Source organism: Psychromonas sp. (assembly GCF_047632955.1).
Classification (GTDB): Bacteria; Pseudomonadota; Gammaproteobacteria; order Enterobacterales; family Psychromonadaceae; genus Psychromonas.
The window spans coordinates 115,343-173,013 of the sequence record NZ_JBLIED010000004.1 but is presented as its reverse complement, the minus strand read 5'-3'; the positions used below and the strand labels follow the sequence as shown (position 1 = coordinate 173,013).

Below are 57,671 nucleotides of genomic sequence, written 5' to 3'. Positions count from 1 at the left end.
ACCCATGGTCAGACGGGGACTGCTACAAGTTTTTAGAAGGCTGTATGAATCAATATGCAGTAACTAAAGATGAACGAATTCTGGAACTTGTTAATAAATATATTCCTTGGATCGAAGCTTCGCAAGAAGAAGATGGCTATATTGGTACTCAAACGTTGCTTACCGATGAAGCGCGTTGGTCTGATACAGAGAATCATGAGCTTTATAACATGGGACATCTGTTTACCACGGCTTGCATCCATTATGAAGTGACCGGCGACAAACGTTTATTTGACGTTGCGATCAAGTGTGCAGAGTACTTATGGGAAACGTTCTCTTCTCGTCCATTTGACTTGGCACACTTTGGTTTTAACCCAAGTCAAATCATGGGATTAGTCGAGCTGTACCGAATGACAAATGAAAACCGCTACCTTGAACTTGCGGATATATTTATCACCATGCGTGGCGTAAATCCAGACATTGGCGGCGATTGTAACCAAAATAAAATACCACTACGCGACGATACGCAAGCAGTCGGTCATGCGGTAACCGGCGCTTATTTATATGCAGGGGCTGCAGATGTTTATGCTCATAATGGTGATAAAACATTAATGACCGCTATTGAGCGTATCTGGGCTGATTTTGTTCGTCGTCGCGTTTATATAACAGGTGCAGTAGGTCCTCAATATGTAGGTGTATCAGATCGTGGAGACCCTATTTACGAATCATTTTCAGCAGAATATGATCTGCCTAATCGTGTTGCTTACAATGAAACCTGTGCCAATATTGCCGTTGCAATGTGGGCTAAACGCATGTTCCAATTAACTAATGATGCATCATACGGCGATTGGATGGAAACCATTCTATTTAATGCGGGAATTTCAGGCTCCAATTTAGATATGACTCGCTACTTCTACGCAAATCCACTCGCACATCGGGCATGTCACCATATAGAGCCTAGCTTTGGACAATATTCACATGTTCCAAATGAGCGTTTCTTTACGTTCGATTGCTGGTGCTGCCCACCACAATTATTACGTACCTTTACCAGCATTCCTAAGTTTGCTTATTCGCTCTCCAAAACAGGTGTGGTTGTTAACCTGTTTGTTGGCAGTGAATTAAACACCACACTTGAAAATGGCAGCCCGGTACACCTTGATATAAAAACTAATTATCCTTGGGATAAAAATGTTTCAATTTCGGTTGTTGATGCGCCCGTCGATGGAATGGATCTTACTTTCCGTATTCCATCGTGGTGTAAGAGTGCAACATTCGATGGTCAAGCAATTGCACCCGGAATGCACAAAGTCACAGTGACTAAAGGCCAAACCCTAAGCATTGTTCTACCAATGAAAGCAGAGCTATATGCTGCTGATCCATTACTAGAGCAAACTAATGGTATGACTGCGGTTAAACGTGGCCCTGTTGTTTATTGCCTAGAAGGTACAGATATAGAAGCCGGCTACAAGATCGATGATCTAGCATTATCAATTGATACACAGTTTGAAGAAGTTGAAATTGAAGATCTCCCATATCAAATGACCGGTCTAAAAGCAGATCTCAATGTTCGTCCTCATGGTGAGCAATTGTATTTTAAAATAGCGCCAGATGCAGACAAAAAAGTTGCCGTTCGTTTTATCCCTTACTTTGCCTGGGCAAACCGTGAAGAGCAAGATATGAGCATATGGCTACCGAGAGCCTAAATAACGCATCAAATAGGTGATCAGCCTCGCTGATTAAAATTAAAAGGGCAGGCTGATATCAGCCTGCCCTTTTTTAATATGGAAAAATTTATGAATAATAAAATTTCTACAAGTGTCTTTAAAGGCATTCAATCTCTTATCCTAGAGAATCATTTATTACGACTCGAATGGCTTCCCGGTTACGGAGGCAAGCTTTGCTCGTTACAATACAAGCATTCCAACGGCAATATTGAGCTTCTTTTTCAATACCAAGGTGATACCTTAGCTATCCCGAAACACGGCGATACATTTTCTGATTACGATTCAAGTGGTTTTGATGAATGCTTTCCAACCATTCTTCCGTGTGAAGTCATGCTTGATAAGCAACAGAGTATTACCATGCCAGATCATGGTGATGTATGGGCAATGCCATGGCAAGTAATCGAGGCTGATGCCCTAAATGGTATTAAGCTCAGTGTCAGCAACACGCTATTAGGGTACACCTTAACCAAAGTAATAAAGCTGACAGATAACTTAATAGATAGTCATTACAGCGTCTCTTTAACCGGTAATATCCAGCGTTTACCTTTTATATGGACACCTCACGCACTATTTAATATTCGCCCTGATCTGCAATTAATAATGCCTAAACAGATGGACACTATTATCAATGTTATGGAAGGTTGCGCTCGCCTCGGCAAAGCTAATACAATCCATCCTTACCCATTACTGGCTGAAAACGGCAGCGACATGGGCCGGATTCCAATGGGAAATAACGGCACCTGCGAGAAATATTATTTTGTGGAAACACTTAGAGCGGGTGACCAGTTTGGTTTTCAAGATGAAATCCTAAGTGTATTAATGCAAGTTACTAGCGATAAGATACCCTATCTAGGCATTTGGAAAAATCAAGGAGCCTGCAAAGATAGCTGTAATTTTGCTATCGAACCCTGCAGTGGTATATACGATTCAACGCAAGATGCACAACAACGTCAGCGTTGTAGTTATGTGGAGAATGACCAACCTTTTGAATGGGATTTTTTAATTGAAGTTAACTCCTCACAATAACCAATATAACGAGAACGATTAATGTTCAGTAAGCGTAAATTAATAGTAAAGGCATTAATTAAGTGAACAAGTTTGTCACTGGAAAAATCAGCACTAACAAGCCCTCCTTATCACATTGCAAATGAAACCACAGACTAATCTATGCACCACAACAGCGTTTATATTTTTTGCCACTTTCACACGGGCAAAGAGCATTTCGGCTGAGCTGTCCTTGGGAGGCTTGGGATTGAACCTGTAACTTTTGCTGTTGTAAATACGCAATGATCTCTGACGCCGGGCGGCGATGCTTTAATAATGTTGCCATCACTTTCATGTTCTTTTCTGAATGCGCAAAAAAAGACTTATAACCTTGGCAGAAATAGTTATGCTGAGGTTTCCCTGTTGGAGAGAGGTTAAACCGATGTTTTGGACACCCGCCATGACAAGCGAATCGATACTCACAGCGTTGACAATCAGCATTCAATGCTGACTTTTTAGCAGTGCCAAAGATTATTGCCTGATCGCTATTATTCATGGTTTTTATGGTCATTTCGTAAATATTACCCAGCTTATGCTCGGGATAAACATAATGGTCACAATTGTATAAATCCCCATTAGCCTCCAGTGCAAAAGCATGGCCACATGTTTCTGAAAAAATGCACACGCCCGCAGGCTCCCCCAACCAAGAGGCGAGCGTAGTATCGAAGGTTTGTACGAAGACTTTCCCTACATCTTGCTTCACCCAGAGATCAAACACCGTATTAAGAAAATGACCATAAGCATCCGCCGGGACTGACCAAGGCGTTACTTTTGCATTATTCTCTTCCGGACCAACCAGTATCAGCGCATCGCCTTTTTTTACTTGGTTAGATTCACGCTCTACCAAGGGGATAAACTGTAAATATTCAGAACCGATACGTTTCAAAAATTCATAGACTCTTTTGGGATGCTTGGAATTATTCGCATTGACTACCGTTAACGTATTAAAAGGTATTTGATGTGCTTTAAAGTGTTCAATCCCTTTCATAACTTGGTTGTGCGTGCCTTTACCAGAACGCGTAACACGGTAGTGATCATGCAAATCTTTTGGACCGTCAATAGAGACACCCACCAAAAAGTGATGTTGTTTGAAAAATTGACACCAGGCGTCATTGATCAAAATCGCATTAGTTTGAAATGCATGATTAATCTGCTTGCCCGTATTGTATTTGCCACAAAGCGCCACGACTTTTTCATAAAACTCAATGCCCAATAAGGTAGGCTCACCACCCTGCCAGGCAAATTCGACATTAGGACCGGCTTGAGCCTCAATATGTTGTTTGATAAACAGTTCAAGCGTCGCATCATTCATCCGCCAGTTCTGATTTCGCTCCGGATAAAGTTTTTCTTTTTCAAGATAAAAGCAGTATTTGCAATCGAGGTTACAAATAGAACCAGAAGGTTTTGCCATAACATGGCAAGCATTGATGACTTTAGTCATTTAACATCCTGCATTATGAAGATATAGAAACATAGAGATTAGTTGCACAGGAGAGTGCGATCAGTAGTGCGGATAAACAAACCATAAAAGCGATATAACGCTTTGCGAAGATAGCATTTTTTGTTGTCAACTCAGTATCAAAAGCAAATTTTTTCATTCGAGTAAAAGAGAGAATATAAATAGAAATCGTGAAAAAAACCAATCCGACGCCAGTAAAAAAAACAAAGTCATTGTCATTACTATACCCCACTCTGGCCACAAGCAGCGCATTAATTAACACCACAAAGACAGTTCTAAGCCATGATAATGTTGTCCTTTCCGGCTGTAAGCCTATATCCCTTTCTCGTATATTGATGGTCATAGAAAGAGTAATAAATAAATAATCAAGAAAGAAATAGTGATCATAATAAGACTGATAACACCCAAAATACGAGTGTAGGATAATTCAGCATCTCCACGCATTGCTTGTTCATTTTTAGACCAACGACGGTAAGCGAAATAAGCCAAGCTCGCAGAGAACAGACTCAACAAAAGCGCAATGACCTCCCGGTACATCTCCGGGGCCAAATTAGGAGCAAGCTGATCAATACCAATTGCCGCAGCTAAAAAAGCAAGAGAGGTGCGTATCCAAGCTAAAAAAGTTCGCTCATTCGCCAATGTAAAACGGTAATCAGGGGATTTACCCAATTTTTTCCAAGCCATACCTATCCCTTTTTAATTTCATTAATAACGATTGATGATGTATAAAACGAACAGTATGGAGTCGCTCTGTTTTTTGTCAGAAATTGCAAATACTTCATTTTTACTTAATCAGGTGAATAACGACTTTCAGATTCCCGCTGAAAAGTATTCAAACTGCCGATTAATAATTTTTTAATGCATTTCGAATCTCAATACAGACATTTTCATCTATAAAATCCATGCTTAATGTGATCTTAATCGCCGTTTTAAAGGATGGGGCGATAATCCCACTATGTGAGAAAAATCTGCACAAATTGAGTTGTAATCAACTAAGTATCGACTTTAAATTTTCGATGTATCAATTCCAAGAAGAGTAGTCATTGCTCTCAGTTTCATTATGTGGAAGTTGAAACTACTTCAATACGGATTCAGAGCTTTGTCTAGACGCTAGAGCAAAGCGACAAACGATAATTTTCATTGTTAAAAGGTTTCTATTTTGAATTATCTAGATCATTATTTATCGACTTGCTGATTCCTGCATTTTGAAGCAGTTTGGACATAAATTTAAAAGAGAGATGTCCGATAATGGCAGAAAACACAAAATTTCATCAATAAAATTATGATTTAACGATGCAACTAATTTTCTTTTTTGCTTAGGGCGTATCACAAATCCTGACATTTAAATAAAAATAACCTCTTCAAAAAAAATAAACCACATCATGGGATAACATTTCACGGCCAGATTAAGTTGATCAACTTCACACTTTAATTACATCTTAAAGTGTAAAGTTGCGCAAATAATTAACCAGGATACGAAAGTTTCCATAACCACAAGAGAGTAAATTCGTGAATAATAGAACGTTTAATGCATTGAAATATATGTTTATTATTGTAATTGGTGGGTTTGTCTTCGGCGTTGATGCCGGAATAATTTCAGGTACAGTCAAGTTTATTAGAGCAGAGTTTATGCTCTCTGATTTAGAGGTTGGTACAGTAGTCAGCGCTCCTGCGTTGGGAGCCGTTATTGCTTTGTTATTTAGCAGCAAATTAGTTGATTATCTAGGCCGAAAGAAAATGATGATTCTAATCGCTCTCTTTTATTTAGTGTCAGCAATCTCCTCTACCTTTGCGCCAAACTACGCCACCTTAGTATTAGCAAGAATGTTAGGTGGTATGGCATTTTGTTCACTTAGCATAACCTCTATGTATGTGGGTGAAACCGCCCCATCAAAATTAAGAGGGAAATTAGTGTCAATGAATCAGGTCATGATTGGCGTAGGATTCTTTATCGCCTATTTGATTAATTACATCTTAATATTACAAGTGTCAGACAACTCTTTCTTTTTCTCACAAGAAAACGTATGGCGTACTATGTTAGGTTCAGAAATTCCTGCTGTTTTAGTGTGGATTGGTTTATTAACATTAATTCCTGAATCTCCACGCTGGTTGATGATCAAAGGTAAAAACAGAGAAGCACAAAAAGTAATTGAACTGATGAATCCAGCGGATGAAGTCGAATCAGTGATAAGCGAAATCCAAGAAAACATTACTAAAACAGATTGTAATACGCCCCTCAAGCAACAGTTTAAAACATTGTTTAGTAGAAAAATGAAGTTAGTACTGATCATTGGTGTTGGTTTAGCGGTAGTTCAATCATTTAGTGGTATGGGGGCAATTTCCTACTATGCGCCAACCATTTTTGAACAGGTTGGTTTAGGTGAAAAGAATGCTTTTTTACAAACGGCATTACTTGGTTTTATCAGTATTATATTTTCATTAATCGCTGTTGGTTTGGTTGATAGATTAGGCCGTAAATTTATTCTTGTAATCGGCCTATTGGTGATTTCTGCCTGTCATTTAACTATTTCCTATGGCTTTAACAATGCCACATACAGTATCACCGAAGAAAATATTGCTAAAATTGAAAAAGTGGTTGATACAACTCCTCTACAAGCGAGTCTAGGTACAGTTTTTCATAGTGACATTGAATTTAAACAGCAATTAAGAGAATACTACTCTGAACGCGATGTTCATCTTTATGAAGGCGCTATGATCAAAGCGTTTGTTACAATAAATCCTATTATGATAATCATTGCTATTTTTGCATTTAAAGCCGCTTTCTTTTTCTCAATAGGTCCTGTGATGTGGGTGGTCTTCTCAGAAATAACCCCAAATGCCATTCGCTCAGTAGCAATTCCTGCTTTTGCTCTGATAGCAAGTTTGATGGCATTTTTTGTGCAACGATTTTTCCCATGGCAACTTGCCACATTTGGCGCTTCAGACACCTTTTTACTCTACGCAATATCTAGCGGCTTAGGCGTACTATTAGTCATCTTTATACTGCCTGAGACAAAAAACAAATCTTTAGAACAGATAGAAGCCATCTTAGTTGGAGAAGACTTAATTCCCCAAGTGAGTGACCTTGATTTGGGAGAGATGAGTAAAGGATCTGTAAAATGAAAAAAAACATTGTTATTTTACACACAGATCAGCAACGATTTGACAGTCTAGGGTGTAACGGCAACCCAGATGCGCGTACTCCAAATATCGATGCTTTGGCAAAAGATGGGTGCAACTTTAGCAGACACATATCAACAAACCCTGCTTGTATGCCTTCTCGTGCAAGTTTAATGACGGGTTTATACGTGCCCGGACATGGCGTTTCATCGAATGGTATTCCGTTATGGAGAAGGGATAATGGTTGTCTAGACAGTAATAATGCAATAAGCAAACGACTATTTGGTGTTAGTGTTTACGATAAAATACCTACCATGGCTGATATTTTTTCTGATAATGGTTACAGCACGGCATTGTTTGGCAAGATCCATTTGGAGCCCCATTTAGCAGATCCTTCATACCATTTTTATGAGTCTTATAGTTCATGGAAAGAGGAGGAAATTATCAACGATGATGCCCCTTACTATGGATTCCAAACAAGAAAAATTATTCTTGGTCATGGCGAGCAACCTTGCGGTTTTAATCGCGGTCATTATGGTCGTTGGTTAAAAGATAATCATCCAGATATATTAGAAAAAGTTTATCCTGGAGAAGATATTAATACCAAAGAAGGCTCTATCAAGAATGATATTTATTTATCTAAATTGCCTTCTGAACTCCATAACAGCATGTGGTTAGCAGAGGAAGCCTGCCAATATTTTGACGAGAAAAAAGACGCCAATGAGCCTATTTTTATGTTTGTTGGTTATCCTGATCCTCATCATCCATTTACTCCGCCAGAGGATATTGGCGTTGATTTTTTAGAATCACCACTTCCTGAATTCGCTAAAAAAAGCGATCTGGTTGGCAGTAAGCCGCAAGCGGTAAATGAAACTATTAATAATTTTTCTGCAAGTAAAGAAGATATAGGACAAGCTTATCGTCACACGGCAGCTTCAAATCATTTGATTGACAAGTCTGTTGGTAAAATCATTGAAAAGCTCAAAGCATTAGGTATTTATGATGACACCACCATCATTTTTACCTCTGATCACGGTGATTTTTTGGGTGATCTGGATATGATTTGCAAATATGACATGGCCTTTAATAACTTATTACAACTGCCCTTTATATTAAAGCCCGCATCAAGTATTACCGATCTACCCTGTCAATACAGTAAACCAATGAGCAATGCAGATGTACTTCCAACATTATTGGCAATGAACCAAATTGATATTCCTTCCTATATGCAAGGTGTTGATATTTTCGGTACAGATGCTGTCAATAACACACCAATGGTTACTTGTTATACAGCAAGAGAAGCGAATAGAAATTTATCTTTATATACAGATATTTACCGATACACCTATTACATCGATACCGGTGAGGAGGAATTGTATGACCACGTTAATGACATAAAAGAACTGCATAACTTAGCAGACAAACCATCTATCGAAGCAATGGCTACCTGTAAAAATTTAAAAGATCAATTATTCAAAAAGCATATAACTTGCGACTTGGGCATTTTTAATCATTATGGACTTTGGTAAAAAGGAAAAATTAATGAACACTCTTTACATAATTAGAGGACCTTTTGGTTCTGGAAAAACAAGTTTTGCTCATTCTATCTCTGAACATGTTGTTTCTTGTTGGGATTATTATGCAGAATATGGAGAAAACAAATGGAACATACAACTAAAGCCTCATGCGGATAAATACTGTAGAAACCGCACTATTGATCTTATGAATCAAGGAATGGAAAAAGTAGCAGTAACGAACTCATTTTCTTTATCTTCAGATTTAGATATATACATCGACACGGCAAAAAAATTGAATTATCGAGTGTTTATCGTCTCTATGACTCCCAATTCAGAGTATCAAAGAGATGTTCCCGAATCTGTCATAAAAGATCAAATCACTCGTTCACATGGTGACTTTGTGAATGGAATTAGTGGTGCATTTTAACCATTGAGCTAAAAAACAGGGTAGTGATTGCTAACTATCCTATTTATCCTTTTGATTTTATTGCAATGGAAGAGATCGTAAAGGGTATTTGATCAACTTCATCGCTGTCAAAATTGCTCGTAACCGCAGAATTACTCCCCAATGTTGGACAATCATCTTGCTTTTGGGGAGATTTTTTATTATTTCTATCGGTATAGTATGCGAATGAAATATAGAAACTGTTTGATATTACTTATCTAGAATCGAATGAATTTTATTTTTTCCCTTAAACAATGCTCTTGCCTTAAGAGTATTTTTTCCCTGAATAAAGGAATAAGTCCCCAAATCATTGGTACCATTGTCAATCTCCATTTTTATTTTCACATCCAGCCCTTTTTCCCAATGAGTTAGCTTCTCAAGGTAGACGTTTTTGATATTTTGATATCTTAGATCATTAAATAAATTGACTCGTTCATCAGGATCTACCGATAAATCATATAGCTCTCCTAATACATCTTCAACATCAAAAAACTTACTACCTCTTAATGGATGGTCTTCAAATAATTTATCTTCCAGTGAGTTACCATCAGGATAACTGGTTAATTTCCATTTATTATCTCTTATCATTAATGCCGGTTTGTCCTGTAAAGAGCCACAGAAATACTGTGCATAGACTTCATCTTTATGCTTATCAGTTTGCCCTTCTATGTAAGGTAATAAGCTAATACCCTGAATATTTTCGTTTTTATGTATATCGAGAAGTTCAAGAACAGTGGGCAATATGTCGATAGATTCAACGAAACTCTGTAGTTTTTTGCCTTTATGTTTACTCTCGGGAAACTTAATCATGAGAGGTGTTTTCATCACCTGATCATATAAATGTCCCCATTTTTCAACAAAACCATGCTCACCTAACATGGTCCCATGATCTGAGGTGAAAATAATTAAGCTATCATCATATAAGTCCAATTCTTTTAGTTTCTGAAATACTTTCCCTATACGTTCGTCTACATGAGAAACCGCACCATAATAAGCGGCTTTAGTTTTTCTGTAGTCGGTTTCTTGTAAACGGTCAAAACCTCTCACTTTATGGAAATATCTTTGTAAAGCAGGCTTAGATACTAAGCTGTCATTTAACGACGCAGGTAATTCGAGACGGCTAGGATCGTACATTGAAGCGTAAGGTTCAGCTGGTATGTAAGGCGTATGCGGATCCATAATCGATAACCTTGCAAAAATAGGTTTTGATTTATCAATATCTTCTATATATTTTAAATAGGAATCGGTAACCACACTATCTAACGTTTGATCTTTATGGGAAGGTCTTTTGCCTGAGATAATGAGTGATATATCGCCATCATTTTTCTTAAATTCAGTTTTTGCGCGGGTTGCTTTATCACTAATGCCAAAACACGATATATATTTTTCTGGGGCTTGAGTATCTTGCAAGCCAGAATAATCGTAATCCATACCAAATAAATTTGGTGCAATATTCACATGCCATTTTCCATGGTTTGAGGTTTGGTAATTATTCTCTTTTAACATGCTATATAAGGATTTTTCATCTTCAAAGGGAGTGAGTATATTGTCAATTGCCCCATGGCTTAATGCATGACGCCCCGTCACAATAGATAATCTTGAAGGAACACACATGGGAGTATTGCAGTAAGATTGATTAAACAAAACACTGTCTTTTGTAAAAGCATCAATATTGGGTGTTTTCACTACCTCATTTTCCAAAGCATCTGCGCGAAGTTCATCGCATATAATCATAAATATATTCATGCATATCCTAATTAAAAATTAAATTATTTCACTTATTTTAACTTTATAGGTAAATAAAAATGTGAAATTTATCCCTATATAGTTATTTTTCCACAGTGTGGGAATTAGCTGACTAACAGTAAAAAGAAGCAATAAATATCGGCACTGATTTGATGAAACAGCGAGTACGTGATGATTAAATTATTCAGTTCTGATTAAACTAGACATTTATATTTCAGAACCAACAAGGCTTCCCAGATTGTAATTTTTAAATACTATAAAAAGCTTAATTACCGCATACGAATCACTCATGATTCATAACCTTAAGTTCGTCGTACCCCATTAACCAATATGGACTCTTTTTCCGCCAACCTCTTAATATCTCGACAATATCTTTTGGATAAAATAGCTTGCATTGTGCACTGCCGATCTGTTTTTTTTGCACTAATCCTTGTTGTTCAGCTTGTTGCCCAGCGTTAATGAAATGAACTTCAAACGTATCCCTATAACCAATATAGAGCTCCTTTGAATATTGTTGGCGAATACTATCAGGCAGCGTGAGGTGGTTTTTTAAAGGGTTGGGTAAAGCAATATCTTCACTTTGATGCAGGCTTGAACATTTGTCATAATTTACACCCAGTAGCAGCGTTTTGGTGTTAGTACTTACCACTTCAGCAAAGCCGTTATCTATATAATCTTGAGCATCCCTCCCCCAAGCAGCGAGACGAAATACCCCCGTACTGGTGACGACATCATCACGCGTTAAGAACTCATCAACAATCACCCCCATGCCACTTCGCTCTTCACTGCGATCATTTAAAATATTGAGTTTTAAATTTATTTCATTTTTATGATCTTCTGCAATTAATGGCAAAGCTTTTGATAAATAAAAGGCCGACATTAACAACAGACCATTTGCACCGACGGCGGCCATTAAAGCATTTACTACGCTTACAGCTCCGCCCTCAATATAACCGAAGCTGCTTAACGAACTATGAACTTCAAGGCAGTCTCCTTTGTTAATACCAAATTCTACAAAGGATTGAATTAAATTTTCTTGATTAATGTTCGATTGGAAAATATTTATTGTCATTGATTAATAATCGAGCACGAGAAAAACAAAAGAAAAAATCATTTAAACACCAAGGTTTTAATGTTGAATGTTAAGAAATCAAACAAAGTACGCGCCACATGGTTTGCAATTTAACCGTTTAAATAACAATAAAAATCGCATAGTACGGACTCTCGCGGGAAGCATCTTTTCTGTAAGCCATAAATAGTAAGCAGCTTACATAAGAAGATTTTATGGTACGTAATAAATAGAGATAAGAATGTGAATAATATCAATGAGTGCCGCCATAACCAATAATCCCACCTTGTGGGATTGTTTTCCCTTAAAATGCAAATGTCGTATTGGTCTCAAAAAACATCACTTACTCTGTGCATACTTATTGCCAATTCCAAGACTATAAATATTTAAAACGCGACAAATTATTGCTAACGATTGCTCACAATCATTTTGAGCATAAACCATAACTAATGGATGGGTACCTAAATGAAAAAACTGAAATTAATAAGTGTGGCTGCAAGTTTAATGCTGGCATCGTCATATTCTTTTTCCCAAAGTGTGACTCTTGATATAACCGCTTGGAAAGGTAATGCAGCAGAGCCTGCAGGTTTTCCTGAGCTAGTGAAAAAATTCGAAGCTGAAAATCCGGATATTAAAGTTAAGTTAAGCTACATCAGTCGAGGTGATACCGATGTTGTCATCCCACCTAGATTGCAAGGAGGTACGGCGCCTGATGTGATGATGGTAGACATGCCTTTAGTCAAATTATGGGGAGGCTCTGGCTTTTTAGATAACCTTGGTCTTGACAGTGCTTGGTATTCAACGGTCGCACCTGCCATTAAAGATATCATCGTTACCAATGGTAAGTTGTATGTTCAGCCTATCGAACTTGTTGGTCTGGGAAATTTCGTCAATACAGATTTAATGAAACAAGTCGGCATTAACCATCCACCTCTATCGGTTGATCAATTATTGGACGCCTGTAAAAAACTTGATGCAGCGGGAATAGCGCCAATGCTATTTGCACCAGGATTTACTGGCACCTTATTTACCGTCGCTAATGGTCTTAAGCGCTCAACCGCTAAACCGGAAGCTTTAGGAACTGGTGAAGCCACATTTGTTGATGATAAAGGTTTCAATGACTCCTTTGATATTGTTCGCGATCTGATTGATGCCAAATGTTTTGACCCTAAGATTCAAGCAGGACTTGATACATGGGGAACGTCTTTGACTGAATTCCGTTCTGGTCGTGTTGCCATGTTAATGCAGGGTGCTTGGAATATTAAATCATTCTCTGAAACTGAAGGGCTTAATTACACATTTTCTCCTATCCCAGGACCAGATGGAAATGGCATCGGAGTCGATACTTTCGGAATGGGCTGGGCTATTAGCTCAACATCAAAACATAAAGCAGCAGCACGTAAATTCCTTGATTTCTTTAGTATGGATGAAAACTTATCTGTCGTACTTAAAGATGAATCTGCTTATAGCCCGTTTATTGGCGGAACTAATGGTGTACCAGCATTAGCAGCTACTAACAATAAAGCGAGAAATGCCGGAAATATAGTGATGTGGCCTGTTTTTGTTAACCATTGGCCTGCGGAGCTACTACCTGAAACGATTGATGGTCTTGCGCGTTTATTGCTAGATCCAAAAAAACCAAATGAAGAGATATTCGAGATGTGGGATCAAGTCGTAGAAGACAGCCTCTAATACCGGCCACCTTGTTACGAATCTAATCATTAATACGAGCCTTTAATAAAATAGTTCGTTGCGACTCAATTGAGAAAACTCTGTTCAGTTACAGCGAGCTATTAAAGTCAACCTTAAAGATGAAACTATCTTTCTATATTGATTGAATATCGTACTTTAGTACGGAGATTTTATGTTTAATAATAAAATGAAAATTTATATTTTAACTATTCCAGCATTGATAGTGCTGTGTATATTTTTTATATACCCTATTGCCCTGTCCGTTAAAATGAGTTTTACCGATTTTACGGGTGTTGGTATTGCCAATAACATTGGTTTTGATAACTATGAGCGCATATTTTCCCGACAACGCTATTTTGATGCAATCCTAACGACATTAAAATTTTCAATGATCGTGGTTGTTGTGCAGAACTTACTGGGTTTATTTTTTGCCTCGATGTTACATCGATTACCTGCAATTCGTAATTTTAGCCGTGCAGCCTTGTTCACACCAGCCATGATGTCGTTTGTGATAGTGGGTTATGTTTGGCAGTTTATTTACTCTCCCTATAATGGAGGGCTTAATGCACTGTTAGGCTCAATTGGCTTAGAATCTTTTCAACGCGCCTGGTTAGGCGACCCATCTACTGCATTATTTGCAATTACCGCGGCTCATATTTGGATGTTTGCTGGATACTCTTGTGCTATTTATCTTGCGGGATATGCCAACATTCCGGATGATATTCAAGAAGCTGCTCGATTAGACGGAGCCAAATCCTGGGACCGTTTTAGATATATGGAATTGCCTCTACTGGCTCCCACTATCACTATCAATGTCATTTTAGCAACCATCGGAACATTAAAAACCTTCGAATTACCATTCATCATGACTCAAGGCGGACCTGCTGGTGCCACTCGCACATTAAGCTTAGAAATCATGAACAACTTATTTGGCAGCTACAAATTCGGTTTCGCTAGTTCACTATCTATTGTAATGCTGATCGTAATGATAATGGTTGTATTCTTTATGAATCGATTCTTACGTAAACGGGAGGAACAAGCATGAGCGCCTCAATTAATAGTTCGCAGCGGTTAAATACAGCAGGAAAAAAAGTGAGTAAACGAGCGAAGAAAAGATTCACCGCAATTTTTATAAATGGGCTCATATTATTAATGGTCATCGGAATGCTAATTCCTGTTGCTTATATGGTCATGATGTCTTTTAAAACAGGCACACAGATTGCAAATGATCCTTTGGGGTTGCCAACCAGTTTTTACTTCGGAAATTACATTAATGCACTGGAAAATATGAACTATTTCCGCAGTGTATTGAACTCGGTAGGGATCACTCTGTCAGTCGTTGTGATTGTCTCCCTTATTGGTTCAATGGCAGCATATCCATTAGCAAGAGTCGGTGGTATTTTTACCAAATCAATTATATTGATTGTATCGCTAGGCATGGCGATGCCAACTTTCGTTAACATAACGCCAATATATGTGATTTTTAGAGACTTGGGGCTATTAGATTCCTATTTTGGCATCATCCTTGTGTTTACTGCTTTAAATCTACCGTTGGCGATTTTCTTCTTTACTGGGTTTATTGGTGCTATTCCAAAAGAGCTGGAAGAAGCGGCTAAATTGGACCGATGTACTTATTGGCAAACCTATTGGTATGTGATCCGACCTTTACTTGGCTCTGCAACCGCAACCTTGTCGCTATTTGTTATGTTGATGGTCTGGAATGATTTTCTTTACCCTCTGTTGCTCTTGACTGATGACAACAAATTTACCGTAATGGTTTCTGTATATCGATTTATTGGCAACCGCAACATTGAACCCGATATGTTATTTCCTGCGGCAGTATTGGGGTCATTACCTTTATTGGTATTATTTATGTTCTTCCAACGACGTATTCTTTCTGGTGTAACTGCAGGGGCGGTGAAGTAAAAAAACATTGTAAATTGAATTCATGAGCGATTGAATATTCAATTGCTTTATTTAAAAACAGAATAAAAAGAGTGAGAATATGGCCATTATAAAATTAGATAAAGTAACCAAATCATTTGCTGACACCGAAATCATTCACGGTGTTGACTTAGATATTGGACATGGTGAGTTTGTGGTATTTGTTGGCCCATCTGGCTGCGGTAAGTCTACATTATTACGTTTAATTGCGGGGTTAGAGGAGATCACTGACGGTGAGCTTCTTATTGATGGTGAGGTTATGAACGAGGTTGATGCAGCACAACGAGGCGTCGCAATGGTGTTTCAAAGCTATGCGCTTTATCCTCATATGACTGTGGAAGAAAATATGGGCTTTGGACTGAAAATGGCACGCCTATCAAAAGAAGCTGTAAAAAAGCAGGTTTTAGTTGCAGCGAAGTCCCTGCAATTAGATCCGTTATTATCTAGAAAGCCTAAAGAATTATCGGGTGGTCAACGACAACGTGTCGCGATAGGTCGTGCTATCGTTCGTGATCCTAAAGTGTTTCTATTTGATGAGCCGTTATCGAACCTTGATGCAGAGCTGCGAGTTGATATGCGTTTGCAGATTGCCAAGCTTCATCAAGAGTTAAAGAATACAATGGTCTATGTGACGCATGACCAAGTTGAAGCGATGACATTGGCCACTAAAATAGTCGTACTACGAGCTGGACGAATAGAGCAAGTAGGCTCTCCTTTGGAACTTTATCACACGCCTGCAAATCAGTTTGTTGCTGGTTTTATTGGATCCCCTAAAATGAACTTTATTCCTTGTGAGGTTTTAGAGGTGAGCAAGATATCCATGACACTACAGACAAAAGATAAGCAGAAAATTAAGCTGCCGGCAATGTTAAACAATATGTCAAAATCTGCAGAGTTGGGAGCAACCGTCACACTTGGTATTCGCCCTGAACATTTGGATATCAGTACCGATTTTCCGCTGAACTTAACCTTCCAAAGCGAAGTGGTTGAGCGGCTCGGCAATAGTACCTATTTATATGGACAAAGCGGAGGTATTGATGGGTTTAAAGTGCATTTGCCTGGGGATAAAAAGGTTGAGACTTATCAGAATTTAATGCTAAGTTTTAAAGAGGAAGACTGTCATTTGTTTGATGCAAATGGGTTATGTTTAACAAGTTAGCTTGTGTTTAAGTTGGAAGCACAAGTTTATATCCACTCACTTCTTACATATTGAGATCGATTGAGTATAAACTGAATGATAGAGTAAAAGGGAACCCACTCCTTTTTTAATGAGTGATAAACTATAAGTACTTATCTAAAAAATATCAATCAACCACCGATCGTTGTTAGATTTTAATTTGATTGAACTAAAAATATGGCTCAGATCCATTAAGTTGCTGTCTTTGATACGCAACCTGCAATATTTACTAATAATTTAACTTTAAGTAAATTTTTCTGAGCCAAGCTAGGTAATACGATAAACACATAAGAATGATGTTGAAGCACAATAAAGAGGATTTATAATGGCTAGCAATCAAGGTAATCAATCACTTAACAAGGCTATTGACATTATTGATGCCATTGCTGATGGGCATCAGCAATTAAAAGGAATTTGCGATTATTTGAATTTACCAAATTCGACCGTCCACCGTATTATCCATGGATTAATCGCAGCAAGGTATGTACGAGATGTAAAAGGCATTGGCTTGGTATTGGGCACAAAAATGATTCAACTCGGTAATCGCGCTCAAAAAGATATGCCACTGAAAGAGATTTCTCATCCCTACTTATGTGAATTGGCAGAGCTGACTAATGATACTGTTCATCTTGGAATTAAAGATGAAGATGAGGTGTTTTATCTCGATAAAATATTGGGAAACCGCTCTATTCAACTACGCTCCCAAGTGGGGGATCGCCTCCCTCTTGCTGGCACAGGGATAGGAAAATCACTTATGATTGATATGCCAACAACAGAAATGAAACGTTTAATCAACAAGCAACCTAACCTCGATGTTGATTCTTTACTATCGAGAATGAAGGAATACGCTAAGCATGATTACAGCTTTGATTTAGAAGACAGCGAAGAATTAGTACGTTGTGTTGCGGTGCCAATCCGTAATAAGCACAACAACATCATCGCGGCTATATCTGTTACTAGCATCACCCCTTATATGTCAGACTCTCGCATGGTCGAATTGATTGAAGTTATCCGAGGATTTAGTAAGCGCATATCAGAAAAAATTAATTAACCTAAAACTTTTTTCAAATTGATTAGGATCTGTTAATAATTTCGATATCAATGCATTAAGTTCGCATTAATAAAGATACTGGCCGGGATCGAAAGAAACTGTTTGTGCCGCGCATTGATGGGGAGTATTAAATAAGCCGTTTTGGTAAGGCAAGGGATAAGCACGCCAATTGGATTTTTGCCACAAGCTGTCCCCACTGCACGTACTGCTTTTGGGTTCTCTAGTTGCTTTGTAACTTCACCATAGCTCATTGCATCCCTCTTTAATACTCAGTAATAATTGTCATACCTTAATCTGGAATGCAGTTCCCCTAATATCGAGAGAAACATCGGGCCTAGGTGCGCCTTGACTGAGATGCTTGTCTAAGGCTTTCATCCTGTTATCCAGCCCGGAAGCATTCTGCGCCTCAGAAAGGATAAGTTTGGCTTTAGGAAACTCTTTAGCCAACAGGGAAATAGAGTACCTTCAATATCACCAAACAGCACAGTGCAGATCCCCTTATTTGTTGCTGCCATTATCATCTGTCTGAGCGCAGTCATAGTAAACACCTGCACGATAAGCTTCAGGCGTCACTCTTTCATGAAACCAATAATCGTATTGCTTTTGAAACGTTAGAAATATTATGTCGTTATTTAGGATGTACTGTAGGAGAGCTTCTTGAAGTTTCTGATGACTAAACTATTTGCAGTAAACTAAGGGTAATAATGTGGTCTACAAATGGGTGACTTTTGGTCCTTTTTATTTTTCAGGAAATATTTCTAGGGAAGCTAAAACGCAAAAATCAACCATAAGAGGTAAATATCACTCCTAAAATAGAACTCCCATCCTTGAAGTTATCTGCAACATTAACGGCAAAGGAAGTACAAAGGGTATCTTCTGAGTATTTACACCTATCTTTTAAAAAACTAGAAAAATGTAACATGCCAATATTATTATTGTTAGATGAAGTTCAGCATTTGGCTACCGATAATAAATTTAAACCTTTTACGTCTGCACTTAGAGGGTTTATGGTGAATAGAAGCGATCAAAAAGTTAAAGGTATATTTACTGGTTCTAGCCAACAAGGTTTAACTAGGCTTTTTAATGACACCAAAGCTCCCTTTTATAACTCTAGTCAAACATTAACATTCAAAGAACTAGGAGAGGACTTTGTTACCTTTGAATTGAATGTCTTTAAGAAAAGAACAGGTGTTGAGTTAGATTTCGATAAAACAAAGAAGTTATTTGATAAGCAAAACAAAGCCCCTGCTCGCCTTGTTGAGCTACTAGCTATGATGGTTTTGGATAGTGTTCATGATATAGATGAAGGCGCACGTAGATTTGATGATGATATTGAAAAGAGTCAAAGTAAAACTAATAAAGATATTGTGGATGGGCTTAACGAACTCGATATTGTAATCTTTAAGCTGATCGCAATGGGATCAGGTAATGGGCTTTATACCCCCGCAGGTGAAGCTAAGATTAAAGCCCTTTCATCAGGTAAAGCCGCGACAAGTAAAACGTCGATTAGTAACTCAATTAATAGACTCAAAGACAAGGGATTAATATACAGCCCCAAGAGAGGAAAGTGGGTTCTTGAAGATCCAAGTTTTAGAGATTTCCTTCTTGAACTAAATCAGTAAGTAAAAGATACCGTTTCCGTTGTCCTGGTCCACCAGCTATTTATTAACGGAAACCAGTAAATATAGGAAACGAATTTGATACGGAGATAATCAAAAACCGCAATAAATGCAGCTTTTGATTATTGTTTTTTCCTTGTTTGGTATGCGCGTTGATACTCGCGCATGATCAGCATCACGCCCGTTAGCCCTCTTTGCACCAGTCGGTAGCTGTTTATGAGGAATACTGGCCGCTAAATCAGCCTGTTCCGCTAAATCAAAATCTCGTCTATCACCACGGCCAGCGCTCCGCGCTTTTTCGTTGGCATCAATCAAGTGTTCATGGTTCAAAGAGCCATCGGCAACCATCCTATTTATTTTGTCACGGTGAGCCGCCCTATAACTCAATCCTGCCAACGGTGTTCCGGCTGGCAGGTTGTGCCGTTCTCTGTACTCATGTGCTGTTACTCCATGAGCGCGCTAATAACTAACGGAATACTAGTTAAGTGGCAGGGGAAGCCTCCATTAAGTATTTTATTAGTTCGCTCATTGCGTCACCGGATAATTCAGTTGAGCATGAAGCCGTTTTATTTCCAAAAACCCTTAACGGTTTAACGACTAAGGATTGATCACCAACAGTAAAGTGAGCTTGAAATAACTCCGCGCTTTTGTTCGGCAAATAGCCCCACACAAACACGCAAGCAGGAGATTCGTGATGATAAATAAGACCTCTCCAACCTTGAAAATCCCCCTCAACAATTAACCATTTACCTAAAAAAATATCTAAATCATCTTGGTAATTCATGTTTATCTAATCCTTTTTAGAGTATAGCTACTTAAAATGTCCGTTTCCGCTGGCTGAATGTTTTCATGGAACTACGCAACTCTCACCAATATTTCAGCAATCTTTTCAGCCTCAGTTCTTTCATCTGAGTTACTTTTGTTTTCAATGCACCATTGCGATAACTTGTCTTGAATGAACTTCAACAAATCAACTGATTCTTTCCTAAGACCTGCACTTAACCCCTGCTGATAAAATGAAAGCATAGCATCTACTTCGCCATCTAAACCTACTTTTACTTTACTGGAATAACGAGATTTTTGTTGGAAGAAATAGTATTCTTCACCAAAAAAAAACGTTCTATCTTCAATATCAAATGCTGTGCTTGATGGTGCAAAACTCATTTCATGATTACTAAAAAAAGTTTTAGATATTGATGCTTGAGCGTGGTCGAGTGTCGCCTGTAAGTCATCAAATGAACATTCAGATATTACAGATTCATTTGAAAATAAATTATTGTAATATAGAGAGACTGTTTTTTGTTTTGACACTATAAAATCAACACTGTCATTAACCTCAATGGTATTTCCGTTTTGTCTTATTTCTGCGTTAAATGCAAATGTCATATTCGTTGGTTTGCAAACATTAAAATAATGTTCGATTATTTCTCTATCACAAAGAAACGCCCTAAAATTTGTGCTTAAAATAGTATAGGGAAAGTGCAACTTTAATATCGCTTTAACTTTTTTATAGTCAACAAAGCTGATTCCACAATCATCAATGCTATTTCTTGCTTCATCATATCTTTGATCGAAAATATCCCGATTGTCACTGCTGATTATTACTGTTTTGGTTGGCAATTTTAACTCCTACTTTTTAGATAGTGCAATGAATATAGGGTATACAAATAGTTGAGCATTACTGATAAATAGCTCGCAGTTTAAATTATCTACCGTTTCCGCTGTCCTGGTCCACCAGCTATTTATTAACGGAAACCAAAAAAGTAACAGGCACAAAAGCCGTAGAAAATACGGCTAATGGTTCTAGGGGTATTGTCAACTTATCGGTCGAGGCCGAGTGAATTCGTACAAACACACCTTAATCTAAATTTTGGACGCAACTAGCCCTATTCCATTCTGCGAAGGAACGATCGCGGAAAATGCGATAATGTTTAGCTTTCAGTAAATGACGACAAGGTCGAAACAAGTTATTTACTACTCCATGGCAACTCAAAAAACGTTGTGCTTGCCCATGGGATTTGAACCGCCGCATCTGTTTTTCTTGTTGTCGGGTAGGTTGATGTGACAATTCACAATGGTTATTTTCGTATTGCACCGTAGAGTGCTCAACACTTGGCATCAGAACTCTTTGAGCTGCTGAATAACTACGAAGTTTATCGGTAACTACCTTAAGTGGCACTGCTTGTTGCCCCTTTAATAGTCTCTTAAAGAAACGCATGGCAGCCCTTTTATCCTTGCGTTTTTGCACCAAAACATCTATTTCATCACCGTCTTGATCTACCGCTCGCCAAAGGTAGTGCAATACGCCATTAATCTTAATAAAGACCTCATCTAGATACCAAGTATCACCAAGCTGACCACGGTTCTTTTTTATCTGATTACAGTAAATCGAACCATATTTTTTACACCACTGACGGATCGTTTCATAACTGACAACGACACCTCTAGCTGCAAGTAACTCTTCGATATCACGAAAGCTGAGTGTAAAACGATGATAAAGCCAAACTGCATGGCTGATAATTTGGGCAGGATAACGATAACCTGCATAGATATTTGAATTTTTCACTAGCAGATTATCACATAATTTGAAGAGCCGTTATTAAGTTGACAGTACCGATAATTCACATCCATTGTTTTCATACTGAACTGTCGAGTGGTCGACACTTGGTATTAGTTCTTTTTTTGCAGCTGAATAGCTTGCTAATTTATCTGTCACAATCTTTAACGGCGCCATTCCCTGCCCTTTCAATAATCGCTTAAAGAAACGCATCGCTGCTTTTTTATTTTTACGTTTCTGAACCAAAATATCGATCTCGTCACCATCTTGATCTACCGCTCGCCACAGATAATGTCAAACACCGTTAATTTTGACAAACACCTCATCCAGATACCATGTGTCACCGAGTTGCCCTCGATGCGAGTAATTCCTCGATATCTCGATATCTCGAAAACTAAGCGTAAAACGGTGATAAAGCCAAACTGCATGACTGATGATTTGTGCAGGATAACGATAACCTGCATAGATATTAGAGTTTTTCATCAGCAGATTATCGCATAATTCGGAACGTGTTCGTTAAGTTGACAATACCGAGTCTTGAACTCGTCGATAAGATATTGAAAATATGCTCGCGAAAATATCCTAGAGCCTGGGTTAGCTACTCTATTTAGAGCTCGTACATAAGTTCGCATTAAATTCTTCGATTATTCACTTTATTGTTGACAAGGGGGAGTCCACATAAGTTGACAGTACCTTATTTGAGCTGTTCGGCGACCTTTATCGCTTCAAAAATTGCTAATTTAATTCCTTCCGAATAATCATCTTCATACAAAATGGAGCTAATAATCTGATGCAATAATTCTTTGTTAATAACATTATCAGCCACCCAAACAGCAATATTTTCCATATCTCTTACAAAACGTTTCACAATATAGTCAAAACCATTCAGCTCCAGAAAGTAAGCGCCTAATGCTAAAGATGAACGCTTATTGCCATCAGTAAATGCGTGGTGCTTATTAATAGAAAAAACCAAATGCGTTAGTTTGTCTTCCATTTCCGGGTAATAATCATCATTTTGAATATGCTCTAACGGACTTGCTAATTGGCCAAGATCTTTATTACCGCCCCGCCCACCGGAGTTTTCAATGATCCAGTCATGAGTTTGCACAGCGTGAACGATATCAAAGTATAAAAACCGCGTTGTACTATTCATATCAGCGATCCTTCAACCGTTTGAATACTGCGAGAGTCTCTTGATCGCTTAGCTGTTCTTTCAGTGACTTGCTTTTTTCACCCAAAAAGCGCTCGAAGTCAGCTTCAGGCACAGATTGAATATAGGCTTCCAATTTTTCATGCAAGGCGTCTCTGAAGCACAAATCCCGGCTGGCCATCTTGGTTCTGGCATCCAAGATTAACGGCTTAAATAGAGGATGCTGTTCAAAGCTGGCGAATAAATTCTCGGCTTCTTTTTGAGTCAGCTTGCGGTTTTGTGCTTTGCTAGCTTTTTCCAGTTCATGCGCAATACCAGACTCAAAGCTGGCGATCAGGTTCAACACCTCTGAATACATGGTTTCGCGAATTTTTTCTTTTTCTGCCAGCTTTAACACCTTTTTATATTCCGTTGCGTTTTCATGGAAAATACTTTGGTAGATCAGGTTGGTAAAGCGAGCATATTTCCAGTGATTCCCTTCAACATAGTTATCCAGTGCATCGGTAAACTGGCGACGATAATTTTCTTCCTGAAACGCGGCCAGCAAGTAGTTTTCATCACGCTGATTAATGAATTTGGTGTGGCCCCCCGCCAGCTCGGCCATTACATCCAATACAATGTCTAAGAGACGAGAGCGCAAAAGCCTTGCAGGCTCGCTCTCCGTTAACAACATGCCTATGTTGAGCACTGCACGAAATGAAAACACACCAAGTACACTCGTTTTGGTACCGTCATTGATGTCGGCACCATAGTCCAATGCTTTGAATTCCTTGAGCTTAGCGCCTCTTAGAAGAAAGTAACCATTACTTTTAAGTTCATCACCATGGCTTGCTAGATACCGTTCAATTGTACGGTCACTGATATCGAACAAAGTCATCACTTGTTGTTTGGTGAACACCGTTTCACCTTTAAAAGTCACGCCACCCAGCGCCAAATACAGCTCAGCCTGCTGTAAGGCATAGCGGTTATTCAGGATATTTTGGCGGTCATGCAAGGATTCGGTTAAATCTTTAGTCATCTGTTATTTCTTCTTCCGTAAAATGAAACCATGTTCTGCCATGTTACCACATAGAAACTGTTAGGAAGTAGCTTCGCCAGCGTAAGCCCTTTTGTACCAAGTGGTATTGTAACTTATCAAACTGAGCCGAATAAGTTCGACTAAATATCCCCTAAACTAAATTTTGGACACAACTACCCGTTCCCATTCGGTAAATGAACGATCGCGGAAAGCAGGATAATATTTAGCTTTGAGTAAATGGCGACCAGGTCGAAAAAAATTATTCACCACCCCATGGCAAGGTATTGTCAACTTATTCACTACTGAGTCGAATAAGTTCGACTAAATATCCCTTAAACTAAATTTTGGACACAACTAACCCTATCCGGCACTGTCAACTTTACAGCACCTCAACCAATTGTGCGATAATCTGCTGATGAAAAATTCAAATATCTATGCAGGTTATCGTTATCCTGCCCAAAGCATAAGCCACGCAGTTTGGCTTTATCATCGTTTTACGCTCAGCTTTCGTGATATTGAAGAGTTACTTTCAGATAGAGGGATTGTTGTTAGTTATGAAACGATTCGTCAGTGGTGTGAAAAAATGGCTCAATTTACTGCAGCCAAATAAAAAAGAGTCGCGGCCAGCTTGGTGATACTTGGTATCTGGATGAAGTTTTTATTAAGATTAATGGCGTATTGCATTACCTTTGGCGAGCAGTAGATCAAGACGGTGATGAAATAGATATTTTGGTGCAAAAGCGCAAGGATAAAAGGGCAAGGGATGATGCCGTAAAAGATTGTGACGGATAAATTGGCAAGTTATTCTGCAGCTAAAAAAGAATTAGTACCAATTGTCGAACACTCGACCATTCAGTATGAAAACAATGGATGTGAATTATCACATCAGCCCACTCAGCAACAAGAAAGGCAAATGCGGAAGTTTAAATCTCACGGACAAGCTCAACGGTTTTTGAGTTGCCATGGCGTGATTAATAACTTGTTTCGACCTGGCCGTCATTTAATGCAAGCGAAACATTATCGTCTTTTCCGCGATCGTTCCTTCGTCGAATGGGATAGGGTTAGTTGTATCCAAAATTTAGCTTAGAGCGAATTTTAGTGGATTTGCTTGGTTAAACTCGATAAGTTGACAGTACCTCATCGCTTACTCCAATCCTTAATACTTTTCCATAGTGCTCGACCACCGATTTTTTTAATTTCATCTGCTGTTCGTTCAATGGCTTCTTTCTGTTTTTCCACACTGATTTGTTGCGCTTCCAAGAACATATTCTGGTTACTCATTACTATAAGAGAAGTTGCAATTTCTTTTGCACGATTTGTGATCATTTTCTGAATGCTGTCCCTTGGTACGACAGCATAAACTAAATCAGCATTGAGAGCGTTAGCCATCTCTTTTAGCTGATTAATTGTGATCTCACCTTCTGCTTCACGACGTTCTAGAATAGAAACTTTATTGCGAGTAAAACCAAGACGTAATGCTAGCTGAGCGCCAGACATATCTAAAGCTTTCCGTATGGTTCGAATCCATCCTTCCTTCGGCATAGGAGGAACTACCACAGACATAGCTGAGTCAGCTTTATCGCGGCGTTGTTTGACAACGACAGCCTTAACGCTGTTATTGTTGAAACCAGCTAAATTGTCGTAGCTTCTTTGTAGTATTTTCATTTCACCATAACTATGTATATCATTTGAGATACATAGTAGCATACTTTGCATCTCAAATGAGATACAAATTATATTTCAGTGTATGTATTATTTGATACATTATATACTTTATGTATGTAAGCGCGCAGTTAAGCAGTGCAAAATTTCTAAGTTTTGTGCCCCATAGCGTGCTAGAAATCCAAATAAAAAACGACAAAGCCTACAAACGTAGGCTCCCAAATAATATTAAATATACATTAGTTACAGGGGATTAACTGCATTTCTCGCACTGAATCTATCGGCTAATTGCACTGCATCGGCTATCGCTAGCTTTGATTCGTAACCATAACGGGCACCGGGAGATCTACAGGTCCATATATGGCGTAATATGTTAGCGAAAAGCGAGTTACATTTGTCGAGTATAGCTAACCCATCACTGCAAACTTCAAGTGTTAGTGAACCATGGTCAACCCATTTTCCCGTTTCCATACGGCGCATTCCTCCATCAAGCGATTTAATCTTTCCAATGTCATGCAATACTGCACCAGTGATCGCTAAATCTGTTTCTATTTGTGTTTTTAATGGTAATTCAGAAACTATTTCTGCTACTTCAACGGAATGTTCAAGTAGCCCACCGGGTTTGTTATGGTGGTAATTTAAGCTTGCTGGTGCTTGCGTAAAAGGGATGCACACCTCTATCGGTACTAATACATCTGCGAGAAAATTTACCAATGAACTGTTTTCTATTCTTCCGATCACGTTCTTTAAACGCACTAAGTCTTGCGGTTTAGGTGTGTTATATGAAGGCAAACTATTCAGTGCAAAAGATTTGTTGATATAGCAGGAATTAATTGGCATCAGCTTAGTGATATTAACGTAAACACTCTTACCATAATGCTTAATTTCAGCTTCTACCTCGATAAACGTGCCATGTGCGAGTTCATTTGCACAATTTGGTTGCTCAAACATGAACATCGCCACGGTGCCGTTAACATCAGAAACTAATAACTTCCAATAAGGACGCTGGTTTTTATCAAAGAGTAATAAGAACCCAGCAAGGCGATATATACCTTGGATATAATTGAGCTGTAAAAGTTGCGCCATATTCAACTCAGGTTGCACCTGTACTGATTTGCTGTGATTTGCTTGATATGAGTTATTCATGTTCATTCTCCTTCCCTGTTTCAGATTGAATATAACGATCAAATGCACTGCCATCTTGGCGTGTTAAGTTCGGTACATAACGTGAGTAAACTCGAAAGAGCATTGTAGTAGTGGTATGCCCCATTTGTTGGGCTATCCACTCAGGCGATTCACCAGCGGCTAATAATAATGTCGCAAACGTATGCCTTGTTTGGTAAGGGTTACGATATTTTAGGCTTAACCGTTTAAGCATCGGTTCCCATATAACCCGACTGATCGTTTGGTAGTTAAACGGTTTTCCATCTGCTTTACAAAATACGAATGGCCCAAGGTGTTTTGTTGCTTTCATCTGCATTTTAAGCACCAAGACGACTCTGTCTGTTAATTGCACCGAACGATTAGAGCCATCTGTCTTGGCATCGGTCATTTCCCCCTTAACTAGGCTTTGATCGATATAAAGTTGTTTGCTCTCCAAATCGACTTTATCCCAGTGCAAACCATCAATTTCACCTGTGCGAAGTCCCGTGAATAAACGTACTGTGTAATAAGCTTTAAAATCATCTGGAGCGACTTTAATTAACTTTTCTACCTCAGCTAAGGAGAATGGGTTTACTTCTGTACGTGGTATTTTTAACGCCTTGATATTTTTCCAAGGCGAGGTAAACTCATATCTATCAGCGGCTTCATTGAGCAGCATTCTTAATGGCGTCATAATATGATTGATGCGTGAAGCTGATAGTGTTTTTTTAGTTCGAGTCTGAACTTTGGCGAGGGCAGCTCGGAACGTTAAAATGTCTTGTTTTTTGATGACGCTGATCTTCATTTTTCCAAATGCTGGAAGAATGTGTGAATCTAAAATCCCCTGTATCGACTCTTTATGGCTTTTACGCCATTCAACGACTTTTTCAGCAAACCAAATATCGGCAAATTCATTAACTGTTGGTGCATCAACGCTATTGAAATAAGTTGAAGCAGTTTGTTTGCGTTGGTTAAGCTCTGCGAATTTCTCAAGCATATTACTTTTTGGAAAGTACTTAGCATATTCGAAACTGTTCATAAGAATTTCAGCATCGATTATTTTTAACAGTTTTTCCATTCGTTTGCGATTTGCAGGGCTATCTAGCAATTGCGTTTGTTCTCTACAACGCACATTATTAAATCGGAAATCTACGACTATTTTTTTATTTCTAACGCTGACAGTTCCCATAATTTACATCCCCAACGTTAAAGTATTTAATGAAACGCCATGCAACATATCTTCTTCAATACGCTCCCATAGATATAAAATTTTCCGACCACCAAATGGGCGAATGTAATGCACACCTTCAAATAGCACAGAATCTTTTAATTGTTCACGAATTGTTCTTTGATCATATTTAATGCGATCCGATAACTCGGAAGTTGTCATATATGTAATATCCATTGTACAATCTCCTAATAACTTAATTTTGTATCAACAGACGTTAAAAGTCTGCTACAGAACAAATGTAGCACAAAAAAAGACCATTACAACCTTTTTAAGTCTATAGGAGACTTTTATTTTCTGGAGAAGACTTTGCTGAAGTGTCATTTATCAAAAATAATGGGCGAAAAACGCCTTAAAATGAGCGACGTGTCTAGAGATACAGGAATAAATCCTGGAACGATCAGACGTATGTTTAATGAAACAGCAACAAGAGTTGAATTAAATGTGGTTGAAACTCTATGTGAATATTTAAAAATTGAAGTGGGAGATCTTTATGAACTTCCGAAGAAAAATATAGAAGGATAAATAGAAGAATAGGATTTCAGGTGCTTCAATCCCGGCACAATTTTTTATGCAAAAAAACGGGTTGGACACCATCTGGTCACCGTTTGGTCACCGAAATTATTTTAGGATGTTTTTTAGGAAGGCTAAAACGCAAAAATCAACCATAACAGGTTGATTTCTAAGTTCTTTACAAGAAAGAATAATTGGAGCGGGCAGTGGGAATCGAACCCACATTATCAGCTTGGAAGGCTGGAGTAATAGCCATTATACGATGCCCGCATAATTTTTTAAATTGTAGCTTAAATAGTAAAAAACAATGCACTGCATTGTAAATTACTTTGCAATGCATAAATGCGTTGCGTTTCACAATGTGGCGTTGTGAAATAAATATGGTGGAGGGGGACGGATTCGAACCATCGAAGCTTTCGCGGCAGATTTACAATCTGCTCCCTTTGGCCACTCGGGAACCCCTCCTAGACTTAAATGGTGCCGACTACCGGAATCGAACTGGTGACCTACTGATTACAAGTCAGTTGCTCTACCAACTGAGCTAAGTCGGCTCCGTCTAAGTGGTGCGAATAATAGAGAAGTTGGACAAAGCTTGCAAGCCTTTATTGGAAATACTTGGCATTTATTGACTGTTTGCTTAAAAACAAATCAACTAACTATATTTTCGTCTACAAATCAAACAGGCAGCTGCTTTATTGATAATATTTTCTAATAAGAATCATATTCTGGCACGGGGAAAGCATAGGAAAATAGAGCTTAATAACAATCCCTTGAAGAAAGCAATAAAGTCTTTTCAAGGGAATGAGAATCAACATCGACGCACTTAATTTGCCAAGCGTAAGGAGATTTCTCCGCCGATAAACTCTTTGACCTGCCCGTCCATCTCCAATAACAGCGCGCCGTGAGCATTTACACCGCGGCAGATGCCCGTCGAGGTGGTATCTGCGATCAGTAAATTGACCTGCTTATCTAAAAAACAGTCCAATTCAAACCAGCGCGATAAATAAGGCGTTAAACCGGATTTTTCATAGCGGGGTAATAAATGCTGCAGCTCTTTAATTAAGGTTGCACTTAATAAGTTTCGATCTACGCCCGCCGGCATTAGAGTGTTTAAATCAGCCCAGGGTTGATCTATTAATTTTGCCTGTTCAGGCGGCATTTTGATATTAATACCGATGCCAATCACGCAGTGGCAAGTGGCTGTTGCTTGAGCATTTAACTCAATTAAAATACCCGCTAATTTTTTGCCCTGATAATAAAGATCGTTTGGCCATTTTAAGGAAACACCCTCGATGCCCATTTTCCCCAGCGCATTAACCGCAGCGATCCCCGCCAGTAAACTCAGCCCGGACACTTTATCTATACCGGAATCGAAACGCCAATAAAATGAAAAATACAGATGCGACGCAAAGGGGGAAACCCAAGTGCGCCCTCGTCTTCCCCTTCCTGCTAACTGATATTCAGCAATACAGGTTTGCCCATTTTCTAAATTAGGAATTTGATCTAATAAAATTTGATTTGTCGAATCAACAATTTGCTCAACTTTTATATTTTCATAACCGCAATATTGGCGAATTTTCTGCTCATTTAATAAATTAATCACAGTCGCACTTTGATAACCACGCCCGGGCACTTTATAAATATCTAAGCCAATACCCTGTAACCCTTTTATATAATTATTGACCGAGGTGCGGGAAACACTTAAAAGCTGGCCAATTTTTTCACCCGAATGAAACTCACCGTCGGCAAGTAACCTTAAAAGAATATTACCCTGTTCATTCAGTTCCGACATTTGTTAACCGCCTCAGTTAAGTTGCTCTCGCCCGTCGCGCAGATAAAGCGCACTTCGTGTTCTAATTTTATATTAAATTTATCTTTTACTGTGCTGCGTACCAGATTCGCCAATTGGATAACATCGGCCGCAGAAGCGTTGTTTTGATTAATTAACACCAGCGCTTGCTGCTGATGCACCGCCGCACCGCCAATATGAGTGCCTTTTAGGTTGGCCTGCTCAATCAGCCACCCTGCCGCCAATTTTACCTGCCCATCCGCCTGCGGGTAATGGGGCATGTGCGGATATAAAACCAGTAACTGCTGTGAGTGTTGCGCTGTTACTAATGGATTTTTAAAGAAACTGCCGGCATTACCCAACTTGTCCGGATCGGGTAATTTTTCACTGCGAATCTGGCACACAGAGGCAAAAATCTGTTTGGCGCTCACGGGTTGATCAGTCGTGACTGCATTTTGCAGCCGGCCATAGTGATTATGCGCTTGCCATTCTTTGGTCAATTTAATAGTTACTTTGGTGATTAAGGCATCCTGCATTTTTGTTGTTTTAAAAATACTGTCACGATAGGCAAATAAACACTCTTTGGCGCTCAAACGCTGTAATGCACCCGACTTCAAATCAAGATATTCAACGGACTCACAAAAATCTTTAAATTCTGTGCCATAGGCGCCGATGTTTTGCACCGGTGCGGCGCCAACAACTCCGGGAATCAAGGCTAAGTTTTCCAGTCCGTTGATGCCTTTATCGATACAGTCGGCGACTAACTTATGCCAGTTTTCTCCCGCTGCGACTTCTAAGAGAAAACTATCAGCAGATTCAATTATCTCGACACCCGACAAATCAACCTTGATCACCAAGCCTGAAAAATCTTCACAGAACAATATATTGCTGCCGCCGCCTAAAATTAAGAGCGGTTTATTTTGTACGCGGGTGGTTTTCACCAAGGCTAAGAGTTCGGGGATCTGTTTAAGATTGTTAAAATGAAATAATATCTGTGCTTTAACATCAATAGAGAAAGTATTAAAAGCCTTGAGAGAAGTATTATTTTCGATCATCATTGTTCCGCTATGTGAAGTGTAAACGCTATAGTGACGGAGTTTACCTTATCCCTTGTCTGCAGACAAAATACGCACAGCACAATGATAACTCAGGAGCGCTCATGCCGGCTGAAAAAATCCAATTTATCGCATTAGATAAACGACAGTATCCCTTGGTAAATAAATTTTATAAACACGTTTACAAAAAAGGAATCGCCTGCAAGGATGAATCGGTGTTTGTTTTAAAGGATAAAACCATCGTTTGCAGCGCCAGGTTAAAAACTGTGGCTGGACAGTTATTATTAACCGGTGTCGCCAGCGCACCAGAGGTACGCGGCAAGGGTTACGCTGCGCACTTAATCAAACAAATACTGGTGCAGCAAAGCACAACGATTTATTGCTTCCCCTACCGCTATCTTGTCGACTTTTATTCGCAGCTTGGATTTGTGCAGCAGCAAGCTGATCAAGCGCCGGCTGCTATCCAAAAACAGTTTGCCCGCTATAACCACAAAAACACCTTGTTATTGATGTGCTATCCGGTTAATTAAAGCTTAGCCGCCGCAAGCCGTTTATGTAAACCGTCTGCCACAGGTAATTAATCTTACTTATCAAAAAGATAAATAAATTCTTGATAACCCCGCTCGGCCATCTCTTCAAGCTTAATAAAACGCAGTGATGCAGAGTTGATGCAATAACGTAATCCACCAGGCGCCGGGCCGTCTTCAAAAACATGCCCGAGATGTGAATCCGCAACCGCACTGCGCACTTCCGTTCGCGTTGCAAATAATTGCGTATCAACCTTTTCCACCAGCTTTTCAGGTTGTAGGGGTTGCGTAAAACTGGGCCACCCACAGTGGGCATCAAATTTATCCAAAGAGCTAAACAGCGGCTCACCGGAAACAATATCAACATAAATTCCGGCTGCTTGATTATCATAAAGGGTATTATCAAAAGGCGGCTCGGTGGCCCCCTGCTGGGTTACCTTATACTGAACATCATTTAATTTTAAGCGTAATGTTTTATCATCTGGTTTTTTATATTCAGTCATTTTTTACCTTCATTATAATTGTCTTCATTATTTATATTACTTTTAATAGCACGGATCAAACAATAGCAAAAGCCAAGCTTGATTTGTAAATTTATTGTTAAGAAGCACTTGACGAAGATACTAAAAAACGGTATTAATTTATCTTCAAATATAGATAAACTAATTTTTTGAGATTAAGCGATGAAATCATTCTGTCCTATCCTGCTATCCTTACTCCTCACGCAACATGCTTACGGGTGGTTGGTGGCTGAATAAAATCAGTTAAATCTTCAAAAACCCGTCCTGGTACGGGTTTTTTTATATCCGCGATATACACATAATACTAACAAAAAGAGGGATGTTATATGTCCGATCAAGTAATAATTTTCGACACTACACTACGTGATGGAGAGCAGGCATTAAGTGCTAGCCTGACCGTTAAAGAAAAACTACAGATCGCATTTGCTCTCGAACGTTTAGGTGTTGATGTGATGGAGGTTGGTTTTCCAATCTCCTCCCCCGGTGATTTCGAGTCGGTACAAACCATTGCCAGAGAAATTAAAAATAGCCGAGTCTGTGGATTATCTCGCGCATTAACAAAAGATATCGATGCTGCATGGAATGCTTTAAAGGTTGCGGATGCTTTTCGTATCCATACTTTTATTTCGACTTCCACCATTCATGTGGAAAATAAATTAAAGCGCAGCTTTGATGCGGTATTGGAGATGGGCGTTAATGCGGTAAAACATGCGCGTAACTATACCGATGATGTTGAGTTTTCCTGCGAAGATGCCGGCCGTACGCCAATCGACAATTTATGCCGCATGGTTGAACAAGCGATTAAAGCGGGCGCAACCACTATCAATATTCCGGACACAGTGGGTTACACCTATCCCAGTGAATTTGGCGGCATTATTAAAACCTTATTTAATCGCGTACCTAATATCGACCAAGCTATTATTTCAGTGCATTGTCATGACGATTTGGGTATGTCCGTGGCCAACTCCATTACCGCGGTTGAAAATGGTGCGCGTCAAATTGAATGTACGATGAATGGTCTTGGTGAACGTGCGGGCAACTGCTCACTTGAAGAAGTGGCCATGATTTTACAGACTCGCAAAGATAAATTGGGATTTACCACCAACATCAATCCCATCGAAATTTCGCGTACCAGCCAGCTGGTCAGCCAGTTGTGTAATATGCCCATTCAAGCAAACAAAGCAATAGTCGGTGCCAATGCTTTTTCACACTCATCGGGTATTCACCAGGATGGTGTTCTAAAGTCACAAAACACCTATGAAATCATGACCCCTGAAAGTGTCGGTATTTTAACCAACAAGTTAAACTTAACGTCACGCTCCGGCCGCCATGTGATCCAGCATCGCATGCAGGAACTGGGTTACCGTGACAGCGATTACGACCTGGAAAAATTGTATGCCAGCTTTGTAGAGTTAGCGGACAAAAAAGGGCAAGTCTTTGATTATGACTTGGAAGCCTTAATGTTCTTTAATAAAGTCGATACGGATCCGCAGTACTACAAACTGGAAAGCATCAATGTGCAATCCGGTTCAGGGTTGGTTGCGACAGCGACCATTGTGATGAAGATTGGAGAGCAGAAAAAAGTTGTTGAAGCGGCTACCGGTAACGGACCGATTGATGCCGCATATCAATGTTTAATGCGAATCTCCGGTTTAGACATTAACATGAATGATTACCATATTAGTGCCAAAGGCGCCGGTAAAGATGCACTTGGGCAGGTCGATATTGTCGCTACCTACAACGGCCAGAAATTTCACGGTTTAGGCTTATCAACGGATATCATCGAATCATCGACCAAAGCGATGGTCCATGTCATGAATCATATCCACCTGGCAAAAGCCGTTGCCATCGAGAAAAAACAGCTTATTCATACTGAGCAGGTTTAAATTAACCTTGCAGCTCAGTTGCTAATTCACAAGGTCGCCGACAGGTTACCTTTTTTTATTTCTATGAGTAATAACAGCATGAAAATTATCGTAATACCGGTTACCCCCTATGAGCAGAACTGCAGTCTGATTATTTGTGAGGAAACAAAAATTGCAGCCATCATTGATCCCGGTGGCGATCCATCTCATATTTTAAATATAGTTGAAAAACAAGGCGTTAAAGTTGATAAAATCATATTAACCCATGGTCATTTAGATCATGTCGGCGGCACTCAGGCCATTGTCAGTCAATTGAAGGTGCCGGTGATCGGCCCGGAAAAAGAAGATTTATTCTGGTTAGAGCAATTAGAAGCGCAAAGTCAGCTTTTTGGTTTTCCGAAAACGGCAAGTTTTTCTCCGGACCGCTGGTTGAAAGAGGGTGAAGTACTGCAAGTGGGTAATATAAAACTAAAAGTGCTGCATATCCCCGGCCATACGCCAGGCCATATCGCCCTTTATGATCAGCACAGCCAACAGGTTATTGTTGGTGATATTTTATTTAACGGCGGCATTGGTCGTTTTGATTTCCCGCGTGGCAACCACTCTCAGCTGGTAAGCGGCATTAAACAAAAATTATTAACACTGCCGCCTGAAACAACGGTTTACCCGGGCCATGGACCTACTACAACGATTGGCAAAGAGAAAGCAAGTAATCCTTTTTTACGTTAGTAAATACGCTTAAGGCGCAGTTCAACAGACGTCTCAAGTCAACTATAGGGTTGCTACCTTTCTTTATTTGAATGTGGCAACCTGATTTCATTACTTTTTTACAGTCTGTGAGTGTAATACTTTAGCCTGACTAATCTCTTATTTTCTCCGCTTTCTGGGGGCTCTCTTATTCAGATCCCGTGACAGCACTCGAAAATGGCTTCCCGCAATAGTAAATTGATGTAAATGAGACACTGATTAATATTGGCATTTTTGATCTAAATGAGTATTATTTGCAATAAAACCACCGCAGCGCAAACATCCATGATGTTCAATGCATTTTATTTTCTAATACCAATCAACATCATAATTTTTTAGGAGCAACAATGAGTTCTCATGGTAAATGGTCCTGGTTACACAGCCCAATAACAGGCGGTGTTCTTTTAGTTATTGCAGCAACAACTGCTCTATTTTGGGCAAATTCAGCACCCTCAAGCTACCATCATGCTTGGCATGATGCGCTGTTTTCTGTTTCTTCGGGATTTAGTTCTACCATCTATTCGATTAATCTCCATCAAATTGTAAACGAATTTTTGATGGCGATTTTCTTCTTTTTCATTGGCTTGGAAATGAAACGTGAACTTCTGGATGACGATCTTTCGAGTGTCAAAAAAGCCGCTTTACCGTTGTTTTCTGCGCTGGGGGGGGTTGTTTTTCCTGCCGGCATTTACTATTTCTTCAATGTCGGGACTGATACTGTTAATGGCTGGGGAATTCCAATGGCTACGGATATTGCCTTTGCATTAGGTGTACTGGCAATGGTCGGCAGTCGTGTCCCTCTTTCTTTAAAAATATTTCTGTCTGCACTGGCGATCGGTGATGATTTAATGGCCGTGGTTGTGATTGCCATATTCTATACCGAGCAAATCTTTGTCAATGAGCTGCTGGTGGGTTTCTTAGGCTTAGTTGTTCTGGCAATAGCCAACAAAATGGGCGTGCGCAACAGATTAGTTTATTACTCAATTGGTTTAATTATTGTCTGGATCAGCTTTTTGGCTTCCGGCGTCCATGCCACCATTGCTGGCGTTGCCGTCGCATTTACCATCCCTTCACGCCGGGAAATCTCCATGGGTAATTATTTAATTCGGGCTCAAGAATTACTTGGCGGCTTGGAAAAGGAACGCCACAGTAAAGCCGATGTATTAACTAAACATGCCATCGCATCTTTACGCGAAATCAAAATATTAAGTTATCAGGCGTCAAACCCTTTGCAGCTTAAAGAAGAAGCACTGCACCCAATCTCAGCCCTGTTTATTGTGCCGCTGTTCGCACTGGGTAATGCCGGGGTGATTGTTGATGACAGTATGCTGGCACAATTAACGAACCCTATTGTGTTAGGCATTGCGGCGGGCCTTATCATTGGTAAACCCCTGGGGATTTTCCTGTTCGCTAAATTTTTGACCCTATTAAAATGGGGACAACTCCCCGAGGGTGTCACCTGGACACATATTATCGGCGCCGGTTTTCTGGCGGGTATGGGCTTTACCATGTCTTTATTTATTACCGATCTGGCATTCTCTGATCCCGAGCAGCAGATCATCGCTAAAGTTGCGGTGCTGTTGGCATCGGTGATATCGGGTATATTAGGTTACGTGATTTTGATGAGCTCTCCGGTTACCAAAAAAAGACACTAAATATTTAAAGATTGTCCAACAACTCAAAGCCTGCGACTTTCGCGGGCTTTTTTACAACGGGAATTATTTTTATGACAGATTCAAAACACTTAAAAAGAATGAAAGCCATTAAAGAAAAACAAGATCAAAAAATTGCAGCCGCTGATCAGGAGCGTGGTGTGACTATTTTACTTGCGGGTCCCGGGAAAGGTAAAAGCAGCTCTGCCTTTGGTATGTTGGCGCGGTCCTTAGGTCATGGCCATAAAGTCGCCGTGGTACAGTTTTTAAAGGGTGCAATGTCGACCGGGGAAGAGATGTTCTTCAGTCAGCAGGATAATGTTGATTGGTATGCCATGGGTGATGGATTTACCTGGGAGACACAAAATAAAGAGCAGGATATTGCCAGTGCAAAAAAAGCCTGGGCTAAAGCTGAAGCTTTAATAGCAGACGATAGTTACCAATTAGTTATTCTTGATGAAATTACCTACATGTTCAAATTTAACTATTTGGATATCCAGCCAACTCTGGATGCGTTGAAAAATCGCCCCGAAAAAATGAATGTCATTTTAACCGGCCGAGGTCCCAAGCAGGAGTTAATTGATGCGGTGGATACCTATAGCCATATTTTAGATGAAAAACATGCTTTTAAAACGGGCGTTAAAGCACAGCCCGGTATTGAATGGTAAACGCGATGAGCTAGGAGTCACGAGAGGCAAACAACTCGCCTCTCACAGATCAAAGCTCGAAAACTTTCCCGCCTATTCTATACCTGAATGACGTAACAAAGCATCAATGCTCGGTTCACGGCCCATAAAGTTTTTAAACAGCGTCATAGGCTCGTCACTGCCGCCCTTTTCTAAAATCGCCTGAAGAAATTCACGGCCGGTGTTCTCATCAAAAATACCAAATTCTTCAAAACGGGAAAAAGCATCTGCCGATAAAACTTCTGCCCATTTATAACTGTAATAACCCGCCGCGTAACCGCCCGCAAAGATATGACTGAAACTATGCTGGAAGCGATTAAAGGAAGGAGGTGTAATAACAGCGACCTGATCACGCACATCATTCAAGACTTTTTCCACCTGCGAGCCCTGTTCCGGCTGATATTGGTAATGTAATACAAAATCAAATAAAGAGAACTCTATCTGGCGCATCATCATTAATGCACCGTTGTAGTTTTTAGCGGCTAATATTTTATCAAGCAATGCCGTTGGCAGAGTTTCACCGCTTTTAACATGCCCGGAAATGAGCGCTAAGGCTTGCGGTTCCCAGCACCAATTTTCTAAAAACTGACTGGGTAACTCGACCGCATCCCAGGGCACCCCGTTAATACCGGAGACCGGAGCGGATTCGATTTTGGTGAGCATATGGTGCAGACCATGGCCAAACTCATGAAACAGAGTCGTGACTTCGTTATGGGTAAATAACGCCTGTTGGTCACCAACCGGTTTAGTAAAGTTACAGGTCAAATAGGCCACGGGTAACTGCAACTGTCCATTGACTAAACGACGACGAACCCGGCAATCGTTCATCCATGCACCACCGCGTTTATGGGCACGAGCATAGAGATCCAGATAAAAATTGCCAAGATGAGTTTGCTGTTGATCGTAAATAGCAAAAAAGCGCACATCGGCGTGCCAGGTATCAACATCAGAAATTTCTTTGATATTTAATCCAAAGAGACGGTGAACAACGTCAAATAAACCCTGCAGCACTTTGTCTTCAGGAAAATAGGGGCGCAGCTCCTCATCGGAGATAGCATATTTCTGCTGCTTTAGGAGCTCCGCATAATAACTCAGATCCCAGGACTCTAACTGCTCAATTCCGTCTAAGGTTTTAGCAAAGGCTAATACCTGATCGCGCTCGCGCTCTGCCTGAAGGTAGGATTTATCAGCAAGTTCGCTTAAAAAATTAATAACCTGCAGTGGTTTTTCAGCCATTTTAGTGGCCAAACTGTATTCGGCGAAGTTGTCAAAACCTAATAATAAAGCCAGTTCGTGGCGCAGCGCCAACAGTTTTTCAATATTGTCGGAATTATCAAATTCACCGGCATTCGGGCCCTGATCCGATGCCCTGGTTGCAAAAGCGCGGTAGACCTCCTGACGTAATGCGCGATTTTTTGCATAGGTCATCACCGGTAAATAACTTGGAAAATCCAAGGTTAATAAATAACCCTGCTGCTCTTTCTCTTGAGCCGCCTGCTGTGCGGCGGCTAAAGCGCTCTCGGGTAAACCGTCCAACTCATTCACATCAACAATCAATTTACTCCAGGCAGTGGTCGCATCCATAACATTATTACTGAATTGCGACTGTAACTGCGCAAGTTGTTGGCTGATTTCACCATAACGGCGTTTTTGATCTTCGGGCAAAGCAATACCGGATAATTTAAAATCGCGTAACGCATTGCTAATGACTTTCTGCTGCTCGTCTTTTAAATGGTTAAATTCAGCACTTTCAGAAATACTGAGGTAGGCGTCATAGAGACCCTGATGCTGTCCCACAAACGTCCCGTATTCAGCAAATAAGGGTAAACAGGCATCGTGTGCCTGACGAAGCTTTTCATTGCTGACAACGGCATTCATGTGTGCAACCGGTGACCATAATTTACCCAGATGATCATCCGCCTCGTCGAGCACGTTAACGAAATTATCCCAGGTGAAATGTGTTAATGTTTGCAGTTTTTCTTCGATTAGTGCTTTATTATCAGCGATTGCTTCGGTCACAGCAGGTACTATCTGATCGGCTGTTATGCGGCTAAATAAAGGCAAATCATCAGTTTGCTTGATAGTTGATATTTCAGAATTATTCATAGCACTCTTCTATATAAAGAAAAAATTACGGCTTTATATTCAAACCACTTAAAATTGCAGTCTTCAAATAATTTGGATATAGGTTGTTTTGGATATAGATTGTTATAGAGAGATAGGGGCGTTTGATGAAAAAATCAAGCCTTCGCTGATAGAGATTCAAGCTTCACTTTTGCAGAGGTCATGATCAATATGAGTAGTGCTAATGTTTTATCAGCACTATTTTATCGGTCAGAGGGTAGGGAATAGCACTTTGCCTATGGCGGAGCGCTACTTAAATTCTTTCCTCATCTACAACTAAATCGGACGCTTGATCCTGCCCGTACCAAGCTGTTACTTTTTGCTCTAATATCTCCAGACCAATGCCTTTTAAAGAGGAAAATAGTTCCACCTGAACATCACCTTCAAAGTTTTTAGCTTCTTCGCGCATTTTAAGCAAGGTTGTTTTACGTGCACCCTGCTTTAATTTATCCGCTTTAGTTAATAAAGCTAACACCGGAATATTTGCATCAAGCGCCCAATAGATAAGTTGCTGGTCAAGCTCTTTGAAGGGTTGACGAATATCCATTAAAACAACTAAACCTTTTAAAGATTCACGCTGCTGTAAATATTCCCCTAGGGATTTTTGCCATTTTAACTTCATTGCCAATGGTACTTTAGCAAAGCCATAGCCCGGCAAATCAATTAAACGCTTGCCCTCTTCAATCTCAAAGACATTGATCAATTGGGTACGACCAGGTGTTTTACTGGTACGTGCTAAGCCTTTCTGACGAGTCAATCGGTTAAGCGCACTTGATTTACCTGCGTTTGAACGTCCGGCAAACGCAATTTCAATACCACTTTCAGGGGGTAAATGCTTATCTAAATGACGAATATCCGGTGCACTGATTAAGAAATGCGCTTTTTGAAAATGTATTTTTTGAAATTCCAAGGTATGCCTCGTTATGCCATGTAGCAAAATTGTTACTTTTATTAAATTTGTGTAAACTACCGTTCGGGCGCATTGTAACATGCTTAAACATATACCCAAATCATTTGCAAATGCGGAAATCAGCAACTCAAATCGAGATCTTGAGCAGCGTCAGATAGCCTTTATACAACAACAAAGCTAGTTATCTCTCGTTTTACCCTATTAGCACTAAACAGGTCAACTAACTGACGTTATAATGTTAGCAAATAAGTTATTATTTAAATATAAAGCTTAGGGTTAAGTACCGGATTCTGATTTGCAAATGGTTTTGGACAATCAATACATACTTTTAATAAAAAATGGATAGTTATGAACAAATTATTAATAGCATTAGTTGCGGTACTGAGCTTTTCCAGCTTTGTACAAGCACAGGGAAATATTGAGGCAGGCAAGTCAAAGTCTGCAGCATGTGCCGCTTGCCATGGTGATGATGGAAATAGCCCGTCAAACCTGTATCCAAAATTAGCCGGTCAGCATGCAACTTATTTAGAAAAACAGCTGCAGCAGTTTAAAAATGGCGAAAGAGCAAATGCAATTATGGCCGGTATGAGCGCTGCACTTTCAGAGCAAGATATGCAGGATCTGGCTGCCTATTACGCGAATAATACAGCAGATCCTGAAACAGTTTCGTCTGAGATTGCAGCTCTCGGACAAAAGCTTTATATGGGTGGCGATTTAGATCGCAAAATGGCGGCGTGTACAGCTTGCCACGGGCCGCGTGGTAATGGTCTGGAGCTTGCTAAATTCCCTAAGATTTCCAGCCAGCATCCCGCTTATATAAAAGCACAGCTTGAAAATTTCCGCAGTAAAGTGCGCGCGAATGATCCGAACGGTATGATGTCTGATGTGGCGAGTAAATTAAGTGACGCAGATATCGAGTTACTTGCTAACTACATCGGAGCGTTACATTAGCCACGACATTAGCTAAAAGCGTTTCGATCTCTTCTATAACCTGTAGAAACGCTTCTCTCTCTGCTTTTTAAACACAATCATATCTGTTATTCTGCGCACATCTATATTCCCTATTTAAACACTTATACAAAATAACAGTTAAAGGTAAATTGTCATGTCACGTACTAAAAAATCCCGCACCGCAGGCAATTCAGACGCAAAATTTGATGGTCAACGAAAAGAATCCTCTTCACAATCGCAGGAATCTCGTGATAATAAACGTCAATCTAAGTTAAAAGGCAATAAAGCCGGTGCCCGTAATGCGGTTGAATCAAAACAAAGCCAACAAAAAAATGCCCAAAAAAGCGCCAATGACAAACGTCTCGGCAGCCAAAAAGCGGTGCCTTTAATGGCCAAGCAAGAAGTGCCTGCTCAAGCGGCCAAAGTCATTCCTCAGCCGAAAGCCAAAGCTGTAAAAAGCCCGGTTGAAGTAAAACCAACGGCAGAAGTCAAACAAACACCTGAAAAAGAGATCGTTGAAATTGAGAATGATCAGCGCCTCAATGAACTGCTTGAGCAACTTGATAATGGGGAAAAAATTTCGCAAACGGATCAATCTTGGATTGATAAACAGATGCGACGTCATCAACAGCTGATGAAACAGCTCGGTTGGTTAGACGAAGAGGGTGAAGAAGATCTCCTTCAACAATTTGAAGACGCGAGCTCTGCGTTAAATGAATATAAATAAAAATACCAACAAAGCAAAAAAATGATCACCCTTGCGGGTTAAAGTCATCCTTAATGACGTTGTGAGTTTTGCAGTGAGAAAAACTATCTCCTGCGACTCACGCCTTGTTAGTCTTGATTTTTCCTTGGCAATTAATTCTTTTAGAATAACGGGAAATTATAATGCAATTAGATCTTTTATTGGCAATATTTTTGGTTGTTATCATTATCGGCTTGGCTTTTTACGTCGGTATTTTACTTAACAAAATCAAAGTACAAAAAGCCGACCAGCTAAAAATGGTCGCCGAGCAACAAAAGCAACAGGCCCTCGGGCAACAACAACGAAATGACACAATTTGCGAGAGTATCCGTGTCATTGCACGCGCAACAGCACAAAAACAGTGTAATGTATCTGAAGCGGCAATCCGTTTAACTGTGCTGCTGGAAACTTTATCGCTAAAGCAACCCATTGACATGATTAGTAGCTATCCCGCTTTATCTGAGATGTTTGATAAAGTAAAAGAGATGCCAACCCATGATCAGCGTAAAAAAGTGCCGATTAAAGAGTTAAAAGCATTGGATAAAAAGCGCCAAGGACTAGAATCTGAACTTGAACAACAAATCATCGCAGAAGCACAACAACTCGCCAATTTTTCAGTATCACAATAAAGGCCAAAAAATGGATAAGTTCGTTTGGGATCAGGCATTAATCGAAAAATATAATTACAGTGGGCCAAGATACACCTCGTATCCTACTGCCTTAGAATTTGACGAGGCTTTTACTTATCAAGAGTCCATTGCGGCAACTGACGTTTATCCGGCGCGAGCGCTTTCATTGTATATCCACATCCCGTTTTGTCATAAAATTTGTTACTTTTGCGGTTGTAATAAAATTATTACACGCCATCAGGATAAAGCAGATATTTATCTCGATTATTTAGAAAAAGAGATCAAGCAACAAGCGCCACATTTTAAAAATCGTCACGTCAGTCAGTTACACTGGGGCGGCGGTACGCCAACATTTTTATTACCCGCTCAAATCACCCGTTTAATGACCCTGCTTCGTGAAAACTTCAACTTCAACCCAAATGCGGAATTAAGTATTGAAGTCGATCCGCGTGAAATTGAATTAAGTACCATAGATCATCTTGCTAAAGAAGGTTTTAATCGTATCAGTCTTGGCGTACAAGACTTTAACAAAGAAGTGCAAAAAGCGGTCAACCGTGATCAGGACGAGGACTTTATTATTGCGCTATTAAAGCGCGCTAAAGAGCAGGGTTTTCAATCAACAAACCTGGATATGATCTACGGTCTGCCACTGCAGACAAAAGAAAGTTTTGCTCATACCCTAGAAAAAGTAGTCGAGCTTGATCCCGCGCGTTTATCTATTTTCAATTACGCTCACATGCCCACTCTTTTTTCGGCACAGCGAAAAATCAATGAAGATGATATGCCAAGCCCAGCTGAAAAACTGGAAATCCTGCAATATACCATTGAATTTTTAACCCGCTCGGGTTACCAGTTCATAGGCATGGACCATTTTGCAAAACCAGATGATGAACTTGCTATCGCTCAGCAAAAAGGGGTTTTACATCGTAACTTTCAGGGCTACACCACTCAGGAAGATGCCGACCTTTTAGGGATGGGCGTCTCAGCTATCAGTCAAATTGGTCATAGTTATTCACAAAACCAGAAAAAACTTGCTACCTATTATCAACAAATTGAACAATCAGGTCATGCGCAATGGCGCGGCGTGGGTTTGAATGAAGATGATTTAATCCGCCGGGAAGTGATTAAAAAGCTGATTTGTAACTTCAAATTGAATATTCCAGAGATAGAAAAACGTTTCGATTTGAACTTTACGGATTATTTTTCTGAAGATATCAAACTATTACAATGTTTTATTGATGATCAACTCATTGAAGTGACCGCGGACCAGATCACGGTGTTAGCCAAGGGACGCTTACTGATTCGTAATATCTGCATGTGTTTTGACGTTTATTTACGTAACAAAGCACGTCAGCAGCAGTTCTCCCGTGTTATCTAAGCCTGTTATTGGCAACTATTATATCGGCATCATGTCCGGTACCAGTCTCGATGGCATTGATGTCGCCATTGCTCAGCGTACCGAGCATGGTTTTGTGCAAATTGCAGCTGCAGCACCCGCCCTGGATAATAACTTACGTCAGCAAATTTTAACCATCTGCCAGGATAAAAAAGTTGAACTGCAGACATTGGGAGAAGTCGATTTCCAATTTGCCTGTGCCTGCGCACAAGCGGTTAATCAACTGCTTGAAGATAATCAGTTTAGTGCCGCGCAGATTGAAGCCATTGGTAGCCACGGACAGACTATTTTTCACTCTCCCGGCGGCGCTTTTCCTTTTACCCAGCAGATAGGAGACGCCAATTTAATTGCCGCTAAAACGGGCGTTACCTGCGTTGCCGATTTCAGGCGCATGGATATGGCATATGGCGGACAAGGCGCCCCTTTAGTTCCAGCTTTTCATCAGGCATTATTTGCAAAAGCCGGGGAAAATAGAGTGATCCTTAATATTGGCGGTATTGCTAATATTACTGTTCTTGAATCTGACAACCAAGTATCAGGTTATGATACCGGCCCGGGCAATACCTTAATGGATGCCTGGAGCGAGAAAATAAATGGGCAGAGTTATGATAAGAATGGCGAATTTGCCTACCAAGGTAAGGTTTTACCGGATTTATTAAAGTTGTTACTCAGCGAACAATATTTCACTCAATCTCCCCCCAAGAGCACCGGCCGGGAAAAATTTAACTTGCAGTGGTTAACCCAACAATTAGCCCAACTCGATAGCGGCTCAAACTCGAATGCGGATATTCAACGTACATTGTTAGAGCTCAGCGCCGTTTCCATAAGCGAACAGATTCAAGCACATAGTAATGCATGTCCGGTATTTGTTTGCGGAGGAGGAGCATTAAATCCCCTACTAATGCGACGCTTACAAGCCCTGATGCCAAACCACCGAATAAGCGACACAGCGGCTTTGAATATTGACCCTATGTTTGTTGAAGCGATTGCCTTCGCCTGGCTTGCTGAACAACGTTTATTAGGAAATACAATCCCCCTAAAAACCGTCACGGGCGCCCGGCGGAATGCACTATTGGGCTGTGTATACCGACCATAATTTACTTATGTTGAATTGCTAACACCATCTATAATCCATTACATTTTAATGATTAATTTTTCGTATCTTATTGTCAAGTAACATCTAATCTATTATTATAATTTATTTTAGCATGGAGCAATGGATATGCCCTCGGTGATAATTATATTGACCTTTTTATTTTCCTGCTCTGTGTTCGCGGATCTTTACACTTGGAAAGACGAGCAAGGTGTGACTCATTTTTCCGAAAACAAACCTGATCGCGAGTTTAAAACAATTACTAATGATTTCCATTCCCATAAAACCTACCAGCAGGGAGTTGAAATTTCCTATGATCTGGAAGTGTTAACACAAGCAACTGAAAGTGCAGAAAATTCCCGCCTAGATGAACAAACTACTTTAAATAAAGACTTCGAAGCAATACAAAAATGAATCTCACCCGATCCGTTAACCGGCATCTCGAAAAGGGAGTGCCAAGCTTGTCGGACATTGACTTATCCGTTATGGTATAAATCTCGAGATTCAACGATGAACTAGGCTCTATGAAATACATTGGCGCACATGTAAGTGCTTTTGGCGGGGTATTTAACGCGCCCCAAAATGCGCACAATATTGGCGCAACTGCATTTGCATTATTTACCAAGAATCAACTTCACTGGCAAGCAAAACCACTCGATATTGAAACCATTGATAAATTTAAAAGTGCTTGTTTATTGTATGATTTTCTTCCTGATCAAATATTACCGCACGATTCATACCTGATTAATCTCGGCCATCCACAACAAACCGCTTTAGAAAAATCCAAAATTGCATTTTTAGATGAAATGCGCCGCTGTGAACAATTAGGTCTCACGCTATTAAATTTTCATCCCGGCAGCCATCTTCATAAAATCAATAAAGATGATTGTTTGATACGGATTGCTGAATCTATTAATTGGGCATTACAGAAAACAACCTCGGTGAAAGCGGTTATTGAAAATACAGCCGGACAAGGCACTAACTTGGGCTATCGTTTTGAGCAGTTAGCAAAGATCATTGAACATATTGAAGATAAGGCAAGGATTGGCGTATGTATTGATACCTGTCACACCTTTTCATCGGGTTATGATCTACGCACCCAGCAAGCCTGTGAAGAAACTTTTACAGCCTTTGCAAACATAGTTGGTTTTGAGTTTCTCAGCGCCATGCACCTTAATGACAGCAAGGCAGCACTTTCAAGTAGAGTAGATCGCCATGCTTCCTTAGGTACCGGGGAAATTGCTTGGAATTGTTTTAAGTATATTATGCAGGACAGCAGATTTAACAATATCCCACTGGTATTAGAAACACCCTATCCCGACCTTTGGCCACAGGAAATACAGCAATTAAAAAAATGGGCAAAACTTAGTCAAAGGGCTTAAACATTAATTGTTATCTTATTGACAGATAATGCCCGAAAGTTATATTTTATCTCTTGTAAAGAGTGTGTATTATTACAATAATAAATTGTGATCCAGATCACGAAAGCGTATTGTTTAATGTCGGATTGCTGTTTATGTTATGGTTCAATATAACAACTTACTAATGCTTCATTATCGACCAACCATCATGGCACGCCCGGTAAGTTATAAAAGGAAAAAAATGTCAATATTTCAACCACTTAAAGAACTTACTGAGGCTTATCTTTCGGCGGAGCAATGTGCGTTTATTGAACGAGCCTATCGCTTTGCTTATATTGCACATGATGGTGTTAAACGTGCCAGTGGCGAACCTTATATTACCCATCCCGTTGCTGTCGCTGAAATTCTTGCAGGCATGCACCTTGATCATGAAGCGATAGCGGCAGCTTTACTGCATGATGTTCTGGAAGATACCGATGCAACCTACAAAGAACTCGCCGATAAATTTAACCTCAGTGTGGCCGAACTCGTTGAAGGGGTAACCAAGTTAGACAAAGTAAATTTTAAAAACCATAAAGAAGCGCAAGCTGAAAATATTCGTAAAATGCTGATCGCAATGTCTAAAGATTTTCGAGTGATGTTAATTAAACTTGCGGATCGTGTCCATAACATGCGCACATTAGGTTCACTCAGGCGGGATAAACGACGCCGTATCGCTCAGGAAACATTTGAAATATTTGTACCGATTGCCGACCGCTTAGGCCTTCATGATCTCAAAAATGAATTAGAGCATCTCTCTTTTAAAGCACAAAATACGGCACGTTATAATGTATTAAAAGAGGCAATTAACAAAGCCCATAGAAATCGTAAAGACTTTATCCAAAATATCTGTACCGAGATTTCAGAGAAACTGCAAACCCTGCCGATGGAAGCAAAAGTCATCGGCCGTCAAAAAGATCTTTATAGTTTGTATAAAAAGATGCGTCAAAAGGGTTGCCAGTTTCACGATGTGATGGATGTTTATGCTTTTCGAATTATCGTCAAAGACCTTGACAGTTGTTATCGAGCGTTAGGTCAAGTACACCATCTTTATCAGCCTAAATTAGGCCACTTTAAAGATTATATCGCGATTCCTAAAGCCAACAGTTATCAGTCAATACATACTACCCTGCTCACTCATCATGGCGTAAATATTGAAATTCAAATTCGCACCGAAGATATGGATGCCGTGGCTAAATATGGTATAGCGGCGCATTGGGGTTATAAAGAAGGAAGTAACAATAACAATAACAATATGACCGCACAGTTACAAACCCGTAACTGGTTCCAGGGCCTGTCGGATCAGGAAGATAATCCAACTAATTCAGTGTTAATGCTAGAAAATATAAAACAAGAGTTGGGCAAAAATGAAATACATGTATTGACCCCGCAGGGTAAGATCATTGTTCTGCCGGCACAGGCAACAGCCGTTGATTTTGCCTATGCACTGCACACCAAAATAGGTCACAGATGTATAGGCGCAAAAGTGGATAACGAATTTTCTCTGCTCAGTAATAAATTGGAAAGCGGGCAAACTATTGAGATAATTACATCGGATACAGAAAAACCCTGCGGCGAGTGGTTAAATTTTGCTGCGACCCATAAAGCCCGCCTCAATATTCGCCAGTATCTGAAACAGTTGCCTCAGAAGGATACGGTGCCTGAGGGCAGGCGTTTATTAAAACAAGCACTCGGTAGCACCAATTTAACTGATATTGCGCAGGAAAACATAGATAAAGTCCTTGCCGATCATCACCTCAAGGACTTTGACAGTCTGTTAAATGAAATAGGCAGCGGCAAACTGATGAGCATTGTTGTGGCCCGCCGTCTGCGTGGCAATGCAGCTGAATTAACCGAATCTGAACTCAAACAACAGAACCGCAGAAGTGCGATTAAAGGCACTGAAGGTATGATGGTTTCCTATGGTAAATGTTGCAAACCTTTGCCGGGAGATGCCGTTATTGCACGTACCAGTCCGGGCAGAGGTTTAGTTGTTCATGCCAAGGATTGCCATAATGTCAGCGGCTTTGAAGGTGAACTGGACAAATATATTCCGGTTGAATGGGACATGAATTTCATGAATCAGTTTGAATACTCTACTGACCTGATTATCATGATGATTAACCATAAAGCGGGCCTTGCCCAGCTATTTAATCTGATTTCAAAATGTAATGCGAATGTTGTTGAGATACGAACAACGGAACTGCCCGATCATCTTTATTTAATAAATTTGACACTAGTAGTTATTAACCGCATCCATTTGTCCAAAGTAATGCGTCAAATTAAAAAACTACCCAGTGTTAAAACCGTCAAACGCAGTAATCAAAAAGAGAGACCAAAAAAGAGCCTTAATTGAAGACTTTAAAGCAGCTTGCGTTATTATTTATTTCTCTTGCAGTGCTCGCCTGAGCGTAAAAATAATCGCGAGCTGGCAACGGGGAAACTTGCCTGCAATCACTTTTTTGGCAGATTAAAATTTGCAGATAATACCCTTAAGATTGATCCGCCGGGCAGTATTTTCATGGGTTGTTTCGAGGTAATTAATAAGGTGAAAAGGATCCTTGCCAGCGTATTAAGTGACTGCTTAGAAATCCACTTAATAAAAAATAGAGTATCTCTTTCAGGTACTAGATCCCCCTTAGCTATCGTGCTGACCGATAGATTTCGGCTTCTGTTATTAACCCGACTGGCTTCTCGCCAGCCCCACTAAACGGGAGAAAAGACGTTTTAGCAGAGGCGGGATTGAATCAGCCCCCCGCTCTTCAACTGCATTGGCTATCGCTAAACCTAACCCTGGTTTAGAATGTTTATGAACCGCCTTGTCAATAATTTTATTGGTTGCAATACGTGCTAAATCCTTTTCAGTATAGTTTGCGGCCTGAAGATAAATATCGGCAAAACCATGGTCAAAAAACAAGTGCTCAATATCCAACGCGGGTAAAACCAAAAGACGATTAACTAAAGAGTCCTTGCCTAATAACATTTCAGTAACCCGTGCGGCATATTTTTTCCCCGCTGCATCACCGTCGGTTAAAACCGACCATTCAATGTGTAAATCTTGTGCTAACTTGATCAATGGCGCGACACCACATTGTGCAAACTCAATAATTTGTACACCTTCAACAACCAGGTTGTAACCGCATAAACGCGATAGCTCAGTCAATAACCAGGTTTCAGTTTCGCCTTCAACCAACAACCAAGAACGGGCAAACAGACTCTGCGGCCTGGTCATACGAACATGAAAAGCAATACGGCGCAAATCGTTCTGGGAAAAATGTTGCAGATTTAATGAATAACTGTTGGTCAAACCAGTACTGCGGACTAAACGCTGAATACAACCTAATGGCAGGAATGACAATAACTGACTTGAATTGGTACTGACCAATTTTTGCATAGGCAATAATGAAAAAAACCGCCAGGTGATCGCTAAATTAACCGGGTGAAGGTTATTTTCCGGTTCTTCAAGTAACAAAACAGGGGTCGCCCCGCGACGTAATAGGTGCTCGCCCCTGACCTCTAAAAATTCGCCAAGTACCAGTAATAACATAGCCCGGTCATTTTTATGTCCGGTTTTTAAAAGATCATTAAAATGAGTCAATGCCTGAAAAGAAAAAGGCGGTTTTCCCTTTGTATTATTCAGGGCATCCACTCGATGAAAGTCAGATTGTCCGTAATGTTTTAATAAATAATGATCAAAAAGATAAACTAAAGCCTGATACCCCATTTTCATTTCTGACTCGGACAATTGCTGATATGAATTATTCAAGCGTTTGAAAATACGTTTTATTCTTGCCTCACAGGACTCCCTTTTACTGTGGGTTTCAAGGTCCGCACTGTCTTCTTCAGTTGCCATCATCGGCAGCTCACTGCCCATACGCAGCACCGGAACGAAGGAGGTGAATTCACTGACTAAATGCGCTAATAGTGCTTTCTCAAATGATTTTTTTTGCCCCTGATTATCTAAAAAATAACGCTCAGTGAGAATATGACCGGATTCCGTGATGCTGCCATCTATCTGGTAATAAATATAACGGGCACCCTCTTTGGGCAGGTTCCAGACGGCAGTGATACTTTTATATTGCCTTTGTAATGACTCATCAGTGGTCTGTTCCTTAAAGGTAAAAACCAGATGGATTAACTTATTGCTGCTAACGTCAGAAATCGGAGGCTGGTGAAAATCATCATAAGTAAATTTATAAGCTTTTTTAGTACCCGATAAAAAAAGTGATAACGCATCAAAAAGGCTGGATTTACCCCAGCTGTTTTCGCCAAGAAAAGCGCTCAGACTTTTAACATTAATCGACAAACGATTAATGCCACGAAATCCGACTACCTCAATTTGATCTAACAGCATAATTCTTCCTTTAAATTAAGCCCTACCTTAAAAATATCAGAACTCCTCCATAAGGCAAATTTCAGCATAAAGATTAAAAATGTGAGCCATCACAAATCACAGTGGTCCGCACCTCATTAATTGTTCATTTAAAGCTTTTAATTTGACTTAAGTTGATTAGAATAGTCACATGATAACCTTTTAATTAAAGTGGTTATTATTTCTCAAGCAGGATTAACGCTATAAGACTTTTCACGGATAGAAAAAGAGAGACTAAAAATAAAATTATCGTTTTTCTTACCTTTATATTCACTAAAATCGGGATCTCATCTAATGCAGAATATACATAGCCTCAAGCACTTACCAAGTCAATATGCCATTGATTTAATAGCCGATTATCAAGATCAACTTAAACAAAACAACCTCAATTATCAGCACTTACTAGGAAAATTAAAAAAAGACCTAAACAGGTTAGGTTTTATGCCAAATGCGGATAATCAAGTCTGGATGTCAACCAGAGGCAATGATTACTTAACTAATCCAAGATTATTTAATCATGCCCCTCTTACCTGTATCTGCACTGTTTTAAGTGAAGTATTTAAAGAAGATGATTTGAATGAGCTCGCAGAACAATTACCAAAAACAGTGTTAAAACAAGCCCTATTAAGGCTTAATGAATTTAAATTACACTAAACAATATAAGGTCTTGCCCGCGGATTTTTTGCAGCTTGTTGGGCGCAACCATTTTAGTTATAACTGCTCTGCATATTGTTTAATTAAGGTTAAAAACTCAGCACCGTATTTATTAAGTTTTATTTGGCCAACACCACTGATATTCAAAAATTGAGACTCGGTGGTTGGCATTATTTCACTCATTTCAGACAGTGAGACATCACTGAAAATAATATAAGGCGGCAAGTCTTGACGATCCGCAATTTTTTTGCGTAATTGTCGTAATTTAGAAAACAGCTTATTATCTGAAAAATTAGATAAAAGACGCTTTTTATCTTTGGATTTAACCAGTTTTAAACGTGGTACTGCTAAATAAAGGGGTTGTTCGGCTTTAAGAACGGGTCTTGCGGCTTGAGTTAACTGCAGGGCAGAACCACGGGTTAAATTTTGCATCAGCAAACCACAATGGATCAACTGCCTTAACAGGCTTAACCAGTACTCCGTGGGTTGATCCTTACCAATGCCAAAAGTAGACAGCTTATCATGCCCCAAGCTCTTGACTCGGGCAGTTTGAGCGCCTTTTAGCACTTCAACCACATAGACCATACCAAAATGTTGTCCGGTACGATAAACACAAGAGAGAACCTTTTGCGCATCTTCAGTGGCATCATAACTTTTCGGGGGATCCAGGCAGACATCACAGTTACCACAGCTTTTATCGCTATATTCCCCAAAGTAGTTAAGTAAGACCTGACGCCGACAAGTCTGTGCCTCCGCAAATGCCACCATAGTATTTAATTTATGCAATTCAATACGTTGCTGTTGTTCATTGCTGTTTTTCTCAAGCAGTGCGCGGACCCGGCTAGCATCAGCAGGGTCATAAAATAACATCGCCTGCGCGGGTAAACCATCGCGTCCGGCACGGCCTGTTTCCTGATAATAGGATTCAATATTTTTAGGTATTTCATAATGCACAACAAAACGTACATTGGGTTTATCAATGCCCATGCCAAATGCAACGGTAGCAACCACGATATCAACTTTATCTTTAATAAAAAGATCCTGCACTGCCTGGCGCTCTTCAATCATCATTCCCGCATGATAACAACGCGCCGACAGCCCTTTTATGCGCAGTTTTTCGGCTAACTCTTCAGTGCGCCGCCGACTGGTACAATAAATAATGCCACTTTCATTTTTATGCTCATCTAAATAATGAGCTAACTGATTTAACGGTCGGTATTTTTCAATTAAAAGATATTCAATATTAGGGCGATCAAAACTATGAATCGCAATGAGCGGATCATTAAACTGCAAACGCGCTAAAATATCCTGCTGTGTTGCATAATCGGCTGTTGCCGTTAATGCAGCGAGTGGAATATCAGGAAAGCGCTGCTTTAATTGTCCAAGTAATGCATATTCAGGTCGAAAATCATGGCCCCATTGAGAAATACAATGAGCCTCGTCAATGGCAAATAAATTGATCGGCAGATTATCCAAGCGGCGAATAAAGTCCGGACGCAGCAAACGCTCAGGCGCAATATAAACAAGCTTTAGCTGCCCACTGTGCATATCATTAATAACTTGATTTTGCTGCTGATAAGAGAGGCTGGAATTTAAATATGCTGCGGCCACTCCGCAGGCTCGCAGGCTATCAACCTGATCTTTCATTAAAGAAATCAGTGGTGAAATAACAAAACAAATGCCCGGCCTGACTAATGCGGGGATCTGAAAACAAAGACTTTTTCCTCCCCCGGTCGGCATCACTACCAGGGCGTCACGGCCTTCGCAAAGCTGATTAATAATCAGTTCTTGCCCTTCACGAAACTCATTGTAGCCAAAAACATCGAGTAAGATCTGTTTCGCGTTATCGGAGCTTGGTTGATTCACTATGCTGCTGCCTGAATTAAAGATATTAGGTTATACCCAAACTGCTTGAAGATACATCATCAAGCAGTTTGGGTATCAGGCACACAGTGTAATTCAGACAGACCAAAAAATCAGCTTAATAAGTCGCGGAAGTTTTGACAGTGTAATTTATAAAGCAGAAAAATCTCGGCTGAAAGTCTCCACCTTGGACCAATCTGTTAATTCAATATCAAGACTGCTATCGGTACTGCCCCCAGTCATTTTCATAATCATTTGAATAAGCAGGGTTTGCCACCAATTATAACGGGAGTAGAGCAGAGCACCTGCAAAGACTCCTTTTAAATTGGGCTGCCATTGGGACAATTGATCAAATTTGTTCATATAAGCATTATTGGCCGGAATCGCTTTTTCCGGCTTACGCGCCGTTAAACAGACGACAAAAAATGCATTAGGTAATGAATCCAATTGGCTTTTATGCTGATTAACAAAAGTCAGCAAATTTTTACGAAAGTTGCCGTAACGCACGGAGCCACCAATTAATACTTTATGATAAAGACTGAAGTCAACTTTCGGGTTGTCATCAATGTTCAGCAAGGTCACTTCACCATCAATTAACTCAATGATGCGGTTTATAATTTTTAATGTTTGTCCATCAACGGATGAATATAATATAAGGGTCTCAGTTGCCATCTTTTAATTTTTCCAAAAAATAGGGGTAAATAAAACTAATAAGGTGAAAATTTCTAACCGGCCAAATAACATCGCGAGGATCATTATCCATTTAGACGCGGCACTCACCTCATTAAAATGAAGCGCGACATCGCCAAGCCCGGGACCTAAGTTATTGAGCATGGCGGCAGTCGCAGAAAAGGAACTCAGCTCATCCATACCGGTCAATAATAACGCTAACATACAAAGCACAAATACCAGGGCATAAGTTGAAAAGAATCCCCAAATCGCTTCAATAACACGATCTGGAAGGGCCTTATTGGCTAATTTAATTTTAAAAACCGCTTTGGGATGAACCAGTCGCTTGAGCTCACGTATCCCCTGTAAATTGAGCAATAAAACACGAATAACTTTCATACCGCCGCCCGTTGACCCTGCGCAGCCACCAATAAAGCTGGACATTAGCAATAAAATCGGAAAAAACGCCGGCCAATTCTGAAATGAGGTAGTGGTAAAACCGGCAGTGGTCGAAATAGAAACAGCCTGAAATAAGGCCTGGGAAAAAGAGGTTTCAATTGAATCATAAACCTCATGACCCATCAATCCTGCAAAACAGACGGTGGTTAAGAGTATCTGAATAAAAATAAAAGCACGCAGTTCCGGATCTTGCCGATAAATATTAAAAGAGAATTTTCTGCTGGAAAAGACGCTGAAATGCAGTGCATAATTGACCCCGGAGATAATCAGAAACACCACGGTGATAAGGTTAATAATATTGCTGTCAAAATGCCCGATACTGTCATTGTAAGTTGAAAAACCGCCAATGGAAACCGTTGAAAAGCTGTGCCCGATAGCATCAAACAAACTCATTCCGGCAAGCCAAAATGCCAGCATACAAGCAACGGTCACGAACAGATAAACATTCCACAATGCCTTGGCTGTTTCCGCAATACGCGGTGTCATTTTAGAATCTTTGATAGGTCCGGGGGCTTCAGCCCGGTAGAGCTGCATTCCGCCAATGCCTAACATAGGTAAAACGGCAACGGCTAAAACGATAATCCCCATACCACCAAACCATTGCAGCATTTGCCGGTAAAAAAGAATCGATTTCGGGAGTGTATCAAGCTGTTCGATAACCGTTGCCCCGGTGGTGGTTAAACCCGAGAACGATTCAAAAAAAGCGGAAGCAGCATCCATTTCAATGCTTGAACTCATCAGAAAGGGAATGGATCCTACGCTGCCCAGGGTCACCCAAAAGAGCACAACGATTAAAAAACCTTCACGCACTCGCAAATCTTTCTTAACATGCCGGTTAGGTGTCCATAACAGCAGCGCAATAAGTAAAGTCACCGCAAAAGCGGCCAAAAAATTACCGCCATCTTCACCCGCCGCTCCTTCATAGAAAGTCGAGATTAATGCCGGCGGTAACATGGTCAGGCTAAACAAGCCGACTAACATGCCAACTATTCTGATTATCGAACGAAAGGCCACTGAGTTATCTCACTGTAATGGGGATTTTTTTGGCAATGACTTTTCCCTGAGTCAGGGATTCGAGTTTTTCAGTAAATTGTTTACCTAACTGTTGGTCAACTTCAAGCAACGCTCGAATAGATTGCGAATAATCAACTTCTACAATGCGCCCCGATAGCGTCGCTAATAAACTTTCTACCTGCGCCATTTGTGCATAATCACAGTGTAGTTGATAGCGCTGATAAAAACGTTTCTCAATTGTTAAGAGCTTTTTTAGCAGTTGCTGTACCCCGTTCGAATAAGCGCGTACCAGCCCACCCGTGCCTAATTTTATACCGCCTGAATAACGCACCACAACGGCAATGATTTCGCCTAGGTGACTGCCCTGTAAAACGTTCAACATGGGTTTTCCTGCGGTGCCTTTAGGCTCACCATCATCACTGCGGCCCATGCACATATCGTTATCGGGTGCAGCACCGATATAAGCCCAGCAATGGTGAGATGCTGCCTGATGTTGTTTTTTAATTCCATGTACATAAGTTAGCGCCTGCTCTTTACCTTCGACATGGACTAAATAAGTCATAAAACGACTTTTTTTTATCTCCTCCTGAAAAAATAAACTTTCCATCGGGATAAAATACGGCTCCATCACAAATGCTCCATGGGTTATATTATAAAGTCTCGAAGATATTTGTTTATATTCTATTGCTGCACTCAAAACCCGCTGCCTGCCAGGCTAAAAAACCACCAGCTACGCTATAAACATGTTTAAATCCCATCTGCTGCAGGGAAACGGCAGACAGTACAGAGCGCGCTCCTGAGCGGCACAGTAAATAGACAGGTTGCTCCGCCAGAATTTCAAGCGTGGCGAAGCGTTGTTTAATACTCTCTTCTGAACCGATCTGCATTTCTAATAGACCACGGGGAATAAGTAGCGCATTGGCAATACTGCCTGCATTGGTTTCTGCAACTTCGCGAATATCGATCAGCACGGCCGGTGAATGCCGTTGGTTTAAGCCATGCAGTATGTCATGCAATTGCACAACGCTGATTTCCTGGACTTGAGCGCGTAATGACTCAACCAGTTCCCTGCCATTTATGACCATCTATTTCCCTTACGTTATGTACTTTTATTGCAAATCAATTGAGCAGGAGGACGCAAACAGCGCCTCTAATATTTTACTCTGCTTCTCTGTTAAAAAATCAGGATACACGCTTTGCATTGTTTGTAGAAATACGTGCGTCACTTTTTCATCAAAAGGATCAATACTGAGAGGCTGAAAATGCGCTTTAGCCTTCGCACTGAGGGCTTTCGGGTCAACATTCGACCAGTATTTGCAGCGCAGCAGCAGTGCTAATAACTGCCGATAACGTAAAAATGTTTCCTGTAAATGCTGCGCTAACAGATCGAGTAAAATTTTATTTGCAACACTATACCTGCCCTTCTCAAACTTAAACACACCAATAGTGCCTAATTGTAATAATTCACCCTCCAGCAGTTGCGTTATATTTACCGGTGGTTTTAAAAAATATTCTGCCGCGAGGAAAGGGTAAATTTTTGCAGCGTAAGCAATAATATTGTTGACACTGGTGCTTTTATTGCAGCTCATTAAGTAGCAGACGGTATGACAAATCAAGCTTGGTAAAGCAAAAAGATGCACAATATTGTTGCGGTAATAATTTAACTGCAGCGCTTGATTTCTTGAACAAAAAA

The 57,671-nt window shown here is 40.1% G+C and carries 59 protein-coding genes, 3 tRNA genes and 1 pseudogene (2 of these 63 running past the window's edge); 31 read left to right on the top strand and 32 right to left on the bottom strand.

All coding sequences use genetic code 11. From position 1 onward, the window contains the following. Together ACJAZP_RS05080 and ACJAZP_RS05075 are read left to right on the top strand one after the other, a co-directional pair. Positions 1–1,682, top strand: the 3' portion of a protein-coding gene (locus ACJAZP_RS05080; protein ID WP_415229651.1) for a glycoside hydrolase family 127 protein. It extends 181 nt beyond the left edge of the window; 1,682 of the gene's 1,863 nt are visible here — the last part of the coding sequence; the start codon falls outside the window, past its left edge; the stop codon is at positions 1,680–1,682. A gap of 90 nt (positions 1,683–1,772) precedes the next feature. Further along, entirely contained in the window at positions 1,773–2,729 is a 957-nt protein-coding gene (locus ACJAZP_RS05075) for a hypothetical protein (protein ID WP_415229650.1), read from the top strand. Positions 2,730–2,868: 139 nt separating this feature from the next. Here ACJAZP_RS05075 and ACJAZP_RS05070 read toward each other — a convergent pair whose 3' ends face one another. Genes ACJAZP_RS05070 through ACJAZP_RS05060 form a run of 3 tightly spaced genes read right to left on the bottom strand, consistent with a single transcriptional unit; the run spans position 2,869 to position 4,890 of the window. Next, on the bottom strand, positions 2,869–4,188 hold the full coding sequence (locus ACJAZP_RS05070; RefSeq protein ID WP_415229649.1) for an anaerobic sulfatase maturase: 1,320 nt from the start codon (positions 4,186–4,188) through the stop codon (positions 2,869–2,871). 13 nt (positions 4,189–4,201) lie between these two features. Then, positions 4,202–4,549 carry a DUF202 domain-containing protein gene (locus ACJAZP_RS05065; protein ID WP_415229648.1) on the bottom strand — a complete coding sequence of 116 codons (348 nt, stop codon included), beginning with the start codon at positions 4,547–4,549 and terminating at the stop codon, positions 4,202–4,204. Next, on the bottom strand, positions 4,546–4,890 hold the full coding sequence (locus ACJAZP_RS05060) for a YidH family protein (protein WP_415229647.1): 345 nt from the start codon (positions 4,888–4,890) through the stop codon (positions 4,546–4,548). Before ACJAZP_RS05060 ends, ACJAZP_RS05065 begins: the two co-directional genes overlap by 4 nt. Before the next feature lie 825 nt (positions 4,891–5,715). On the opposite strand from ACJAZP_RS05060, the gene ACJAZP_RS05055 reads away from it, so the two are divergent. Genes ACJAZP_RS05055 through ACJAZP_RS05045 form a run of 3 tightly spaced genes read left to right on the top strand, consistent with a single transcriptional unit; the run spans position 5,716 to position 9,270 of the window. Next, positions 5,716–7,329, top strand: a complete 1,614-nt coding sequence (locus tag ACJAZP_RS05055) for an MFS transporter (protein ID WP_415229646.1) — start codon at positions 5,716–5,718, stop codon at positions 7,327–7,329. Then, a complete protein-coding gene (locus ACJAZP_RS05050; protein WP_415229645.1) occupies positions 7,326–8,855 on the top strand; it encodes a sulfatase in 1,530 nt (509 codons plus the stop codon). Before ACJAZP_RS05055 ends, ACJAZP_RS05050 begins: the two co-directional genes overlap by 4 nt. Before the next feature lie 13 nt (positions 8,856–8,868). Then, positions 8,869–9,270 (top strand): hypothetical protein, encoded by a 402-nt coding sequence (locus tag ACJAZP_RS05045; RefSeq protein ID WP_415229644.1) that lies wholly within the window; start codon positions 8,869–8,871, stop codon positions 9,268–9,270. 228 nt (positions 9,271–9,498) lie between these two features. Here ACJAZP_RS05045 and ACJAZP_RS05040 read toward each other — a convergent pair whose 3' ends face one another. After that, complete coding sequence (locus ACJAZP_RS05040; RefSeq protein ID WP_415229643.1) at positions 9,499–11,034, bottom strand: sulfatase; 1,536 nt, start codon at positions 11,032–11,034, stop codon at positions 9,499–9,501. A 283-nt stretch (positions 11,035–11,317) separates the two neighbouring features. Continuing rightward, entirely contained in the window at positions 11,318–12,106 is a 789-nt protein-coding gene (locus ACJAZP_RS05035) for an AAC(3) family N-acetyltransferase (protein WP_415229642.1), read from the bottom strand. A gap of 462 nt (positions 12,107–12,568) precedes the next feature. On the opposite strand from ACJAZP_RS05035, the gene ACJAZP_RS05030 reads away from it, so the two are divergent. From ACJAZP_RS05030 to ACJAZP_RS05010, 5 genes are all read left to right on the top strand, one after another. Beyond that, positions 12,569–13,795, top strand: a complete 1,227-nt coding sequence (locus tag ACJAZP_RS05030; RefSeq protein WP_415229641.1) for an ABC transporter substrate-binding protein — start codon at positions 12,569–12,571, stop codon at positions 13,793–13,795. Positions 13,796–13,967: 172 nt separating this feature from the next. After that, entirely contained in the window at positions 13,968–14,840 is an 873-nt protein-coding gene (locus tag ACJAZP_RS05025) for a carbohydrate ABC transporter permease (RefSeq protein WP_415229640.1), read from the top strand. Continuing rightward, entirely contained in the window at positions 14,837–15,721 is an 885-nt protein-coding gene (locus ACJAZP_RS05020) for a carbohydrate ABC transporter permease (protein ID WP_415229639.1), read from the top strand. Before ACJAZP_RS05025 ends, ACJAZP_RS05020 begins: the two co-directional genes overlap by 4 nt. 79 nt (positions 15,722–15,800) lie before the next feature. Beyond that, positions 15,801–16,898 carry an ABC transporter ATP-binding protein gene (locus ACJAZP_RS05015; protein ID WP_415229638.1) on the top strand — a complete coding sequence of 366 codons (1,098 nt, stop codon included), beginning with the start codon at positions 15,801–15,803 and terminating at the stop codon, positions 16,896–16,898. Positions 16,899–17,241: 343 nt separating this feature from the next. Then, positions 17,242–17,967, top strand: coding sequence for an IclR family transcriptional regulator (locus ACJAZP_RS05010; RefSeq protein ID WP_415229637.1), 726 nt, complete (start codon positions 17,242–17,244; stop codon positions 17,965–17,967). 47 nt (positions 17,968–18,014) lie between these two features. Here the strand turns inward: ACJAZP_RS05010 and ACJAZP_RS05005 are convergent, their stop codons facing one another. Then, positions 18,015–18,218: an MGMT family protein gene (locus ACJAZP_RS05005; protein ID WP_415229636.1), complete on the bottom strand. Its 204-nt coding sequence runs from the start codon at positions 18,216–18,218 to the stop codon at positions 18,015–18,017. A gap of 219 nt (positions 18,219–18,437) precedes the next feature. Here ACJAZP_RS05005 and ACJAZP_RS05000 point away from each other — a divergent pair, with 219 nt between their 5' ends. Continuing rightward, entirely contained in the window at positions 18,438–18,644 is a 207-nt protein-coding gene (locus tag ACJAZP_RS05000; protein WP_415229668.1) for a helix-turn-helix domain-containing protein, read from the top strand. 150 nt (positions 18,645–18,794) lie between these two features. Then, positions 18,795–19,589 (top strand): hypothetical protein, encoded by a 795-nt coding sequence (locus ACJAZP_RS04995; RefSeq protein ID WP_415229635.1) that lies wholly within the window; start codon positions 18,795–18,797, stop codon positions 19,587–19,589. A 90-nt stretch (positions 19,590–19,679) separates the two neighbouring features. Here the strand turns inward: ACJAZP_RS04995 and ACJAZP_RS04990 are convergent, their stop codons facing one another. From ACJAZP_RS04990 to ACJAZP_RS04960, 7 genes are all read right to left on the bottom strand, one after another. Next, positions 19,680–19,982: a hypothetical protein gene (locus ACJAZP_RS04990; protein ID WP_415229634.1), complete on the bottom strand. Its 303-nt coding sequence runs from the start codon at positions 19,980–19,982 to the stop codon at positions 19,680–19,682. A gap of 85 nt (positions 19,983–20,067) precedes the next feature. Further along, positions 20,068–20,370, bottom strand: coding sequence for a hypothetical protein (locus ACJAZP_RS04985; RefSeq protein ID WP_415229633.1), 303 nt, complete (start codon positions 20,368–20,370; stop codon positions 20,068–20,070). A 71-nt stretch (positions 20,371–20,441) separates the two neighbouring features. Then, positions 20,442–21,206 (bottom strand): hypothetical protein, encoded by a 765-nt coding sequence (locus ACJAZP_RS04980; protein WP_415229632.1) that lies wholly within the window; start codon positions 21,204–21,206, stop codon positions 20,442–20,444. A 238-nt stretch (positions 21,207–21,444) separates the two neighbouring features. After that, positions 21,445–22,152: an IS6 family transposase gene (locus tag ACJAZP_RS04975; RefSeq protein WP_415229631.1), complete on the bottom strand. Its 708-nt coding sequence runs from the start codon at positions 22,150–22,152 to the stop codon at positions 21,445–21,447. Between the two features lie 33 nt (positions 22,153–22,185). Then, positions 22,186–22,431 carry a DDE-type integrase/transposase/recombinase gene (locus ACJAZP_RS04970; RefSeq protein WP_415229667.1) on the bottom strand — a complete coding sequence of 82 codons (246 nt, stop codon included), beginning with the start codon at positions 22,429–22,431 and terminating at the stop codon, positions 22,186–22,188. Positions 22,432–22,837: 406 nt separating this feature from the next. Further along, complete coding sequence (locus tag ACJAZP_RS04965; protein WP_415229630.1) at positions 22,838–23,296, bottom strand: type II toxin-antitoxin system death-on-curing family toxin; 459 nt, start codon at positions 23,294–23,296, stop codon at positions 22,838–22,840. Between the two features lies 1 nt (position 23,297). Beyond that, on the bottom strand, positions 23,298–24,311 hold the full coding sequence (locus ACJAZP_RS04960) for a DNA-binding protein (protein WP_415229629.1): 1,014 nt from the start codon (positions 24,309–24,311) through the stop codon (positions 23,298–23,300). Positions 24,312–24,726: 415 nt separating this feature from the next. Here ACJAZP_RS04960 and ACJAZP_RS04955 point away from each other — a divergent pair, with 415 nt between their 5' ends. The 3 genes from ACJAZP_RS04955 (at position 24,727) to ACJAZP_RS04945 (ending at position 25,398) form a co-directional block, all read left to right on the top strand. Next, the gene (locus ACJAZP_RS04955) at positions 24,727–24,921 is read left to right on the top strand and encodes a hypothetical protein (RefSeq protein WP_415229628.1); all 195 of its coding nucleotides are present in this window, start codon (positions 24,727–24,729) and stop codon (positions 24,919–24,921) included. Positions 24,922–24,989: 68 nt separating this feature from the next. Further along, the gene (locus tag ACJAZP_RS04950) at positions 24,990–25,103 is read left to right on the top strand and encodes a DDE-type integrase/transposase/recombinase (protein ID WP_415229627.1); all 114 of its coding nucleotides are present in this window, start codon (positions 24,990–24,992) and stop codon (positions 25,101–25,103) included. Beyond that, positions 25,093–25,398, top strand: coding sequence for a DDE-type integrase/transposase/recombinase (locus tag ACJAZP_RS04945; RefSeq protein WP_415229626.1), 306 nt, complete (start codon positions 25,093–25,095; stop codon positions 25,396–25,398). Before ACJAZP_RS04950 ends, ACJAZP_RS04945 begins: the two co-directional genes overlap by 11 nt. Before the next feature lie 50 nt (positions 25,399–25,448). Here the strand turns inward: ACJAZP_RS04945 and ACJAZP_RS04940 are convergent, their stop codons facing one another. From ACJAZP_RS04940 to ACJAZP_RS04925, 4 genes are all read right to left on the bottom strand, one after another. Continuing rightward, positions 25,449–25,976, bottom strand: a complete 528-nt coding sequence (locus ACJAZP_RS04940; protein ID WP_415229625.1) for a mobile mystery protein A — start codon at positions 25,974–25,976, stop codon at positions 25,449–25,451. 240 nt (positions 25,977–26,216) lie between these two features. Then, positions 26,217–27,119, bottom strand: a complete 903-nt coding sequence (locus ACJAZP_RS04935) for an HD domain-containing protein (protein WP_415229624.1) — start codon at positions 27,117–27,119, stop codon at positions 26,217–26,219. Beyond that, positions 27,112–28,305 (bottom strand): Arm DNA-binding domain-containing protein, encoded by a 1,194-nt coding sequence (locus ACJAZP_RS04930; RefSeq protein ID WP_415229623.1) that lies wholly within the window; start codon positions 28,303–28,305, stop codon positions 27,112–27,114. The genes ACJAZP_RS04935 and ACJAZP_RS04930 overlap by 8 nt, the downstream gene beginning before the upstream one ends. Positions 28,306–28,308: 3 nt before the next feature. Next, the gene (locus ACJAZP_RS04925) at positions 28,309–28,521 is read right to left on the bottom strand and encodes a hypothetical protein (RefSeq protein ID WP_415229622.1); all 213 of its coding nucleotides are present in this window, start codon (positions 28,519–28,521) and stop codon (positions 28,309–28,311) included. 132 nt (positions 28,522–28,653) lie between these two features. Between ACJAZP_RS04925 and ACJAZP_RS04920 the strand changes: the two genes are divergently transcribed. Then, positions 28,654–28,869: a helix-turn-helix domain-containing protein gene (locus ACJAZP_RS04920; protein ID WP_415229621.1), complete on the top strand. Its 216-nt coding sequence runs from the start codon at positions 28,654–28,656 to the stop codon at positions 28,867–28,869. Positions 28,870–29,052: 183 nt separating this feature from the next. On the opposite strand, the gene ACJAZP_RS04915 is transcribed toward ACJAZP_RS04920, so the two are convergent. The 5 genes from ACJAZP_RS04915 to murB all read right to left on the bottom strand — a co-directional run bounded on the left by ACJAZP_RS04915 (position 29,053) and on the right by murB (position 31,704). Next, a tRNA-Gly gene (locus tag ACJAZP_RS04915) sits at positions 29,053–29,127 on the bottom strand. Positions 29,128–29,238: 111 nt separating this feature from the next. Then, positions 29,239–29,322: transfer RNA gene (locus ACJAZP_RS04910), tRNA-Tyr, on the bottom strand. A gap of 10 nt (positions 29,323–29,332) precedes the next feature. Continuing rightward, positions 29,333–29,408: transfer RNA gene (locus ACJAZP_RS04905), tRNA-Thr, on the bottom strand. 272 nt (positions 29,409–29,680) lie between these two features. Further along, positions 29,681–30,649 (bottom strand): bifunctional biotin--[acetyl-CoA-carboxylase] ligase/biotin operon repressor BirA, encoded by a 969-nt coding sequence (birA, locus tag ACJAZP_RS04900; RefSeq protein ID WP_415229620.1) that lies wholly within the window; start codon positions 30,647–30,649, stop codon positions 29,681–29,683. Further along, positions 30,637–31,704 carry a UDP-N-acetylmuramate dehydrogenase gene (murB, locus tag ACJAZP_RS04895; protein ID WP_415229619.1) on the bottom strand — a complete coding sequence of 356 codons (1,068 nt, stop codon included), beginning with the start codon at positions 31,702–31,704 and terminating at the stop codon, positions 30,637–30,639. Before murB ends, birA begins: the two co-directional genes overlap by 13 nt. A gap of 101 nt (positions 31,705–31,805) precedes the next feature. Between murB and ACJAZP_RS04890 the strand changes: the two genes are divergently transcribed. Continuing rightward, complete coding sequence (locus tag ACJAZP_RS04890; protein ID WP_415229618.1) at positions 31,806–32,231, top strand: GNAT family N-acetyltransferase; 426 nt, start codon at positions 31,806–31,808, stop codon at positions 32,229–32,231. Positions 32,232–32,284: 53 nt separating this feature from the next. On the opposite strand, the pseudogene msrB reads toward ACJAZP_RS04890, so the two are convergent. Then, positions 32,285–32,722: pseudogene (msrB, locus tag ACJAZP_RS04885) on the bottom strand (peptide-methionine (R)-S-oxide reductase MsrB); the annotation flags it as partial. A gap of 353 nt (positions 32,723–33,075) precedes the next feature. On the opposite strand from msrB, the gene leuA reads away from it, so the two are divergent. From leuA to cobO, 4 genes are all read left to right on the top strand, one after another. Beyond that, a complete protein-coding gene (leuA, locus tag ACJAZP_RS04880) occupies positions 33,076–34,635 on the top strand; it encodes a 2-isopropylmalate synthase (protein ID WP_415229617.1) in 1,560 nt (519 codons plus the stop codon). A 78-nt stretch (positions 34,636–34,713) separates the two neighbouring features. Further along, complete coding sequence (locus ACJAZP_RS04875) at positions 34,714–35,343, top strand: MBL fold metallo-hydrolase (protein WP_415229616.1); 630 nt, start codon at positions 34,714–34,716, stop codon at positions 35,341–35,343. 365 nt (positions 35,344–35,708) lie between these two features. Then, the gene (nhaA, locus tag ACJAZP_RS04870) at positions 35,709–37,016 is read left to right on the top strand and encodes a Na+/H+ antiporter NhaA (protein WP_415229615.1); all 1,308 of its coding nucleotides are present in this window, start codon (positions 35,709–35,711) and stop codon (positions 37,014–37,016) included. 71 nt (positions 37,017–37,087) lie between these two features. Further along, positions 37,088–37,681: a cob(I)yrinic acid a,c-diamide adenosyltransferase gene (gene cobO, locus ACJAZP_RS04865; protein ID WP_415229614.1), complete on the top strand. Its 594-nt coding sequence runs from the start codon at positions 37,088–37,090 to the stop codon at positions 37,679–37,681. A 72-nt stretch (positions 37,682–37,753) separates the two neighbouring features. Here cobO and prlC read toward each other — a convergent pair whose 3' ends face one another. Together prlC and yihA are read right to left on the bottom strand one after the other, a co-directional pair. After that, on the bottom strand, positions 37,754–39,805 hold the full coding sequence (gene prlC / locus ACJAZP_RS04860; RefSeq protein ID WP_415229613.1) for an oligopeptidase A: 2,052 nt from the start codon (positions 39,803–39,805) through the stop codon (positions 37,754–37,756). A gap of 271 nt (positions 39,806–40,076) precedes the next feature. Next, on the bottom strand, positions 40,077–40,733 hold the full coding sequence (gene yihA / locus ACJAZP_RS04855; RefSeq protein WP_415229612.1) for a ribosome biogenesis GTP-binding protein YihA/YsxC: 657 nt from the start codon (positions 40,731–40,733) through the stop codon (positions 40,077–40,079). Between the two features lie 348 nt (positions 40,734–41,081). Between yihA and ACJAZP_RS04850 the strand changes: the two genes are divergently transcribed. The 9 genes from ACJAZP_RS04850 to ACJAZP_RS04810 all read left to right on the top strand — a co-directional run bounded on the left by ACJAZP_RS04850 (position 41,082) and on the right by ACJAZP_RS04810 (position 49,657). Next, the gene (locus ACJAZP_RS04850; RefSeq protein ID WP_415229611.1) at positions 41,082–41,684 is read left to right on the top strand and encodes a c-type cytochrome; all 603 of its coding nucleotides are present in this window, start codon (positions 41,082–41,084) and stop codon (positions 41,682–41,684) included. A 154-nt stretch (positions 41,685–41,838) separates the two neighbouring features. After that, positions 41,839–42,411 (top strand): Der GTPase-activating protein YihI, encoded by a 573-nt coding sequence (gene yihI / locus ACJAZP_RS04845; protein WP_415229610.1) that lies wholly within the window; start codon positions 41,839–41,841, stop codon positions 42,409–42,411. Positions 42,412–42,572: 161 nt separating this feature from the next. Then, a complete protein-coding gene (locus tag ACJAZP_RS04840) occupies positions 42,573–43,058 on the top strand; it encodes a DUF2489 domain-containing protein (RefSeq protein ID WP_415229609.1) in 486 nt (161 codons plus the stop codon). Positions 43,059–43,068: 10 nt separating this feature from the next. Further along, positions 43,069–44,436, top strand: a complete 1,368-nt coding sequence (hemN, locus tag ACJAZP_RS04835; protein ID WP_415229608.1) for an oxygen-independent coproporphyrinogen III oxidase — start codon at positions 43,069–43,071, stop codon at positions 44,434–44,436. Then, positions 44,426–45,550: an anhydro-N-acetylmuramic acid kinase gene (locus ACJAZP_RS04830; RefSeq protein ID WP_415229607.1), complete on the top strand. Its 1,125-nt coding sequence runs from the start codon at positions 44,426–44,428 to the stop codon at positions 45,548–45,550. The genes hemN and ACJAZP_RS04830 overlap by 11 nt, the downstream gene beginning before the upstream one ends. A 126-nt stretch (positions 45,551–45,676) precedes the next feature. Next, positions 45,677–45,961: a DUF4124 domain-containing protein gene (locus ACJAZP_RS04825; RefSeq protein ID WP_415229606.1), complete on the top strand. Its 285-nt coding sequence runs from the start codon at positions 45,677–45,679 to the stop codon at positions 45,959–45,961. A 110-nt stretch (positions 45,962–46,071) separates the two neighbouring features. Beyond that, positions 46,072–46,929 carry a deoxyribonuclease IV gene (gene nfo / locus ACJAZP_RS04820; protein WP_415229605.1) on the top strand — a complete coding sequence of 286 codons (858 nt, stop codon included), beginning with the start codon at positions 46,072–46,074 and terminating at the stop codon, positions 46,927–46,929. 220 nt (positions 46,930–47,149) lie between these two features. Next, positions 47,150–49,303, top strand: a complete 2,154-nt coding sequence (locus tag ACJAZP_RS04815; RefSeq protein WP_415229604.1) for a RelA/SpoT family protein — start codon at positions 47,150–47,152, stop codon at positions 49,301–49,303. Positions 49,304–49,318: 15 nt separating this feature from the next. Then, on the top strand, positions 49,319–49,657 hold the full coding sequence (locus ACJAZP_RS04810; RefSeq protein WP_415229603.1) for an META domain-containing protein: 339 nt from the start codon (positions 49,319–49,321) through the stop codon (positions 49,655–49,657). Here the strand turns inward: ACJAZP_RS04810 and ACJAZP_RS04805 are convergent. Continuing rightward, positions 49,625–51,301 carry an ATP-dependent endonuclease gene (locus tag ACJAZP_RS04805; RefSeq protein WP_415229602.1) on the bottom strand — a complete coding sequence of 559 codons (1,677 nt, stop codon included), beginning with the start codon at positions 51,299–51,301 and terminating at the stop codon, positions 49,625–49,627. The two genes, ACJAZP_RS04810 and ACJAZP_RS04805, sit on opposite strands and share 33 nt — an antisense overlap. 312 nt (positions 51,302–51,613) lie before the next feature. Here ACJAZP_RS04805 and ACJAZP_RS04800 point away from each other — a divergent pair, with 312 nt between their 5' ends. After that, positions 51,614–51,973 (top strand): hypothetical protein, encoded by a 360-nt coding sequence (locus ACJAZP_RS04800; protein ID WP_415229601.1) that lies wholly within the window; start codon positions 51,614–51,616, stop codon positions 51,971–51,973. Positions 51,974–52,030: 57 nt separating this feature from the next. Here the strand turns inward: ACJAZP_RS04800 and recQ are convergent, their stop codons facing one another. The 6 genes from recQ to plsB form a co-directional block, all read right to left on the bottom strand. Next, positions 52,031–53,839: a DNA helicase RecQ gene (gene recQ, locus ACJAZP_RS04795; protein WP_415229600.1), complete on the bottom strand. Its 1,809-nt coding sequence runs from the start codon at positions 53,837–53,839 to the stop codon at positions 52,031–52,033. A gap of 147 nt (positions 53,840–53,986) precedes the next feature. Continuing rightward, a complete protein-coding gene (hemG, locus tag ACJAZP_RS04790; protein ID WP_415229599.1) occupies positions 53,987–54,508 on the bottom strand; it encodes a menaquinone-dependent protoporphyrinogen IX dehydrogenase in 522 nt (173 codons plus the stop codon). A gap of 3 nt (positions 54,509–54,511) precedes the next feature. Then, positions 54,512–55,978: a TrkH family potassium uptake protein gene (locus tag ACJAZP_RS04785; RefSeq protein WP_415229598.1), complete on the bottom strand. Its 1,467-nt coding sequence runs from the start codon at positions 55,976–55,978 to the stop codon at positions 54,512–54,514. Between the two features lie 4 nt (positions 55,979–55,982). Beyond that, the gene (locus tag ACJAZP_RS04780) at positions 55,983–56,606 is read right to left on the bottom strand and encodes a YigZ family protein (protein WP_415229597.1); all 624 of its coding nucleotides are present in this window, start codon (positions 56,604–56,606) and stop codon (positions 55,983–55,985) included. A gap of 46 nt (positions 56,607–56,652) precedes the next feature. Further along, positions 56,653–57,063, bottom strand: a complete 411-nt coding sequence (locus tag ACJAZP_RS04775; RefSeq protein ID WP_415229596.1) for a rhodanese-like domain-containing protein — start codon at positions 57,061–57,063, stop codon at positions 56,653–56,655. A gap of 24 nt (positions 57,064–57,087) precedes the next feature. Then, positions 57,088–57,671, bottom strand: the 3' end of a protein-coding gene (gene plsB, locus ACJAZP_RS04770) for a glycerol-3-phosphate 1-O-acyltransferase PlsB (protein ID WP_415229595.1). 1,771 nt of this gene lie beyond the right edge of the window; 584 of the gene's 2,355 nt are visible here — the last part of the coding sequence; its start codon lies beyond the right edge, outside the window; its stop codon occupies positions 57,088–57,090.

Coding starts and splice junctions, on each gene's coding strand:
- ACJAZP_RS05075 (WP_415229650.1), top strand. CDS start 1,773: ATGAATAATAAAATTTCTACAAGTGTCTTTAAAGGCATTCAATCTCTT.
- ACJAZP_RS05070 (WP_415229649.1), bottom strand. CDS start 4,188: ATGACTAAAGTCATCAATGCTTGCCATGTTATGGCAAAACCTTCTGGT.
- ACJAZP_RS05065 (WP_415229648.1), bottom strand. CDS start 4,549: ATGACCATCAATATACGAGAAAGGGATATAGGCTTACAGCCGGAAAGG.
- ACJAZP_RS05060 (WP_415229647.1), bottom strand. CDS start 4,890: ATGGCTTGGAAAAAATTGGGTAAATCCCCTGATTACCGTTTTACATTG.
- ACJAZP_RS05050 (WP_415229645.1), top strand. CDS start 7,326: ATGAAAAAAAACATTGTTATTTTACACACAGATCAGCAACGATTTGAC.
- ACJAZP_RS05045 (WP_415229644.1), top strand. CDS start 8,869: ATGAACACTCTTTACATAATTAGAGGACCTTTTGGTTCTGGAAAAACA.
- ACJAZP_RS05040 (WP_415229643.1), bottom strand. CDS start 11,034: ATGAATATATTTATGATTATATGCGATGAACTTCGCGCAGATGCTTTG.
- ACJAZP_RS05035 (WP_415229642.1), bottom strand. CDS start 12,106: ATGACAATAAATATTTTCCAATCGAACATTAATCAAGAAAATTTAATT.
- ACJAZP_RS05030 (WP_415229641.1), top strand. CDS start 12,569: ATGAAAAAACTGAAATTAATAAGTGTGGCTGCAAGTTTAATGCTGGCA.
- ACJAZP_RS05025 (WP_415229640.1), top strand. CDS start 13,968: ATGTTTAATAATAAAATGAAAATTTATATTTTAACTATTCCAGCATTG.
- ACJAZP_RS05020 (WP_415229639.1), top strand. CDS start 14,837: ATGAGCGCCTCAATTAATAGTTCGCAGCGGTTAAATACAGCAGGAAAA.
- ACJAZP_RS05015 (WP_415229638.1), top strand. CDS start 15,801: ATGGCCATTATAAAATTAGATAAAGTAACCAAATCATTTGCTGACACC.
- ACJAZP_RS05010 (WP_415229637.1), top strand. CDS start 17,242: ATGGCTAGCAATCAAGGTAATCAATCACTTAACAAGGCTATTGACATT.
- ACJAZP_RS05005 (WP_415229636.1), bottom strand. CDS start 18,218: ATGAGCTATGGTGAAGTTACAAAGCAACTAGAGAACCCAAAAGCAGTA.
- ACJAZP_RS04985 (WP_415229633.1), bottom strand. CDS start 20,370: ATGAATTACCAAGATGATTTAGATATTTTTTTAGGTAAATGGTTAATT.
- ACJAZP_RS04965 (WP_415229630.1), bottom strand. CDS start 23,296: ATGAATAGTACAACGCGGTTTTTATACTTTGATATCGTTCACGCTGTG.
- ACJAZP_RS04960 (WP_415229629.1), bottom strand. CDS start 24,311: ATGACTAAAGATTTAACCGAATCCTTGCATGACCGCCAAAATATCCTG.
- ACJAZP_RS04955 (WP_415229628.1), top strand. CDS start 24,727: ATGAAAAATTCAAATATCTATGCAGGTTATCGTTATCCTGCCCAAAGC.
- ACJAZP_RS04940 (WP_415229625.1), bottom strand. CDS start 25,976: ATGAAAATACTACAAAGAAGCTACGACAATTTAGCTGGTTTCAACAAT.
- ACJAZP_RS04935 (WP_415229624.1), bottom strand. CDS start 27,119: ATGAATAACTCATATCAAGCAAATCACAGCAAATCAGTACAGGTGCAA.
- ACJAZP_RS04930 (WP_415229623.1), bottom strand. CDS start 28,305: ATGGGAACTGTCAGCGTTAGAAATAAAAAAATAGTCGTAGATTTCCGA.
- ACJAZP_RS04925 (WP_415229622.1), bottom strand. CDS start 28,521: ATGGATATTACATATATGACAACTTCCGAGTTATCGGATCGCATTAAA.
- birA (WP_415229620.1), bottom strand. CDS start 30,649: ATGTCGGAACTGAATGAACAGGGTAATATTCTTTTAAGGTTACTTGCC.
- murB (WP_415229619.1), bottom strand. CDS start 31,704: ATGATGATCGAAAATAATACTTCTCTCAAGGCTTTTAATACTTTCTCT.
- ACJAZP_RS04890 (WP_415229618.1), top strand. CDS start 31,806: ATGCCGGCTGAAAAAATCCAATTTATCGCATTAGATAAACGACAGTAT.
- leuA (WP_415229617.1), top strand. CDS start 33,076: ATGTCCGATCAAGTAATAATTTTCGACACTACACTACGTGATGGAGAG.
- ACJAZP_RS04875 (WP_415229616.1), top strand. CDS start 34,714: ATGAAAATTATCGTAATACCGGTTACCCCCTATGAGCAGAACTGCAGT.
- nhaA (WP_415229615.1), top strand. CDS start 35,709: ATGAGTTCTCATGGTAAATGGTCCTGGTTACACAGCCCAATAACAGGC.
- cobO (WP_415229614.1), top strand. CDS start 37,088: ATGACAGATTCAAAACACTTAAAAAGAATGAAAGCCATTAAAGAAAAA.
- prlC (WP_415229613.1), bottom strand. CDS start 39,805: ATGAATAATTCTGAAATATCAACTATCAAGCAAACTGATGATTTGCCT.
- ACJAZP_RS04850 (WP_415229611.1), top strand. CDS start 41,082: ATGAACAAATTATTAATAGCATTAGTTGCGGTACTGAGCTTTTCCAGC.
- yihI (WP_415229610.1), top strand. CDS start 41,839: ATGTCACGTACTAAAAAATCCCGCACCGCAGGCAATTCAGACGCAAAA.
- ACJAZP_RS04840 (WP_415229609.1), top strand. CDS start 42,573: ATGCAATTAGATCTTTTATTGGCAATATTTTTGGTTGTTATCATTATC.
- hemN (WP_415229608.1), top strand. CDS start 43,069: ATGGATAAGTTCGTTTGGGATCAGGCATTAATCGAAAAATATAATTAC.
- ACJAZP_RS04825 (WP_415229606.1), top strand. CDS start 45,677: ATGCCCTCGGTGATAATTATATTGACCTTTTTATTTTCCTGCTCTGTG.
- nfo (WP_415229605.1), top strand. CDS start 46,072: ATGAAATACATTGGCGCACATGTAAGTGCTTTTGGCGGGGTATTTAAC.
- ACJAZP_RS04815 (WP_415229604.1), top strand. CDS start 47,150: ATGTCAATATTTCAACCACTTAAAGAACTTACTGAGGCTTATCTTTCG.
- ACJAZP_RS04805 (WP_415229602.1), bottom strand. CDS start 51,301: ATGCTGTTAGATCAAATTGAGGTAGTCGGATTTCGTGGCATTAATCGT.
- ACJAZP_RS04800 (WP_415229601.1), top strand. CDS start 51,614: ATGCAGAATATACATAGCCTCAAGCACTTACCAAGTCAATATGCCATT.
- hemG (WP_415229599.1), bottom strand. CDS start 54,508: ATGGCAACTGAGACCCTTATATTATATTCATCCGTTGATGGACAAACA.
- ACJAZP_RS04780 (WP_415229597.1), bottom strand. CDS start 56,606: ATGGAGCCGTATTTTATCCCGATGGAAAGTTTATTTTTTCAGGAGGAG.
- ACJAZP_RS04775 (WP_415229596.1), bottom strand. CDS start 57,063: ATGGTCATAAATGGCAGGGAACTGGTTGAGTCATTACGCGCTCAAGTC.